This window comes from Luteolibacter flavescens (assembly GCF_025950085.1).
Lineage (GTDB): Bacteria > Verrucomicrobiota > Verrucomicrobiia > Verrucomicrobiales > Akkermansiaceae > Haloferula > Haloferula flavescens.
Window position 1 is genome coordinate 288,358 of record NZ_JAPDDS010000001.1, and the last position, 56,267, is coordinate 344,624.

Here is a 56,267-nt window from a genome sequence, read left to right on the forward strand (position 1 = left end):
AAAGCTGCCTTCACTGGCTTTCCTCGGTGATCCGCCGGAGCCGGTGATGACCTTTGTGCTGCCCCGGGAAATCCCGCGCGACGTCAGCTACGTGGTCGAACTCGTCCGCGAGGACGGCAAGCGCGTCGAAATCGCCCGCAAGAACGGCCGTGGCCCGTGGAAGGGCACCGGCGAAATTTTCCGCCGCAAGCTGGACGATGGGTGCACCGAGATCACGGTGGAGACCCCGCTGGACATGCCGATCCCTGAGGGCGATCGCCCGCTCCGGTTGCGAGTCGAGTTCCTGCCGTGAGATTTACTAAGGGGCGGCAAGTCCTTTTGAATCAATCGATTTTAGCTCAATAGCTGTCGATCATCTGGCGTCAATTCGCGCCATGTTCCGTGCTCCACGCTGGTGAGCGGGAGTCGCCCGATCTTGGCGCGGATCAGTCTCAGCGTCGGGAAACCGACGGCTGCGGTCATCCGGCGGACCTGCCGGTTTTTCCCTTCCGTCAGCACGAGTTCGATCCAACGGTCCGGCACGCTTTTGCGGAAGCGTACGGGTGGATCACGCGGTGGATAGCCCGGATCAGGGAGCAACCGGGCTTGGCACGGCAGGGTGCGGTGACCCTTCAGATCGATCCCGCCAGCCGCGAGCTTTCGCATGACCGCCTCGTCCGGATCGCCCTCCACCTGCACGTGATAGGTGCGCGGGTGGCCGTGGCGTGGATCGAGGAAGCGCTCGACGAGGCGCGGCTCGTTTCCGAGCAGGATCAGGCCCTCCGAGTCCTGATCGAGCCGCCCGATGGGAAAGATCCCTTTTGGAAATCCGAACTCCGCGAGCGTGCGCTGCCCGGGTTGATCGGGCGTGAATTGGCTCAGGACCCCGTAGGGTTTGTGGAAGGCGACCAGCATCAGGAAAGCTCCGGGATTGAAAGTGAATGGCCCCGCCAATCACGAGGACTGACGGGGCCATCTTTTCCCCCCCCAGGGAAAGCTTTTGATTCGGGGGTGATGCGGCTCGCGTCAACCCTGAACTTGCGAATGTAATGCCATACTACACCTCTTTCAACAATGCGTGTTGATACTTACGGAGGACTACGTATCGTTGCTCAGGCATTCACTCTCTCAATCGTGCTCGGAACTTCCTACTTCGAACTGGCTCAGGCAATCTATAAGGCGACGAATTTCGATGATGTCGTCGATCTTCTCGTCGCGAAATTGCCGAGCCTCATCGGCACCGAAGAAGCGGTGATCAGCGGCACCTCGCCGATCGCGGGTGTCTGCTCGGTCTTCGGCCACGGGCCGATGAAGAAGCTGGTGCAGGAGCGAACCGAGGTGATGAACCGCCTGATCGGCAGCCACCCGATCATGAACCGGGTGGACTTCAACAACCCCGGCGACCTCGGCTTCGCGATGAGCGACTACGTCTCGCCCGAGGAATATCGGAATGCCGAATTCACGCGCCAGGTGTATGGCGACAAGGTCTCGGCCGATGTGATGTTCGGCCTGCTGGTCGCGGGTGTGCGGAGGAAGGCCTACCTGACCTGCTACTTTTCCACGGAAGGACTCAGCGTGCAGGCCCGCGAGCGATTCGATGCGATCCTGCTCACCGTGCGCGGCGTGCTCGACCGGCTTGAAGCCTACAATGTCGAGCGTGCGGTCCGGCAGCGGGTCTTCGGCGCCAGCGCACCCTTGGCTATATTCTTTCTCAATCAGTCCTCGGAGGTCTGCCCGCTCAATCACGCGGCGGTGACCTTTGCGGAATCCCACTGGCTTCCTGACGAAGCCGTGCGCCAACTCACCCCGGACCAGACTTCGAAAATCGATCTGGTCGTGGACGGTGCATGGATCAATCCGGTGACCGCCGACTGGCGCGATGTCACCTTGGATCTCGGTGCTGGTGCATCCACGATCCATGCCCTGCCCAAACTCAGCGGCGAGGTCATCCTGATGATTCCCATCGCCGGAAAGGACCCAAATGCCGAGGAGGCCGTGACCATTCTGACTCGCCGCCAGCGCGAGATCATGGACTGGATCGCGGAAGGAAAGACGAGTGCCGAGGCAGCCATCATCCTGGGCATCAGCCCGCGCACAGTGGAGAAGCACCTCGAAGCCGTCTTCCAGCGCCTCGGCGTGGAAAACCGGATCGCAGCAATGCGCCGCTACCTGGATCTCAAGCGCGGGATCTGAGCCGCTCGAGGGCGGCGCGGAATGCGGCGTCCTCGAAGTCCGCTTCCAGCCACCCCGGCAAGCGCGGGTGGCGGAAGGGCTCGTAGAGGCAGACATTCCCGCCAATCACCCCGCCGAGATAGCTGAAGGTGCTCTTCGCCACGAAGAGCACATCACTGCGGACGAAGTGGTGGAAGCTTTCGAAAACATCGTCGTCGAGGTGAAGCCGCACGCCGAGATCGGTGAAGGCCCGGAAGTCCTCCGGCTGACCCTGTGAAAAAAGCCGCACCATGGCGCGGTCCGGACCGATGGCTGCCAGCACCCGCTTCAGCCGGGCAAGCACCAGATCGTCAGCGGTGAAGCGTTCGGAGAAGCGGCCAGTCGAGCCCACGTCGCCGCGCCGCATGTGAACGGCCACCTGCACCTTGCCATCATCGTAGCCGGATAGCTCCGGCTTGGCGGACAGGGAATACTTCGCACGGATCACTGGAGCGATTTCCGCCCACGCCTCGGGATGCTTGTCGGTGAGCTTGTGGCAGTGCGCGACGACATGCAGTCGCCGCGAACGGGCGAGGAAACGGTGCGGCTTCGGCACTGCAACGAGCGGATAGCCGCGCTGCTCGATCTCTGCGGCCGTCACTTCTCCAGCGCCCAGATTGAAGAAGTCCTCCCACGCCTGCGACCATGCAACAGGGCCTGTCCCGGCTGGGACATGGGCCACGTCGGCCACCGGGCTGTGGGCGTAGGTCAGGCCCTTCAGCTTTGCGCAGATCATCGCGGAAATCCGCGCGGAGATCTGCGCGCCACCGCCATCATCGCGGTCGCGGCAGGTGATGTAGCTGTCCTTCGGTCGCAGGAATGAGGGCAACGGCACGCGCGAAGATGGTCCTGAAGTCCCCGCCGCTGGCAACCCCGAAAGCCATCATGGCCGCTCGAAGACCAGCAGGTGCTGCCACGGCAAGGGCCGCAGGTTTCCCGCGAAGCGGAATCCCGCGCTCTCGAATTCCAGCCTGGCCTGAGCCTCTGTCATCTTGTGCAGCGGCTTGATCGGCACGAGCGGATCTTCCCCGCGGAACTCCACCAGAAAGATCCTTCCACCGGGCTTCAATGCGTGGCGGAGCGAAGCCAGCATTTCCCGTGGGTGGGAAAACTCGTGGTAGGCATCCACCATCAGCGCGGCATCCAGCGATGCGGCGGGCAGCTTGAGATCATCGATTTCCCCGAGGTGGGGGTCGACGTTGGTCACGCCCAGTTCCTCCGACTTTTCCCGCAGGAAATCGAGCATCTCCGGCTGGATGTCGATGGCGACGACCTTGCCCTGCGGGACCTTGGACGAAATACGAAAGCTATAGTAGCCGGAGCCGGCACCGATGTCCGCGATCACCGCGTCCGGGGCGAGTTCGATGGCGGCGATCGCCTTGGCCGGTGCCTCTTCCTGCTCGCGCTCGGTCCGCTCCAGCCAGCCGATGGCGGGGTGGCCCATCACCTTCGAGATCTCCCGACCGTGGAAGAATTTGCCGATGCCATCCGGTGAGGCGGGGCCGGTGGTGTAGGGGACGTCCTTCAGCTCCGCGGGAGTCGGGGAAAGAGCCGGCTGTTGCTTTGTTTCCTCCACACTCCGCAGCCAGGCCCATGCTGAGGCCGCGGCGATGCAGAGGATGACGAACAAGGGAACGAGACGAGCCATGGCAAGGAATGCGATCTATGCGTGATTCCGGATCTGCTGGATCTCACCGGCAATCCCCAGCGCCAGATCGCTGGCGTGACCGCCCAACCGATCCAGCCCGGACGTGTCGCCAAATCCGAGAAGCGAGATCGCCCGCGTCATCGGATGCTTCTCCAGGAAGGCCTCGATCTCCTCGCGGGTGGCGAAAGCAAAAAGCCCCGCGTAGAAGAGTGGCTTAGGATCCCGCAGGACGTTCTTCCGGTAGTGCGTCAGGAAAAGGGCCATCCAGCAGGATTTCTCCAGTCGCTCCGGATCGGACTCATGCAGGCGGGTGATCCATGACGCGGCGGTGTCCTTCAGTTGCCCATGCACGATCCAGCTCTGGTTGACGCGCTGGACCTTCAGCAGCTCCATTTCGGCCTCCTCCGAGAGCGGAGCGGGCTTGGCTAGGGATGACATCGACGACTTTTTCGAGGTTGGAACGCCGCGGACCATAGCATCCGTGGCGAGGCATTCAACCGGTCCTTGCGCCCCGGGCGGCGGCTCACTAGCCTCCGCGCCCCGCATGTCCGCCAAGATCCGCTTCACTTCCGCCTCCGCCTCCCGGCTCGTCCTCGCGAAAATCGGCCACCCGCAGCGCGAGGAGCCGCTGCAGACATCGAAGCAGGTCTATCCCATCGAGGAGGCTGACCGCAGCACGCTCACGTCCCTTTTCCTCAAGCCCTTCAAGAGCCTGGCGGGCTATCGCTTCCACCACCACTCGTCGCTCGACCAGCACGAGATGAATGCCTGCGCAAAAGCGATCTTCGAGGACCCGGAGAAGCTGCTGGAAAAGGGCTGCGACATCGCGAAGCGACTCTACACGAAGTCCAATCACCCGAACATCAAGTCCGGCGACCTCTGCATCTCGTGGATCGACGATCTGGAGGTGGATGGCAATCCAGTGACCGGCATCTGCATCCTGAAATCGGAGAGCGTGGTGCCATTCCTCAGCATTTCCACCAAGGACGGCGACCTCCAACTCCACACCGAGCATGGAATCAATCCGGAGAAGATCGACAAGGGCTGCCTCATCCTCAATCACCACCCGAACAAGGGATTCCTCGTGCTGACCTTTGATCGCACGGGCTCCGACTCCCGGTTCTGGGTGCGCGATTTCCTCGGCGTGGTGGCCGTGACCGACAGCCCCTTCCTCACGAACAAGTTCACGGACATGGCCGTGGCATTCGTGAAGCAGGAGGAGAAGGCCAAGAAGGAGGCGAAAAAGGAGCAGGAGAGCAGCGCCGAGGAATCCGGCCCGCCGATCGACGACACGCCGCCATGGGAAACCACCACCGCGGCCAAGGACGCGCTTTCCTACTTCGAGGAGAAGGAGCAGTTCAGCCTCCAGGAATTCGAAGAGCAGGTGCTACGGACGCCGGAGGCCGTGGAGAAATTCCGCGAGCACAAGGCGAAGGTCGAGGAAGAGCAGGGCCAGCGCTTCGACGACAAATTCGAGATTTCCAAGAAGGACGTCACCAAGGCGAAGAAGCGCATCGGCACCGTGGTCAAACTCGACACGGGCGTGGAGATCCACGTGAAGCCGACCTTCGCCGAGCAATCCGACGCGGTGATGGAACGCGGCTTCGACGAGGAGAAGGGGAAGAAGTTCATCAAGGTCTACTTCAACGAGGAAGTGGGCCGCTGACCTCCGCCCCGGCGGACCACAAGGGGTGTCGACCTCCGGTCGACACGGCGTGAACGGAACCGTTCACGCCGCACCCCTCATGGGGTCTGCGGGACGATCTTATCTCCCGCGCGGACCGCGCCGGCGACGGCTAGTCCGCTTCGCGGCCGTGGCTTCGCCTTGTGGGCGGCCTTGGCCTTGCTGCTGTCCGCCTCCGCCGCCACCACCTTGACGGCGGGGCTGCTTCTGCGCCTGAACGACACTGCCACGGGCTCCGCGCTGGTAGCGCTCCATGAGCGACTCGGCGTGCCAGTGGTGATCGTTCCAGTGCGGGACGGGCATGCGGATGATCTTCTCGATGTCCCGCAGGTAATCGAACTCCTCCTCGGAGCAGAAGGATACCGAGCGGCCGTCTGCACCCGCTCGACCGGTCCGGCCGATGCGGTGCACATAAGCTTCCGGCTCATTGGGCAGGTCGTAATTCACGACCAGCCCCACGTCCTTCACGTCCACGCCGCGCGCAGCTACATCGGTGGCGACGAGCACGGGCGTGAGACCCTTGCGGAAGCGCTCCAGCGCCTTTTCGCGCTGTGCCTGCGACTTGTTGCCGTGGATGGCATCGGCTTGGAAGCCAGCGGCGGTCAGGCCCTTCGCCAGCTTGTTGGCACCGTGCTTGGTGCGGCTGAAGACGATGGTGAGCTTCGATTCGCCGGCCTCGGATTGATCCTTCAGCAGCACCTCGAGGAGGTAGCGTTTGTGCTCCTTCTGGATGAAGGCGACCTTTTGCTCGATCCTCTCCGCGGTGGTGGTCTGTGGCGTAATGCTGACCTTCGCGGGGTTCTTCAGAATCGTCTCGGCGAGCTGCACGATATTCGGCGCGAGCGTGGCGGAGAAGAAGAGCGACTGGCGCTGCTGCGGGATCATCGCGACGATCTTCTTCACATCGCGGAGGAAACCCATGTCGAGCATGCGGTCCACCTCATCCAGCACGAAGAACTCGACCCCGGAAAGGTCGAGATGCTTCTGCTCGATCAGGTCCAGCAGGCGGCCGGGCGTGGCGACGAGGACATCCACACCGGTGCGCATGGCGGCGACCTGGGGATTCTGGCCGACGCCACCGTAGATCATCGTCTGGCGGAAGCGGACGTGGCGACCGTAGGTGGTGAAGCTCTTCGCCACCTGAACGGCGAGTTCACGGGTCGGAGCCAGCACCAGCGTGCGGGCGGTCTTCGGCTTCAGCGGGCGTGGATTCTCGTGAAGGGCATTCAGGATCGGCAGCGCGAAGCTGGCGGTCTTGCCGGTGCCCGTCTGCGCGCAGCCGAGGAGATCGCGACCTTCCAGAAGAAGAGGGATCGCCTGTGCCTGGATCGGCGAAGGGACGGAGTATTCCAATTCGCGCAGGGCGCGATGAAGGGGCGCGGCCAGTGGCAACGCCTCGAATGTATTCGGGGTCATTTAAGTGGGCCTGCCTGCGCGGACTGTCCGGGCGGCTGGCGGATTCGATGAGCATTCAGGGATCCCCGAACCATCTCTCATCGATGAAGACCGGAAAAGGGCTGGAGCCGGAATGACTCCGCGTCGGCAACGGCCAACGGCGCGGATTCCTAGCAGGAAATCCCGAACTGGCAAGCAGAAGCGGCGGGAGCGATGATTCACCCCCGCCGCCATAAATCATTTTCGCCACGCTCAGGCCACCACGAAACCCGCAGCCTGCTCCGGCGTGAGCTCGATGAATTGCCACGGAAGGCCGTGCACGTTCAGGTCGGCCATGAAGGCATCGGGATCGTGCTGCTCCATGTTCCAGACGCCCGGCTTCTTCCAGTCACCGGCGAGCATTTGCTTCGCGCCGATCATGGCGGGCACGCCGGTGGTGTAGCTGATCGCCTGGCTACCGACCTCGCGGAAGCACTCCTCGTGGTCGCAGATGTTGTAGATGTAGATCGCCTTCGGCTTGCCATCCTTCAGGCCGGTGATGACGTTGCCGATGCAGGTGCGGCCCTTGGTGGTGACACCGAGGTCGCCGGGATTTGGCAGCACCGCCTTGAGGAACTGCAGCGGGATGATCTCCACGCCGTTGTAGGTCACCGGGTCGATGCGGGTCATGCCGACGTTCTGGAGCACTTCGAGGTGCTTCAGGTAGTTCGGCGAAAAGCTCATCCAGAACTGCGCGCGCTTGATCGTCGGGATGTGCTTCACGAGGGACTCGAGTTCCTCGTGATACATGCGGTAGATCTCGTAGGTGCCCACGCCTTCCGGGCAGGTGAATGCCTGATGCTTCGACATCGGCGCGGTCTCGACGAATGCGCCATCCTCCCAGTGACGGCACTCGGCGGTGACCTCGCGGATATTGATCTCCGGATTGAAATTCGTGGCGAAAGCGTGGCCGTGGTTGCCGCCATTCACGTCGATGATGTCCAGCGTGTGGATTTCGTCGAAGTGATGCTTCAGCGCCCAGGCGGTGAAGACGTTCGTGACACCGGGGTCGAAGCCGGAGCCGAGCAGGGCGGAGAGACCCGCCTTCTCGAACTTCTCCTGGTAGGCCCACTGCCAGGAGTATTCGAATTTTGCGACGTCCTTCGGCTCGTAGTTCGCGGTGTCCAGGTAATCCACGCCGGCTTCCAGGCAGGCATCCATGATCGCGAGGTCCTGATAGGGCAGGGCCACATTGATGACGAGGGTCGCGCCGGTCTGTCGGATGAGGGCGACGGTCTGGGCCGGATCATCCGCGTCCACCTGGGCGGTGGCGATTTCCCGGCCGGTGCGGGCTTTCACGGACTCGGCGATGGCGTCGCACTTCGACTTCGTGCGGGAGGCGAGGGTGATTTCGCCGAAAACCTCGGGGACCATGGCGCACTTGTGGGCGACGACGCTGCCGACTCCGCCGGCTCCGATGAGAAGGACCTTGTTCATGGAAATGGTGGAGGAAGGGGTGGGGGAAAGCGGCCCGGCGTGCAAGGAATTCCGCGTGGAGGAATCGCCCCGGCAGAAACCCGCCACCCGCCGCAAGATTTTAGAGACAAACCGGCGGGCGAAGGGCATTTTTACAGCGAATGAAGTCGTGTGCCTCTGCGGAATGGAAAGCTTGGCTGGCCGAGTGTGGCCCCCGGCTGCTCCTTTTTGCACGCGGCTGGGCCCCGAGCCGTGAGGATGCCGAGGATCTGGTGCAGGAAGCCATCGTCCGCCTGTGGAATTACCAGCAGGACAAGGGCGGCGGTGTGCCGGACCTGCCGCTGGCATTTTCCACCATCCGCTTCTGCGGGCTGAATCACCACCGGTCCGAGAGTCGCCGCCGGAAGCGGGAGGAGTCGATCATTTACCTGAACGATTTCACCGATGTCTGGCTCGATCCCTCGATGGAGGACGATGAGGACGCCGTGCGTCTGCGCGACGCTGTCCAAGAGCTAAGCCCGAAGCTCCGCGAGGTGGTCACGATGAAAATCTGGGGTGGTCTCACCTTCGCGGAGATCTCCGAAGCCCTTGCAATTTCCCAAAACACCGCTGCGTCGCGCTACCGCTACGCGCTCGAACAACTGGCGCAGGACATGCGCCGACTGAAGGAAGAACGCCATGGAATCGCCTGAAGATATCGAAAAGGCGCTCGCCCGTTTGATGCCGTCCGCAATCAGCGAGAAGGGCCAACGGTCGATGGATGACCTGATCGACAGCCTCGCCGCCGGAGAGGTGGTCGAGGTAGAGGGGTTGCCCGCGCAAAAGCTGAGCCGCCCGTATTGGTCGTGGTTCGGTGGAATCGGGGCCGCTGCTGCTGCGGTGATCGTCGCGATGAGCCTGCCACAGGGCGGATCTCCGATGGTCGCTGACAATACCCAGACGCCGGCGACCCCCTCCACGAACGGCGATCTCGTCCTGATCGGCTCCACGGAAGTCGTGGAAGATGCCGTGCCGGAAGACTGGATGTCCGAGACCGACGGCGTGCCGCACCGCGCCTGGCGCGTCCGGGTGGTCGATCAAGAGCGTCTGCGCGATGTCCAAACCGGCTACGAAGTCCTCGTTTCCCATCCCCGGGAAGAAGTCCGGCTGATGCCTGTCACCTCATTCTGATTTGTGAAAATCTCCGCCATTATCTTGGGAATCGCCCTTTCCGGCTCCGCATTTGCGGATGAAGCGGCGAAGAACCACGCATCGCCGACGCAGCTCATCCAAGGAGTGAGCGACACCCCGTGGCTGGGCCTGACGGTGGGTCGTCTGGACGATGCGGTCCGCGCCCACGTCCGGGATCTCCCCCAAGGGATCGGCTTCGTCGTCACGGATGTGGCGGCTGGTAGCCCGGCGGAGAAGGCAGGAGTGAAGGCCTACGACGTTTTCTGGAAATTTGGCGACCAGTTGATTGCCAATGAGGCGCAGCTATTAACCCTGCTCCGCCTGAAAAAGGACGGAGATAAAGTGGATCTCAGTATTTATCGCTCCGGCGAATCGCTGGTCATCCCGGTGACGCTTTCAAAGCAGGCGGAAGATCCGCCGCACGGACAGCTTTCGTCCAGAAACGCTGCTTCACCGGACACTCCGATGAAGGTGCTCAATCCGGCCGATCGCACCGCTGCCATCGAGACCCCGGACGGCAAGGCTGTCCTCTCGCTGGTCAACGGCCAGTCCGAGGTAAAGATCACCTCCAAGACTGGCAGCGTGATTTTCCAAGGTCCCACCAAGGACGCCCAAGGCGTTTCCCTTGTCCCGGATCCGTGGAAGCCGCGCGTGGGTGCTCTGGAACGCGCTTTGGCTCATGCAGTCAAGGGTAGCCGCCCTCCGCGCATGCGGGTGCTCACAGCGTCGGAAGATCAGAATTAAGGGTGGGGGGTATTTGCCCTATTCACCTCCTCTGCTGAGGCTGGCCTTTGGACTGGTTTAGTTCTTTTTCTGCCTGAGTTGCTCCAGTCGTGAGAGCGGCTTTTCCGCTGGTGCGGCGGCAGGGGCTACAGGCGCATCGGTTTGTGCGACGGGTTGAGGCGGCGGGGTGTTCTCCGCAGGCTTGTCGATGCGCAGGGTGCCACCTTGGCCGACCTGATGCAGGATCGTCGCGCCATTCTCTGGCACGGTGACACGGCAGAAGAGGGCCGTGTGCTTGCCCACCGTTGCGTCGGGCGCGATCTCCACCGGGAAATGCACTTCGGCCTGGCCGTGGGGAAAGCTGACGGGTTGCGTCTTTGCGCCATGCGGCAGTCCCATCAGCTCGGCGGTCGCATTACCGGTGAAATTCCCCGGGAAGTCCACCTTGCACAGCACCGTGGTCGGCTTCCCTTGTTCCGTGGCGGCCATGTCGATGGCCATGCCGAGATAGGGTTCTGCGATTTTCAGGGTCACCAGCGAGGTGGAGACCAGCACCGGGCCTTTCGGGGTGTTCGCTTCTCCGAGAATGCAAATCTGCCATTCGCCTGGAGCCGCGTCGCCATTGGCGTTCACTTCATAGAGCGCCTCGCTCTGGTCTCCGGGCATGGTGATCGTGGCGGGCGTCCCGATACCCGGCGGATTCCAGAGGAAACGCAGGTTGATCGCCTCATTGTATCCCTCGGAGCGCTGCGCCCGTACCTTCAAGTGCATCGAGCCGTTCTTCACGATGGGCACCGCGGGCGCTTCCAGTTCGAGCCGGAACGGCGCTTCCTCGATCACGGCCACGGGAATGCGGTCGCTTTCGGCGGAGTGGTAGGCCCCTTGATTGTTGATCTCCACGTGGTGGACCGTATCGCGCAGCGGACCTGACACTGGAGGTGCATCCCCGGCGGACTTCACGTTGAAGCGATGCAGGCTGCCGGCCACCGTGGCATCGGCCGCGGCTTCAAAGACCACCGGCGTTGCATTGACCGAGCGGTGGAAGACCGGCGCGGTCATCGTGACTCCGGCGGGTAAATTGCCGGCTGACAGCGCGAGATCACAGCCGACGTTCTCCCGCGTCACATTGATCACGGCGGCGTAGCGGTTTCCGCGAGGGACGTTGATCACCTTCCACTTCTGGGAATTGTCACGCTCCACAACCGGCAGCGTGGCGGCGACCACGGGCTCGCGCCGTGTGATCTCCAGACGATAGGTGAAGTCGGAACCGCCGCGCTGGAGTTGGTCGCGCACCACGGCGAGGTATTCACCGTCCTCGGGCGCGGCCCACTGGAGGATCGAATCGGGGCCTCCCTGATCGTCGTTGGTGGCGAGGTTCTTGCCCTTCGCGTCCCGGATCGAGAGGACCGCATCCAGCGGTGAACGGATGTCGCGTGCGAGCACCTTCACCGTGAGGTTTTCGCCCTTCTTCGCGGTGAACTTGAAAAAGTCCACGTCGCCGGACTCACCGATCACCCCGTGCGCGGCGCACGGAAGCTCGGGAAGCGTCGAGGCCTGCTTCGGGCCCGCATTGGGCTCGGTCTCGGCGACGTGGTTGAGGGGGGAAACCTTGATCCAGACGGGCGAGGGCACGCTCAGTCCGTCACGGGTGGGGAAGAGTGGGAAGCGGCCATCCGCATCCAGCGGGATGGCGATGGTCTCGGAGAATTCCCCGACGGGATCGCCGATGAACTTGAACTCGACCGTCTCTCCGGGCTTAGCGCCGGAGGGGAATGCCGCGGTGGGACGGGGGAAAGTGCCGATGCTCACCCGGTATTGGCAGGCATCGTTCCCTTCGTAGGCGGCCTCGCGCACCAGCACGCGGTAGTCACCGTCCTCCGGGATGATCGTCGAGACAAACGCGTCGGTCCGCAGCAGCGGGGCATCGTCACAGGACGCGATCTCGAAGCCCTTCGGATCGACGATGGCCACATAGACATCGAACATGGTGCGACCGAGGCGCATCGCTTCCACCTCCGCGGTGAAGCGCTGGCCCTTCTTCAAACTACAAACATAGTAGTCCACGTCCTCCTGCTTCGCCACGCCTTGGACGGTGGTATTCAGCTCGATCCTCTGCGCCTGCTCCGGCTTGTCATTCGGATCGACCTCGCCGACCACCGGGAATTGCCCGACGAAAAACGAACGGAGATAGCTCACTCCGCCTGCGGTGCGCACCCGCAGGCCGTGCTCGCCGAGCGGGGCATCCGGCTTGATGAAGATCTTCGCCGTGGCGTGCTTGTCATTCTCGACGGCGATCGAGCGGACCTCGATGCCGGGCTCGTAGGCGAGCAGCTCCTGGAGGCCATCAAGGCGCTCGCCGTGGAAATGCATTTCCACCTCCGTGCCGCGCTGGCCGCCACGGGGCTCGATGAGATTCAGCACGGGCGTGAAGCCCGCGAAGGCTGTCCCCCCGAGCGCCAGCGAGAGCGTGAGTCGCGCGATCATGCCTTCTTCGCGAGCAAGACATCCAGCACATGTCCGCCATCGACGATCTCGATCGGTCGACCGCCAGGAGCCATGAGCTCCTTGTCCGCGGTGATGCCGATCTGGTTGTAGATCGTCGTGGAGAGATCCTCGACCGTGATCCCGTCGGTATCCACGCCACCGCCGAGCGCGTCGGACGAGCCGTGGACATAGCCCTGCTTGAAGCCACCGCCGGCCATCATCACGGAGAAGACATTCGGCCAGTGATCGCGTCCGCCGGTTGTATTGATCTTTGGCGTGCGGCCGAATTCCGTCGTCACCATGACCAGCGTGGAGTCGAGCATGCCGCGGCGCTCCAGGTCCCGGATCAGGGCGGCGATGGCCTTGTCCACCTTGGGAAGCTGTCCCTCGATGTTGCCCTTGATGTTGTCGTGGTGATCCCAGCCGCCGACAGTCAGTGAAACGAAGCGCGTCCCCGCCTCGACCAAGCGCCGAGCGAGAAGCATGCGCTGGCCCGCGTCGTTGCGGCCGTATTCATCTTTGATCGCGTCGGGCTCGGCTTTCAGGTTGAAGGCCTCGCGGGCGGTCTCGGAAGAGATCAGCTTGTAGGCATGCTGATAGAAGGAATCCATCGCATCGATGGCATCGGACTTCTCCAGCCCGCGGAAATGAGCATCCACGGTTTCCAGCAGGGAGCGACGCCGGTTGAAGCGGAACTCATCGCAGCCGCCCGGGAGATTCAGGTCGCGGACCTGGAAATTCCCGTTCGCGGGATCCGAGCCGAGGGCGAAGGGGCCGAAGGCTGACGAAAGATAGCCGCTGCCTGCGAATTCATTCGGCACGTTCGGCACGCAGACGTAGGGCGGCAGGTTGTTCTTCGGCCCGAGCTCGTGGGAAATCACCGAGCCATACGACGGATACTCCAGCGCCGGGGACGGCCGGTAGCCGGTGAACATGTTGTGCGTGCCGCGCTCGTGGGCTGCCTCGCCATGGGACATCGAGCGGATGATCGTCATCTTGTCCGCGAGTCCGGCGAGTTCCGCCAGCTTCTCACCGAACTGGACGCCGGGGATCTTCGTGTCGATGGCACCGAAAGGCCCGCGATATTCCGCCGGAGCGAAGGGCTTCGGGTCAAAGGACTCCTGATGCGCGAGGCCACCGGGAAGAAAAATATGGATGATCCCTTTCGCGACTCCTTCCCGGGTCTCGTAGAATTTCTGGTCCGCCTTTGCCTGTTGCCGGAGGAACTGGGGCAGCGTGAGTCCCAGCCCGCCGACCAAGCCGACGTGGAGGAATTCGCGGCGGGACGCATAGCGGTCGAGCGGATTGCCAGGGCAGATCGGTTTCATGAGTGGAAAGGAGTGGCCAAGCACGCATTACGCCCGTGCCGGGGAGTTCCTTTTCACTGTTATGTAGGGAAAATGATTTTTCTAGCTTCGAAAAGCGGCGACGACGACCCTCGGAGGCTTTCGGCAGGATGCCGAAGCCACTGTCAGCCAGCGAATTCCGTTTCGCCGAGGTGGATGTGGCCGCTCTCGAGGATCTTGCAGCGGAGGCCGCCGCGATTGTGCATCAGCTTCTCGGTGCCGGCTTTTCCGCAGGCCTCGTCCATCCAGTAGCACGGGGCGCACTTCTGGGTGCCCTCCAGCAGCGCGTCTCCGAGGCGGAAGACGCGGCCGACCAGCCGATTCAGGTCGATGCCGGAGACCACCACATTCCGGCGAAAGATGGACGACTCCAGATCCTGATTCTCCGAGTGCTGGCGGACGTCATCGATCACGGCGTGGTCAATGAGCGTGATCTGACCCAGGTAGTTCTTTTTCCAGTCAAAGAAGCGATCCCCCGGGATACCCTTGCCAGCCACCAGTTCGACCTCGTCGTGTTCGACGATTTCGTGCTCGCTCGGCTGCTTGCCGTGATGGCCGAAGTAATTGTGGCCGGGCGAGGTGTAGATGCCGTGGATGACGACTTGGGTCACGGTGAGAAGGTAGGGGGGGAGATGAGGATTTCCAAGTCCGGAGGATGTCCTCGGGATCACGTCTTCGAGATGGCAACGGCGCACGCCTTGTAATTGGGCTGGCGCGAATGGGGATCGTAGGAGGGGTGGGTGAGGCGATTCACCTCCGGGTAGTGCATTGGGAGGAAGAGCTGTCCCGGCTGAACGGTAGGCGCGATGTAGATGGACGCCCGCATCTCCCCGCGGCGGGAACAGATGGTCACCATCTCGTGCTCACGGAGCCCAAGCCGAGCGGCGTCGGCGGGATGGATCTCCACATAGGCCTCCTGCGGATAGAGCTTTCTCAGGATGTCCGATTTCCCCGTGCGTGTCTGCGTGTGCCACTGGCTGCTGGTGCCGCGGCCGGTGAGCAGGGTGAAGGGATAGGCGGAATCCGGTGCCTCGGGAAGTTCCGCGGGCGGAGAGAAGAGCAGCTTTGCTCTCCCGCTCGAGGTGAAGAATTTGCCGTCCTCAAACAACCGCCGCTCGTTTCCCGAGGGTGGATTCGTGGCCGGGTAGGGCCACTGGATCCCGCCAAGTCGGTCGATCATCTCGTAGCCCTCGACGCCGGTGATGTCACAGGGGCGATCCTTCGTGAGGTCGCGTAAAAAGTGGAATGCCGCCTCCGGATCGGTCCAACGGGCGAAGAGATCCCCGCAGCCCCAAGCGTGGGCAATCAGGCGGAAGATCCGGAAATCAGAGAGCGCGATCCCCGGGGCCTCGCGGACCTTTTTCACCGTGCCGATGCGACGCTCGGAATTGATGAGGCAGCCGTCCTTCTCGCCCCAGCCCGCCGATGGCAGCACGAGATCTGCAACGCGTGCGCTCTCGGTAGTGTGGTACATGTCCTGTACCACGATGAAGTCCAGCTTCTCGCGCAACTCGGCAAGCCGGCCGCTGTCGATCCATGAGTGGAAGGGATTGGTGGCGACAATCCACAGGCCCTTGATCTTGCCTTCCTCCGCGGCGGCGAGGATCTGGTCGTAGGCGAGTGAGTAGTCGGATGGGATATTTTCCACGGGGATGCCGAGACCGGCGGCGACTTTCTCCCGATGCGCCGCGTCCGAGAAATCATGCCCGCCGACCATCGACGTGGTGTTCGAGAAGAGCCGCGATCCCATCGCGTTGCACTGCCCTGTAATGGAGTTCGCGCCGGTGCCCGGCTTGCCGATGTTGCCGGTGATCAAGGCTAGATTGATCATCGCCTGTGCGGCGCGGACGCCCTCGTAGGATTGATTCACGCCCATGGTCCACCACCACGAGACGCGCTTGCCCGGCTCAGAAACGGTGCGAGCAAGTGACTCGATCTCCTCGACGGAAAGTCCGGTTTTCTCCGCGACCCTCTCCGGCGCATAGTCGTGGAGGAATGCCGCGAATTCGTCGAAGCCCTCGGTGCGTTCGACCCATGCCGCATCCGTCCGGCCATCGCGGACGATGCAATGAGCGAGCGAATAGAGCAGCGCGAGATCACCCTTTGGCTTCAGTCGCACGTGCTGGGTCGCAGCCTGTGCTGTCTCCGTGGCGCGCGGATCAATGACGATGATCCGCGGGCTCCGCTTGTTTCGCATGACCCGCTGCCAGAGAATCGGGTGAGCGATGCAGAGATTCGATCCGACCAGCACGATCACGTCGCTCTCCTCGAGGTCGCCATAGGTGTAGGGCGGAGCATCGAAGCCGAAGGCCTGCTTGTAGGCTGTGACGGCCGTGGCCATGCATTGGCGGGTATTCGCATCCCCGTGGATGAAGCCCATGCCGAACTTGAAGAGGCAGCCGAGAAAGGCCATCTCCTCGAAAGGGATCTGCCCGGTGGAAAGGAAGGCCACCGATTCGCGACCGAGCTTTTCCTGGAGGTTCTTGAATCGGGAGACGAAGGCGTCCATGGCCTCCGCCCAGCCAACTGGCATCATTTCCCCATGCTCGTTCCGGAGCAGGGGAGTTGTCGCCCGATCCGGGGAGTCGAGGGGATCAAGGGCTTGCCATCCTTTCGGACAAGCCATGCCGAGATTTACGGGATAGCCCGCCTGAGGAGACAAGTTGATCGCACGGCCATCGTCGTCGAGGTGAAGCTTCAGTTGGCATCCTGTGGCACAGTAGCCGCAGATCGCGGTCGCGGTGGATGCCGGCTTCAGGCGCTTCGGGACCCGCCCCAGCCCGAAGTGTCCGGGCTCGAGGACGAGATCCGCGGTCAGGGGACCAGTGTGCTGCTTGAGGAGCTTGCGAAGCATTCGGGGAAGTGGAATCCCCTTCTTAAAAGCACGGCGTGTGCGATCCCGCGGTGCCGCGTGGTGCCGAGACGCTCCTTAGAATCATCCCGGCCATGAGCCAGCCTCATCCGGCCTTGCGACCGTCCTTCTTACTCGCTGTCCTTCCGCTTCAGCCTCTCGACCTCGCGGCGCAGCTTCTGAATCTCCCGCTGCTGGCGATCCAAGCGACGATTCATGTCAGCCAGCAGTTGAATGGTATCGGGGCTCCCGAGTGCAGGTGCTGGATCGGCCTTTTCGACAGGCGGTGTCGGAAACTGAACCAGCACGGTTACTTTTGCCCGCTGGCCTTTCTGGATGATCTCCAGATCGACGGCGGGATTTCCGGCAGTGGCGGACTCCACGATGCCGCGGAGATCTTCGAGGCTTCCGACCGCCTTCCCATTGGCCCGCACGATGATGTCATTCTGGCCGATGCCCGCGCGGGCAGCAGGACCGCCGTCCATCGCCCGCTCGACCAGAACTCCGGTGCCTTCCTCCAAGCCGAAGTGAGCGCGAACCGCGGGATCGAGAGGAAGAACGAGGACACCGATCTTCGGGCCTGAATCCGCCATCGGTCGTTCGCGTGCCTCACGCGGTGGCCTGGCCTGACGCGGCTCTCGTGCGGATTCCTCCGCGGCCTTGTCGTGCGATTCGAGATCAAGGAGTGCTTTGTTCTCCAGGAATTTTTGCAGATCCGCCTCGGTCGTGCCCGCGCGATTCATCCGCTCAAAGAGATCCATCAGCTCCTGCCCCTCCCTCGGTCCATCCTGGGCATGAAGTCCGGAAACAGCGAGAAAAGGAACGGCGAGCAGCGCGAGGGTCGTTTTCATGGGTATATCCGCAAAGCGACACCTATCGCCCGGGTTTGTCTTTCAGCTTTTGGATCTCCTGCCGGAGTTCATCGATCTCCTGCTGCTGGAGCTTCTGTCGTTTCTCCAGCTCTTCGATTCGGAGTTGGTCTGGATCTTGTGCTGAGGCAGTTGGTTTCGGAGGTCCGCCTTCCGGCTTGATGACAGCCGAGTGCGGATCGCTGCGTCGAAGCCACTCCAAATTCACGGAATGGCCGGAATTTCCCGCGTCCTGAACGCATTTCGACAGCTCATCCTGGGTGGCAACCGGGTTGCCATTCACTCGCAGGATCACGTCATTGCGTCGGAGGCCTGCCCTGTGTGCGGGGCTCGATGGAACCACGTCGCGAACCAGCAAACCTCGAACCTTTGCCTCGGCGTCTCCAGACGAGATCGGATCGGCGATCACTCCGATTATCCAGGATTTGACGGGGGAAGTGAAGGCATGATCGAGAAGGCCCAGCCACGTTGCTTGCCCGGCTTCGGCATGCTCGATCCTCTGAACTTCAATCAGCGCGTTCCTTTCTCCGCGTGTAAGAACGCGTGAAAAGGGTGCTGCTGGTCGTCCGGCATGCGGCAACATCAACTCCGCCTTGGCCCGCTGCTCGACGGCTTTCCGCAGATCCTTTTCCGAAGCTTTATCACGATTCACTTCCTCGATGAGCTTCGTGATTGGCCTGGTTGGCTTTTCCGCATTCTCCTGCGCCGCGACGTGCCCCGCCAACGTTGCGGCCAGCGTGAGATGGGTCAGGAAGTTATTCATATGGAGTTCGAATTTTTCCATATGAATAACTGGTTTTTGCGTTCGCTGCAATGATTTACGACTCTCGCACTACAGTCCCGCCATCGTTCGGAAGGTCAGGTTGATCCGCGGTTCCTTGATCCTGGCAGCCTTGGGCAAGGCATGTTTCCAAAACTCCTGCGTCTCGTCCTTCATCACCAGCAGGCTCCCGTTTACGAGACGCAGGGAAATGGTCTCCGCGGTCAGCTTGTGGCGGAAGGCAAAGTCCCGTTCCGCGCCGAAACTGAGCGAAGCGATGCCCGCCCGTTTCAGTAATGCCTTCTCATCATCGCTGTGCCAGCTCATACCCTCGCCGCCGTGGTGGTAGAGATTGGCGAGGCATGAGTTGAATGACAGGCCGGTGATACCTTCGACGATGTATTTCAGCTCAGCTAATTCATCGGTCCATGCGATGGCTTGTTTCACGGTGCCGGAATAGCGGTAGGGGATGCCGGCGTCCGCGAACCACGCGACTTCTCGCGCGGTGACGATCCGCTTGCCAAACATCACCACCTCGTCGTGCCGCCACGGGATGGATGAACTCAGGCGCTCATAGTAGTTCCGTGACGTGACCTCATCAAAAATGCGACCGTGATAAACGACCGTCCCGTCCTTTGGCAGCAGGTTCATCGCTTGGCCTCACGGTCGAGGAGTTCACGCTTCCGCTCCACACCCCAGCGGTAACCGGAGAGCCCGCCATCCGTGCGAACCACGCGATGGCAGGGGATTGCCACGGCCAGCTTGTTCGCAGCGCACGCACCCGCAACGGCGCGAACGGCCTTCGGATCACCGAGTCTTTCCGCGATCTCCGCGTAGGTCACGGTGGTTCCGGTGGGGATTTCTTGGAGTGCTTTCCAGACGCGGAGTTGGAAGCTCGTGCCACGGATATCCAGCGGCAGCGACCAAGATTCACCGGGGCGTTCCATGTGACCGGCCACTTGCGCGACGATGCGCTCGAAGTCGCGATCCGCTCCGATCAACTCCGCCTTCGGAAAACGTCGCTGCAAGTCCTCCAGCAGTGCCTGTGGATCATCACCAAGCAGAATCGCGCACACACCGACATCGGTGGATGCGACGAGCAGCCCTCCGAGAAAAGACTGCCCGATTGCAAAGCGGATGCTCTCGCCTGCGCCTCCTTTGCGATACGCCTTCGCCTGCATGCCGAGCAGGCGCTTCGAGTCGGCGTAGAAGCGTCCGCTCGATTCAAATCCGGACTCATAGATCGCCTCGGTGACGCTGCGCGCCTTGGGCAGTTCGTCCTGCATCCGCCGCGCACGATTTGCCGCGGCCCATGCCTTCGGGGTCAGCCCCGTCGTTTTCTTGAAAATCTTCTGGAAGTGGAAGCGGCTCAGTCCCGCCTCTGCCGCCAAGGTGTCCAGATCGGGAATCCGATCAGCCTCCTCGATGTGACGGCATGCCCGAGCGACAAGGTCCGAGTGATCGGGTGGAGCAGGCGCGGATTTCATGCCTTCACCCTAGCTCATGAGGTGACGGGAAAAACTCCGTTTCTTGCGATCTGCTCAAGCCGCCATGGATTGCTCACGAGAAGCCGGGACTGCACCCATTTCCGGCAATCCCTCAATGGAACGGGCGATGACCCGCACAAGAACGTCTGGATAGGCCAACTTCAGTTGCTCAATGAAATCGGATTCTTCAAATGCAATCACAGCGTCCAGATGACCGAATCGCGGCACCGCAGCACCGGCATGCGGGAGAAAGCGGACGCCCTGATCATTGTCCTCGCGAAACCCGCAACCAGGGCAGAGCAGGTAAACGTAATTCTCCTCCATCCACTGATTGCAGAGGTTTTCCATCCATGGGGCGGGTTCGCTACCAGATGGGTTGATGACGAGGAGATTTGGTTTCATGGCGAGAGGGGTGCTTGTCGTGTGAAAAATGACCGATCCATTTCGCAACCTCCATGCCAGCACGCTTTCCCTTGATTCTGCGTAATCACCGCCCCCCGCACGACCCGGTCATCATGCAAGGCTCAATCTAACATCTGCACTTTGCAGTCCATCGCAGCCATGAAGGTGGCACTGCGGAGTAGTCCGTGACGATCGTATTGCAGCAACTCCTGCGACCTTGCATGGGAGAGGAATTCCTGCTGAATGTGGGAAGAGCAATGTTGATGAGACCGGGTGCAGAACGATGGCTGGTCGGGCTGCTCGGGTGCTTTCTCGCATCCGGGCTCGCTCTCGGCCAGGAGCCATCGCCGCTGAAGCTCCCGGGGGCCAAGCAGCGCGGCGTCGGCTGTGCCTTCTACGCGAATGTCCCGGCGCTCACCCGGGTGAGCGGCATCCATATCGTGGATCATGATCCCGTTTCGAATGCCATGGTCGCCAGCATCTATGGCCTGCGAAAGGGCGACTTCGCTTTCCGGAGTGCCTTCGACAAGGAGGTCTTCTTCGAACTCTTCGGGATGAGTTATGAAGGGGTGCGACACGATTACGCCGACCTGCCGCGGAAGGATCTGCTGGTGGAAGCGGAGCGCTTGATCGCACGGGTCTTTGATCCCGCACTCGAAAGCGGGCATTTCATCTCACTACGCTCCATCGGCCCCTTCGGAGGGCCACACAATGTCCTGCTGCTCGCCAGGGCGCATGGCAAATATCACGTCCACGACCCCACGACGGGTGCGATTGTCGCCACCAGCAGGACGGGTCTGGCGGGAAGGATTCTGAGCGAGATCAAGAACGGCTCAAAGCTGAAGAAGCGCTACTTTTCCGCCTATCACATCGTGAATGTCGGTAGCTCGGCCGGACCATCCGGAACACCACTGCGGATCAAGCAACTGCCCGAGTCCATGGACGTGCGGGAGGGAGAAGCCGGAATGAAAGTGCTCGAAACAAAGCTGACTCCGGCGAAAAACGGAGTGCCTTCCGACTTTGAGCAAGTGGCGGCAACGTGGCCAGCCATCGACTTCGCGATGATCCGGAGGAAGGGGAAGGATGGGGAAAGGCTCATCAGCGCCATCGACCCCACGCTCGCCGCCGATCAACTGCACGGCGCGGCCAGCCTGGCAAAGCTGGCGATCAACAGCTATCAGATCGGAGCGCGGGATCTGCTGCCGGTGTGGTGGATCGACGGGCAGCCACTCGTGGTCGCCGGCTACAAGAAATCCGGTGCACCCGGCGGGGCCCCGACGATCACTTGGCTGGGCAAGGGGGGAGGCGAAACGGTGCGACTGAGCAGCGCACTGGCGAAGCTGAAATCGTCTGGCTCGCTGATCGGATACGTGCAGGTGCCGCGGAAGGAAAAGACTTCCTCAATTTCAATCGACGAAGATCGATAATAGCCCGCCGAGTATCGCTAGAACGTCGAAAGTACTCACCTTTCCGGAGTCATCTTCCCGGTCATGGGGAGGAGATTCAGTCGTCACCAAGGATGAAGCGATGCGCTTGGTCGGGACTGAGCCATACAGGCGCTTTGCCCGGGCGGCTTCGTGCTGCTGATAGATCAGCTTTCCACCCGCGCGCCACCACTCTGTCAGGCGGCGGAGTTCGCTGCCCTCCAGCCACACCCCGTGCGTGCCGCAGCGGTCCACGATGACGCCGCTGTGCCCGCCGAAATTCAGGTGGCTCATCCGCTCGGCGCACATCGGGCACTTGAGATAGACGATCTCGCGCTCGTGGGCGAAGTCGATGGCGATCTGGTTGAGCTGGGTGGGGTCGAGCCAGACGAGCGGGTTCGTCTGTGCGTCCAGCAGCGACTCCAGTTCGCCGGGATTGAAGAAGGTGCCGAAGCAAGTGGTGCAGCGCTCGATGCGGATCTTCGGTTCGGTATCGAATTCGATCACATCGAGCGCCGTCGAGCAGTGGGGGCAGGGGAGGGACTCGTCCGTGCCGAGGTCACGGAAGTGGATCTGACGCAGGTTCACGTCCTGCCTCACCCCGCAGAAGGGGCAAAAGGTCATGGTGCCCTGGAGTCGGCCACTGCAGCTCGTGCATTTCATCGCAGCGTTTCTCCCCGATCTGCGGGCAAGGGTCAATTCCACCCGTGCGCGGGGATTCCACCCCGGCACGACGAATCACCGCCCGATTTCGACACATGCCGTCCCGCAGGTCCGGCTTGCAATCCTGTGCACGCCCGCAAGCTTCGCTGCTGCCATGGCCGACTCCCTAGCTCCCGCCCAGCGTCTCCGCTCGCTCGATGCCCTCCGCGGCTTTGACATGCTGTGGATCATCGGTCTCGCGGACCTGTTCCACCTGCTGGCAAAGGGCACCGGGATCGGTTGGCTGGGTGCTTGGTCGGTGCAACTCGAGCACGTGCCATGGGATGGCCTGCGCGCCTACGACCTGATCTTCCCGCTCTTCATGTTCCTGTCCGGCGTGTCCGTGCCGTATGCCCTCGGCAAGCGGTTGGACCGTGGCGAATCCAAGGGCGCGCTGCTTGCCACGGTGTGGAAGCGGGCGCTGCTGCTGGTGCTGTTGGGCATCATCTACAACGGAGCGCTGCAATTGAAATTCGACGGTCAACGCTACGCCAGCGTGCTCGGGCAGATCGGCCTCGCCTATGGCATTGCGGCCAGCATTTTCTTGGTCGCGTCCTCGTGGAAGGCGCGGGCCATCTGGTGCGGCGGCATCCTCGTGGCGATTGCGGGCCTGCAACTGCTCGTTCCGGTCCCCGGTCATGGCGCCGGAGTCCTGACGCCGGATGGCATCGTGAATTCCTGGGTCGATCAGATGCTCTTGCCTGGCCGGCTTCACGGGGGCGTCTTCGATCCCGAGGGACTGCTGTGCATCGTCTCGGCATCTGCCCTCACCCTTGGCGGCATCCTCACCGGCAGCTATGTGAAGAGCTGGGGAGCACCGTCACATGTCGCCGCCGGTCATCTGCTGCTCGCTGGAGCAGGGCTGCTGATTGCAGGGGCGATCTGCTGGAAGCTCGGCTACCCACCGATCAAGTCAGCCTGGACGACCACCTTCAACCTGCTCGCCGGTGGCATCTGCGTGTGGCTCTTCACCGCGTTTCACCTGGTGATCGATTTCCGCCCGCAGACCCAATGGAGCTTTCCTTTTGAGGTGGTCGGCATGAACCCGCTGACGATCTATCTCGCCGAGCGGGTCATTCCGTTTCCTGAGATCTCCTCCTTCTTCTTCGGCGGCATCGCCCGGCTCAGTGGCGCGTGGGGCGAGTTCGTCCTGATGGCCGGGATCCTGCTCATCGAGTGGCTGCTGCTCTGGTTCCTCTGGAAGAAGCGGGTCTTTCTGCGGGTGTGAGCAAGCCGGCCGCCGCCTTACTTTGCAGAGGCTTCGTGGAATGCCTTTCGAATGTCCGAGCCGTCGGAATTCGGCAGGTCGGCACGCTGGATGAGCAGCAGGTGGATGCGCTTCTTCACCGGATCGATCCATGCCTGCGTGCCATAGGCTCCGCCGTGGCCGAAGGTGCCGGGTGACAGCGTGGCGGCCACGCCCTGGGGCTCGCGGATCACGCACCAGCCGAGGCCCCATCCATTGCCAGGGGTGAAGCCGGTCTTCAGGTCGCCGCTCTGGACGGTGGTCATCTGCTTGACCGCCTTTTCAGAAACGTAGCGTTTCCCGTCGACTTCGCCGCCGCGCAGGATCATGCGGGCGAATTTCTCGTAGTCCTCTGCCGTGGAGAAGAGTCCGCCATTCGCACGCGGGTAGCGTTCCTTGTTGGTGATCGGCTTGTTCCCGAGGAACATCAGCGGTGTTTTCTCAAGCTCGCCCGCTCCGGTGCGCTTGTAGGAGACAGCCAGTCGAGCGGCCTGCTTTTCCGTCGGATAAAAGGTCGTGTTCTCCATGCCGAGCGGCTGGAAGAGATGCTTGTCGAGGAAGTCGGGGAAGGACTCGCCGGAGACCACTTCCACCACGCGGGCAGCGGTGTTGATGCTGGTCTGGCAGTACTGCCACTTCGTGCCCGGCTCGAATTGTACCGGCTTCGCGACGATGAGCGGCATCAGGTCCTTGAGCGTGGCGATGTCACCGGATTCCTGAGGTGACACCTCGCTCAGGCCGGAACTGTGGGTCAGGCACTGTTTGATGGTGACCTCGACCGCTTTGCCGGATGCGTCCTTGAGATCCTTGAATTCCGGCAGGTATTTTGAAACCGGATCATCCACCGAGAGCTTCCCCGCATCCTGCATCATCATCACCGCGGTGCCGGTCACCGGCTTGGACATTGAGGCGATCCAGAAGAGGGCATCCGCCTCCATGCTCGCCTTGTTCTCCAGATCGGAGAAGCCGTTCGCCCCGAGGTGGAGGGTCTTCTCATCGTCGCCCACGAGAGTGACGACCCCGGCGATTTCCTTTTCGGCGATCAGCTTGTCCATCGCCGCGCTGATGGTGGGGTTCACTTCGGCGAGGGCGGTGGTGGCGAGCATCGAGAGAAACAGGATGGGCTTCATGTGGAGATGAAATGGCGGGTTTGAAGGCCGCATCCACAAGGGGACGCGACACCCTCCATCTACGGCGATCCATCCGCCCTCTACCAACTACTTCTTGTTCGGATCGTAGAAAATCCGCACCTCCGCTTTCTCGCCGCCGAGGAGTTGCTGGGCGCGCTTGAGGGCGTCCCGGGTGGAGAGGTTGGGGTTGCTCGGCTTGTTGAGGAAGATGTTGCTCTCCCCGGCCTTGCGATCGGCTCCTTCCTGGACCGTTGCCAGCACGCCGGAGTTCTTCAGCACCCGATAGACCTCGCGGGTGGCCCCGGAGACGAGCAGGTGGCGGTCGTTGGCGCGCATGAATTTCACCAGATCCTCCAGCGCCAGCACGGACGTGGCGTCGAGGTGGCGGGCGTTTTTCAGGCGCAGGATCATGATCTTCAGCGAAGGGTCCGCGGCGGTGCGCTGGATCTGCGTGCGGAAGAGTTCGGCCGCGCCGAAGAAGAGATCCCCCTCGACGTGAACGATGGAAATCGCGGGATTAGGTCGCTGGCGCTTCTCGCCCATCTGGCGGAGTTCCCCGGCATCGCTGAATTCATACTCCACGAGGTGAGGCCGGCTCGCTTTCCGGAGGAAGAGGGTGATCGAAAGCGCGACCCCGATAAAGATGGCCACGTGCAACGGCGCGATCAGTGTGGACACGAAGGTCGTCACCAGCACCGCGGCATCGTCCGGGGTGGAGCGCGAGCAGACGCGGATATTGTGCCTGTTGATCAATGCCAGCGCGATGCCGATGATAAGCGCCGCCAGCGCGGCCTTTGGCACGTAGTCGATCAGGGAAATGCCATAGGCGGGTAGCCACGCGATCAGGAGGGCTGCCGACAGCACCAGCAGGCCGGAGTAGATGGACGACATCCTCGTCCGCGCTCCGGACGAGAAATTCAGGGTGGAACGCAGCAGCGATCCCGATGCCGGCATGCCCCCGGCGATGGCGGACGCGAAATTGGCGGCGCCGACTGCGAACATGTCCTGATTCACGTCCGAGCGATCACCGGAACGGGAGGCGATCGTCTTCGCCATCAGCGTGTTTTCCAGACAGGCGAGGAAGGCGATGGCCAGCGCGACGGCGACCAGGGACGAGATGTCTTCGAAGATGCCGGGCCGGGCGAACTGGGGCAGGGACGGCAGCAGATCCTGTGGCGAGAAGGTCCGGAAGCGAGCGGCATTCGCGAAAGGAGCCACGCCCTGCTGGATCAGCGTGCCGAAGACCGCGGATACGGTGACGAGGATGATCGCGAGATTCGGCCATCGCGGCTTCCACCGCCTCATGATCATGAAGAGCGCGAAGGTCGTCGCGCCGATGATGATGGGCCCCCAGTCCGCGTGGGGTAGGGATTTCACCAGTGCCTCCACCAGTCCCATGAAGCTCCGCGAGCGGGACTGGTCCACCTCGTAGGCGACGCCCAGCAGGTGCTTGAACTGGTTCGTCATGATGAGCACCGCGGCGCCGGAGACGTAGCCGACCAGCACCGAGCGCGAGATGTATTGCAGCAGGTCCGCGACGCGCAGCAGCGAGCCTAGCAGACAGAAGAGACCCACCATCATCACCAGCAGCGGGACGAGCTGGGTCTCCCGCGCAGCCAGCGCGGGCTCCACGGCGAAGAAGCCGAAAAGCATGAAGGCCGTCGCATTCGTCGGCCCCAGGATCGTATGCCGCGAACCGGCGAAAAGCGGGGCGATGATGGAAGCCGTGGCCGAGCAGGCGATGCCGAAGACGATGGGCAGCTCGGCGATGGCCGCGTAGGCGATGCCCTGCGGGATATCCAGCAGCGAGACATTGAGCGCCGCCTTGCCGTCGGCGCGGAATTTCTCCCGGTTGTAGTTCCGGAAGGTGTGGAGGATGGGCAGGGGATCCAGCTTCCCCCCGCGGAAGAACTCGCCGAGACGGCGGGCGATCCTGCGGAAGTGGAAAGGCGATCTCATGAAATCCTCAGCGGAACCGTGCGCGGCGCAGCAGCACCAGTCCCAGCACCACGCAGACCACATTCGGCGCCCATGCGGCGATCAGGACGCCGGTGTGGCTCTTGCCACCCAACATGCCGCAGATGAAATAGGCCACACCAATGAGCAGACTAATGATCAGCCCGGACGAGGTATCCTTTCGACGTGCCTTGATTCCCAAAGGAATGCCGATGAACGCAAAAACAAAGCAGGCGAGAGATGCCGAGTAACGTCGATAAATTTCCTTTTCGTAGTTGGGAATGTAAGCGGTCCAGTCCTTCAACATCTCCGTCTTGAGAAGGCTCTGCGTTTCTTCGAAGAGCGGCGTCGCTTCTTCACCACGTTCCTTCATCGCTGCAATCTCGTCCTTCAAGGCGGTTCTCCTGGCAACGACGTTTGCCTGAGCAACCTTCAGGCCTTCGATCGCTTCCCGGATTCCCGCATTGCTCATGGATGCTGGATCTTTCTTGGCCTCCCTAGTCTCATACGGCAGGACCACCGGCACCGACTCCTCTGCAAGCACAATCTGCGGGGTATTTGAAGCCGATGAACCGGGTTCACCCGGCTTCCCGCCCGATGTCATGAACATCGCGTCGTAAAGATGCAGGCGGAACTCATTTTTCGTCGTGTCGATGACGGTCTTGGCCTTCATCGCATGGACGTAGATGTCGCGGGCGTTCTTGTCGGCAGGATCTGCCACTTTGAAGAGATGGAATCCCTCCATCATCATCGTGTCGCCGTCCGACTTTTCGATATAGGCGCGCACGTCCTTCAAGCTCTCCTCGAAGCGGGCCAAGCCGTCCTGCTCGGCGGCTGTATTGAGCATGCTGCGCGGGTCCATCGCGAATGCCCGCATGCGGATCGTCTTCGATGTGTATTTCGCCCACGGCGCGACTTCCAGATTCAGCCAGAGACATCCCGCGGAAAGGAGGGCACCGAGCACGAAGACCGGCATGGAAAGCCGAGTCAGGCTCAGGCCAGCGACGCGGAACCCGGTGAGTTCATTCTCCGAGGACATCCGGCCGAAAACCAGCAGGACCGCCGAAAGGAATGCCCACGGGATGGTGTAAATCAGTGCGAAGGGCAGGGCGGCCACCAGGAATTCACCAATGATCGAGAGCGGTGCGCCCAGCTCCACAATCAGCATCCGCAGATTCTGGAACAGGCTGCCCATCACGAGGATGGTACTCAGCAGCAGGATGGCGAACAGCGTCCCGACGAGGACTTGGCGGCCGATGTAGCGGTCGGAAAGACGCATGGATGAGCTATCATGGTTCGGCTCCCGCGAGCTGTCGAGAGGGAGTTGAGGTGTTCACAATGGCCATACGAAGTGGGTGCTTCCTCATCGTTTGCTAACACAAGTGCCTAACGGTTAGCATTTGCACACGAAAGTCCTTGCCGTACCCGACACGCTTGCTTTTCTCCACCGCGAATTCGCCCGGCCGAACCGGGAAGATTCTTTCACGAAATCACACGGCATGAGGTTTGCTCCTCCTGCCGGTCCTCCCAGCCAGCCCGCACACTCACCACATGCTCATCGATCCGTCCCGCGGCGAGTCCGCCCATAGCTCGCTCCAATCCCGCCGTGGTGCCCTCGGCACCCTTGGAGCCGGCGCTCTCGCTCTGCTTGGTTCCACTGGTTCCGCCTCCGCTTTCTTCTCGAAGAAGCCCAAGGTCACCATCGTTACCGCATCCGCGCCGGTCGATCTCAACGGCCTGCCGCCGGAGTGGGTGGCCCTCCAAGGTCGCGAGCTGAAGGCTTACTCCGATTTCCTCACGAGCCTGCGGCTCCAGCGCCTGACCCCGCGCCAGGTGATCGAGGCTCACGCCAAGCAACGCGGCACGGTGTGGAATTCGCTGCCACCACGTGCCTACTGGCGCCAGATGGTTCCCACGCTCCGGGTCGTCGATCACGTCGCGATGCGGATCAACCAGCCGGTGTCCGAGATCCTCTCCGCCTACCGCGCCCCGTCTTACAACGCCCGTTGCCCGGGTGCCCGGTCCGGCTCCTACCACCAGGCGAATGTCGCCGTGGACGTGAAGTTCCCGGTGGCACCTTCCACGGTCGCCCAGACCGCGCGCACCTTGCGCTCGAGCGGTCTCTTCCGCGGTGGTGTGGGTCGCTACTCCAGCTTCACCCACATCGACACCCGCGGTCAGAACGTCGATTGGTAAAGAGGCCGCGGGTCAGTTTGTGGCTGCCCGCTCGATGTTCTTCACCTTGCGTTGGTTCACGGCTTCGAACTGAGCCTTCCATGCCGGGCCGGTCTTCCGCGAGGCGGGCATGGCCTGCATCAGCGCCAGCGCGGAGTCGCAGGATTCCGAGGCTTCCTTGAAGCGCCCCGCCTTTTCAAGAATGCTGGCTCGCTGGATGGAGAGATCCACGGACGGGCGGAAGCGTGCCGCGAGGGCGTCGACCCGGCGCAGCGCCGAGTCGTGCTGGCCGATGGTGATCTCCAGCTCGATCGCTTTTTGATGAAGCCCGGCGAGCACGCCGATCTTGGCGAGACCTTGGTCAAGCACCGCCACGGCACCGGCCTTGTCACCGCTCTCCTCTAGCCATGCGGCACAGGTCAGCACGTCGGTGGGCGACGGCTTCACGGTGAGATCGAGAGCTTTCCGCATTGCGGTGACGGCCTCATCCTTGTGACCGGCGTCCCTTTCCACATGGGCAAGGAACAGCCAGCCAGCAGCGAATTTCGGATGCGCCGCGACGAGGGCAGAGGCTTTGGGCAGTGTGCCTTCCTCCTTCTTCACCCGGCTGATGCGGGCATCGAGCAGGAGGTTCTTCTGCTGTTTTGGCTCCAGTTCCAGCAGGCGCGTGACCACCGGCCGGGCGAGATCGGGATGACCCGCGGAAAGGAGAAGGTCCGCCTTCTGCCGCAGCAATTCAGGATCATCGGGAGTTTCCGCGAGGTGCTCTTCCAGATGCTCCAGCGTGTGGCTCGGGTCCGGATGGGCTGGCAGAATACCGGGCAGCAGCACTGCCGCGAGAAGTGCAGGAAGAATGAGGCGGGTGCTGCGGAAAAGAGTCGAATGCATGTGGCCGAAAAGTCCGACCGAGCCAGCCAGCCCTCATCCCACCAGCGCGAATCTCTTCGTGTGAAGAATTCGAAACGTGGACCGCTCAGAGAAGCTTCTCAAAGATCTTGGACTCCCGCCCGCTGTCCTCGAGTTGCTTCCGCCGGGACTCGGGGAGGGCCTCCGGTCCGCGGAGAGCGTAGTTCACGCGGTGCTCGAAAAATTCAGCCGCCCGAGTGGTGAGGGCGAAGACCCGCGGCAAACCCTTTTCGCGAGCCATCTGCTCGGCATGTTTCACGAGGTCCACCCCATAGCCGCGGCCTTCGTGATTGAGCTTCACGTAGAGGCACGCGATCTCGGCGGTATTGTCCTCGGGATATTCGTGGAGGGCCACGCAACCGACGACGTTGTCGTCGATCGCCATGACGCGGTAGTCACCGATCCTTGCCTGGATATCCTCGTAGGTGCGGGCTACCAGCTTGGTGCGCCTGACAGAGCGCCCGATCATGCCGAGCAATTCCGGAATGTCCTCCTCTCGGAGTCCGCGTATCTCGCGGTAGCTGTCGGCATGGATCATGGTGCCCACACCTTCGTTCGAGAAAAGCTCGTCGATCAGCACACCTTGGCGGCGGCCATTCAGGACATGCACGCGCGGCACGCCCTTCCGGCAGGCTTCCGCGGCCGCTCTGAGGAGATCCGCTCCAGTCACCGTCCCGGATGCGGCGAGGGCGAGGGCATCAGCGGCACGCACCGCGGGCACCGGCTCACCATCGATGAGGATCGCTTCTTCCAGCAGGGCGATGAGCTTCACCGCACCGATGCCCCTTGTGAAATCGACCACCTGGGGATCGAGCGGGTCATTGGAGGAAGCATCCGCGACCACCGTTTGACCACGGGCCAGGATCGACTTCGCCTCCTCGATTGCGCCGGGGTCGCCGAGCGGACGGGTCAGGCGTGCGGACATGATCTCGCACTCCAGTGTCCAGTCGTAGAGATCCTTCAGGTCCCCACCGAGCACGCCAAGGATGAGCTTCACGCCCACGTCTTCCATGGCAGCGAGATCCAGCAGGCTCTCCGCGATCGCAGGCTCGGGCAAGAGCCCGGCATCAATGAGCACGACGAAGATCTTCCCGCGGAACTGCGGGACATACTGAAGCACCGCGCGAAAGTCACCTTGGTCGGCCACGCGCGACTACTACCAGAGGGAGCGAAACGCCTGCAACCGCTGATCATGCCTAACCGCTCCGGGGTATTTACCATCCTCGCGCCGCTGCGATGCGATGGGCGGACCTCGACAATCCGCAAGCCCGCCCTTCAAGCTGTGCCACCGTGCGCCTTCTTTTCGCCATTTTCCTCCTGGCATTGCTGCTTCCGCTTTCCGGCGGGCAGCAACCGCCGATGGTGAGGCTTTGGCAGTCGGAAGACGGGCTGCCAGGGAACGTGGTCCGCTCGATGGTCCAGTCGTCCGACGGCTACCTGTGGCTCGCCACGGCGGAAGGCATCACCCGGTTCGATGGCTTGGAATTCGACGCAATCGAGCCGGATGGCGAACTCCGCCGGCTCCGCTTTGCCTTCTGGCGCTTGTTTGCGCCGGAGGATGGCAGCGTGTGGGTTTCCACCTTCCAAGGCGGGCTTTTCCAGATCCGAGACGGACGTTTGGTGCGGATACTCGGTGAAGAGGAAAGGCCGAGGCCACCGCGAATCAATCAGCTCATCCTGGATGGCCACGGGGTAATCCATTTCAAGAGAGGCGGGGAAATCTGGCGGGCGGGGAGCGATGGTCCGGCCTTGGTCGCGGAGCCCACGGAGGACCTGATCGCACGCTTCGCCCGAGACCACGAAATGCAGTCCGCCGGGGGACGCGTGGTCGATCCGGACGATACCACCACGGGCGCGCAGCTCCGCACGAGGGACGGGCGACTCTGGGCTGCCGATATCACGGGGCGGCTCGTGATCGATGGAGAATTGCCGGTGGACCTGCCGGGAGTGGCCTCGCCTTATGTTTTCAACGAACTGCTGGAAGATCGGGAAGGGAATGTCTGGGTAGCCACGCCGCTCAGCGGGCTGGCCCGTGTCCGGCGGAGCCGCGTGGAGCCGCTCTCGACCACCCAAGGCCCGGAGCCTGCCGCGTATGCCGTGATGCAGGGAAGGGGTGGGGACTGGTGGATCGCGAACCGGAAGGGCGGGATCGCCCGCTGGAGCGAAGGCAGCACTGAGCACCTGCAACTCGTGCCCGCGGGTTACCAGCGCCCTGTCTCGACGATGTTTGAGGATGCGAAAGGGCAGCTATGGGTAGCCGCACGTGGTGGCTCTGTTTTCCTGAAAAAGGATGATGGGACCTTCGTGCCTCAGTTCTCGAAGAGCCAGATCCCCTCGAAGGTAAGGACCATCCAGCAGGATGACGCCGGGGTGATATGGTTCGGCGGGACCCAAGGACTCGCGTCGTATGACGGCACCACCGTCCGTGAGTATGGCGAGAAAGACGGGATCCCGAAGCGCGAGATCACGGTGCTGGTCCGCGACGGCAGGCGGATGCTGGCCGGCACCGATGACGGTCAGGTCTTCGCCGGGGACAGCAGCGGCTTCAAGCTCCTAGGGAATCTCGATCCTCTGAAACATTGGTGGGTTTCCGACCTGCTCGCTGTGTCGGAAAATGAGCTGTGGGCCACCACCCTCGGCGGCGGCCTCTTCCTCTGGAACGGGAAGACGTGGCAGCAATTCGATGACAGCGACGGGATGCCGGACCTGCGGCTGACCTGCATCCTGGACGATGGCCGCGGGCACTTCTGGTTCGGCTCGTTGGGCGGCATCCTCTGTGCGAGCCGGCAGGAATTTCTGGATCGTGCACGCAAGCCGGAGAACCAGATTCACTGGCTGAGGTTGGACCGCTCGGATGGCTTGCCGACCCGCGAGTGCATCGGCGGCTATCATCCGGCCGGGTGGCGGGGGAATGACGGGCACCTTTGGTTTCCCACCGGCAGCGGCATCGTGCGGGTACGGCCGGATCTGGTGGAGGTGAATCAAGTGCCGCCACCGGTCTATCTGAGTAGCACGCGCGTGAATGGCAGCCAGCAGGACGAGCGGGAGGGCAGGGTGGAGGCCGGGCCGGGGCGCTCGCGCATCGAGTTCCGCTTCGTGGGGCTGGGCTACAGCGCGCCAGAGAAAGTGACCTACCGTGCCCGATTGGAAGGGCTTAATGACACTTGGCGCGACCTCGGCAACCAACGCGTGGCGGCCTACGAAGCGGTGCCGCCGGGACGCTATACCTTCGAGGTCCTTGCGGTGAATGGGGACGGCGTTTGGAGCAGGAATCCAGCAAGCGTGAATGTCTTCATCAGGCCGCATTTCTGGGAGTCCGCATGGTTCATTCTCACCGTGGGTGCGCTGGCTTTGGCCGGGACCGCTGCCGTCGGGTGGTATATCGCCCGCCGCCGGATGAAACGCCGGATCCAGACCCTGAAGATCCGCAATGCCCGCGAGAATGAACGCACCCGTATCGCCCGCGACCTGCACGATGACCTCGGGGCCAGCCTCACGGAGATCTCGATCCTCTCTGCGCTCGCGGCCGAGGGCGGCGAGGAAAGCACTCTGCGTCCCACGCTCGACCAGCTTTCCCACAAGGCGAAGGCAGTCGTCGGGACGTTGGACGAGATCGTCTGGGCGGTGAACCCGCGCGAGGACACGTTGCGGTCACTGGTGGACTACCTGGCGGCATTCGCACGTGAGTTTCTGGACACCGCGGGCATCCCGCTCCGCACCGACATCCCGCGTCACATTCCTGAAACTCCGCTGGATGCCACCGCGCGGCACGGCGTCTTCCTCGCAGCGCGCGAGGCTCTCAACAATCTGGTGAAGCACTCAAAGGCCACCCAGGCCCGCCTCGCCGTGTACCTCGATGATTCCAAGCTGGAGATCCGTATCGAGGACAATGGCCGCGGCTTCTCGCAGGAGTGGGAGGCGAAGGGCTACGGGGTGGCAAACCTGCGCGAGCGCATGCGGGCGGCCGGCGGGGATTGCTCGATTTCCAGCGTCGCGGGAGAGGGCGTGACTGTGACCCTGACCCTGCCGCTCCTTGCCGACCCATCATCACAAATCTAGATTCACCATCGTGCCGACAAAACCTGAAACCACCGACATCGCCATCGTCGAAGACAATGCCGCACTCGGCAGCAGCTTGCGGAAGGTGGTCGAGTCGGACCCGACGCTCCGCTGCATCGGCGTGTGGACGACCGCCGAGGATGCACTGAAAAAGATCGATGCTTTCCGTCCGCAGATCGTGCTCATGGACATCAATCTGCCGGGCATGTCGGGCATCGAAGCGACCGCACGGCTCAAGCAATACCTGCCGGAGATCAAGGTCGTAATGGTCACGGTCTATCGGGATCACGACAAGATCTTCGCCGCCCTCAAAGCCGGCGCGTGCGGCTATCTCCTGAAACGCTCGAATCCCTCGGATGTCCGCGAGGCCATCCACGATGTGCGGACCGGAGGCGCACCGATGAGTCCGGAGATCGCGCGTCGAGTGGTGGAGGCATTTCACCAGCCCGCCAGGACCGAGCCGTCGCTACTGGAAGAAGTGAAGCTTTCGAAACGTGAGACAGAGATCCTCGAACTACTCTGCGAGGGCCTCGCTAACAAGGAGATCGCGGACCGTCTCGACATCTCGGTGGAGACCGTCCGCGTCCATCTGAAGCACGTTTATGAAAAGCTCCACGTGCGCTCGCGGACCGAGGCGGCGATGAAATTCCGCGACTCGCGTGAGGAGTCGCGGTTTCCCATCTAAGCCGGGCGGGGAAGGGGATGAGCCCCTCTCCGCTCAGGCGCGTTCCGGAGTCAACGGCTCGTCCAGCACGTTGATGTGGCCGGTATCCAGCCGGTAGGCCCAGCTATGGATCTGCAGGGGTTGTCCGCGTTCCCAGGCGCTCTCCACGATCGTGGTGCGGGCGAGGTTTTCGGCATTGGAGAGGACGTTGATTTCGCACAGGCGGTCGAGCGCGGCTGGCGGGGCGAGTGTCGAGAGTTCCTCCTCGTTCCGGCGGGCGATGTTCCGGATGTGGCGCAGCCAGTTGTCCACGAGGCCGTTTTTCTGGTTCTCGAGCGCTGCCTTCACGCCGCCGCAGCCGTAGTGGCCGCAGACGATGACGTGCTTCACCTTCAGGACATCCACCGCGAATTGCAGGACGGAGAGCATGCTGAAGTCGGTCTGCACCACCACGTTCGCCACGTTCCGGTGGACGAAGACTTCACCGGGATCCAGGCCGGTGATCTGATTCGCTGGAACCCGACTGTCCGAGCAGCCGATCCAGAGATACTCGGGCGTCTGCTGGGCCACCAGGCGGGAGAAGAATTCAGGATCTTCCGCCACCCGGGCCGCAGCCCACGCGCGATTGTTTGCCAACAAATGGTCTAGCGAAGACATCGGCGAGGATCAAAACCCGGCAGCCCCGCCTTGTCCATGCCCGCGCCCGTCCTTTTGTTTCATTGAATTAGGATTCGGAGCGATCGGTTGAGGTGCGCGCCCGTCGAATCGCTTTGAAGCAGCCATTCGCCCCGTCACCTCGCGTCGGCTCCCTCCCCAGACCTTGTCCGGAATCCAGCTTGCCTCGTTACAAGTGGGCAGTAATCCGAAAGCGGATTCGTCATATCGAAGAGGCTGCATATTGAAATGAATACAGTGAATTAATCGTGAAGGTGATTCACCGGTCGGTGTGATTTCATCACAGCCCTTTTGGTGCTTTGCGACACCCTTGTAGCGAACCTCACCGGGGTGATTTCCGCTGATTCTCGACCGGACACCGGAGCTTCGGCTGAAAGTCTGACTCGGGGCTCGACACGGCTTTTCCACGGGGCTTCGGATCGTCACCATGAATCTTTTTCCCTCGCTCGTGGCCGGGGCGGCATTGCTTGCCGCGGGTGTCTCGCCGGTGCTCGCGCAAGCGCCGAAGCACACCTTCGAGATCGGCGAGACCGAGCTGCTGCTCGATGGCAAGCTGATGCAGATCCGCTGCGGCGAGCTCCACTTCGCCCGCGTGCCAAAGGAGTATTGGCGGCACCGTCTCCAGCTCTGCAAGGCGATGGGCCTAAATACGGTCTGCGCGTATCTCTTCTGGAATCTCCACGAATTCGAGCAGGGGAAATTCAACTGGGAAGGGCAGGCGGACGCTGCGGAGTTCTGCCGCCTGGCGCAGGAGGAGGGCCTGTGGGTGCTGCTACGTCCGGGCCCGTATGCCTGCGCTGAGTGGGATGGCGGCGGGCTGCCCTGGTGGCTGCTCAAGAAGCCGGACATCGCGCTGCGCTCACGTGATCCGGACTTCATGGCGGCAAGCCGTGCGTGGCTGGCGGAGGTCAGTCGCGTGCTCGGACCGCTGCAGGTGACAAAGGGCGGCCCGATCCTGATGGCGCAGGTGGAAAACGAATACGGCTTCTACGGCACCGATGCGGAGTACATGGGCCAGATGCGGCAGGCGATGCTCGACGCGGGCTTCGATATCCCGCTCTTCGCCTGCAATCCCACTGGGAACCTGAACAACGGCCGTCGCGACGATCTCTTCAACGTGGTGAACTTCGGCAGCGATCCCGCCACGGGCTTCAAGAAGCTCCGCGAGATCCAGCCGAAGGGTCCGCTCATGTGCGGCGAGTTTTATCCCGGGTGGTTCGACACCTGGGGCGCGCCGCATCACCTGGGGAAGACGGACCAGTATCTGAAGGACCTCGGCTACATGCTGGATGCGGGTGCTTCCTTCAGCATCTACATGGCGCACGGTGGCACGAGCTTCGGCATGTGGGCGGGGGCGGATCGTCCCTTCAAGCCGGACACCAGCAGCTACGACTATGACGCTCCGATCAGCGAGGCGGGCTGGATCGGTGACAAATTCGAACGCACCCGCGACCTAATGGCGAAGCACCTGTTGCCCGGCGAGAAGCTGGTGGATCCGCCGCAGCCGATGCCGGTGATGGCGATCCCGTCCTTCAAGCTGAAGGAGACCGCGGCGATATTCGAGAATCTGCCGGCCGCGATCCCCGATGCACAACCGCGCCACATGGAGGCCTACGATCAAGGCCACGGCTGCATCATTTACAGCATCGAGCTTCCCGCGGGGCCGTTCTCCACGCTGGAACTCGAGCAGGTGCACGATTTCGGCTGGGTCTTCCTGAATGGAAAGGAGATCGGCGTGACCGACCGTCGCTCGCGGCGCTTCAAGCTGGACCTGCCTGATCGCAAGCAGCCGGCGAGACTCGATATCTTGGTGGAGGCGATGGGCCACGTGAACTTCGGCAAGGAGATCCACGATCGGAAGGGTATCATGGGCAAGGTGAAGCTCGTCACCCTCGGCAAGGAAGCCGAGGTCGAGGGCGAGTGGTCCGTGCGTCCGCTGAAGCTGGATGCGCCGCTGCTTTCCTCGCTGAAATGGAAGACCGGCGGTGAAGCTGCAAGCGGGCCGAAGTTCTGGCGCGGCACCTTCCAGCTCGGGAAGACGGCGGACACTTTCCTCGACCTGCGCACCTGGGGGAAGGGAGTCATCTGGGTGAACGGCCACTGCCTCGCCCGCCACTGGAACATCGGGCCGACACAGACCGCCTACCTGCCGGGAGTCTGGCTGAAGGAAGGCGAGAACGAGGTGATCATCCTCGATCTGTTAGGCCCGGAGAAGCCCGTGCTCGCAGGCTTGGAAAAGCCGATCCTCGACCAGCTCCGGCCCGAGCTCGACTTCGCCCGCAAGAAGAAGGGCGAGCTGGTTCTCAAGGGACACAAGCCAGCGCTTGAGGCGGCATTTTCTCCCGGGCCTGATGTGCAAGAGGTGAAGTTCCCGCAGCCGCTCGAAGGCTCGCAGTTCGCCCTCGAAATGCTCAGTGCTCACGATGGCAAGCCCTTCGCGGCCATCGCGGAATTCGACCTGCTAGATCCCGAGGGCAAGTCGATCTCGCACGCAAGCTGGACCATCGCCTATGTGGACAGTGAGGAGCTTGCGGGGGAAGATGGCTCGGCATCGAATGCGATCAATGGCCAGACCGCAGACTTCTGGCACAGCGAATGGAAGGAAATCCAGCCCGGCTATCCGCATCACCTCGTCATCGACCTGGGGGCAAACACCAAGGTTGGGGGCTTCCGTTACACGCCGCGTGCCGGGAACAATCCGGGCCGCATCAAGGACTACCGGGTCTTTGTCGGCAGCGGCTTTGTGAAGGAGTCGAAGTAGCATGATTGTTCGCTTCGCTGACGAACGTTGTCAGCGAAGCATGGCCTCAGAGGCTCCTGCGAAAGTCCGGCTTTATCGCCGCAGATACGCCACCGCCTCCGCCAGATCCTCCGGCGTCACTTGGTCGCTGACATACGCGTCGCCGGGGGAGCGGAGGAGGACGAAGCGGATCTGGCCTGCTTCGAATTTCTTGTCGCGGCTGAGCTTTTCCAGCACGCGTGCGTCGGAGATGGCGGGATCGAGCACCAGCGGGAGCTGGAACTTTTCCAGCAGCGCGATGATTTCCTGCGATGCCTCAGGGGAAAGCCCGGCGTGCTTTTCGGAAAGATAGAGCGCAGCGCGGAGTCCGAGCGAGATCGCCTCGCCATGGAGCATTTCGCCGTAGGGGACGGCCGCCTCGATGCCGTGGCCAATGGTATGGCCGAGGTTGAGCAGGGCACGCAGACCCTTCGTCTCGTGCTCGTCGGCTTCGACGATGCGGGCCTTGATCGCGATATTCCGCGAGATCAGCGCGGCGGGCACGTCGCGGGTGGCGGGGTCGAGTGCCGCGATCTCCGCGAGCATGGCACCGTCACGGATCGCGGCGTGCTTGATGACTTCCGCGAAGCCCTCGCGGTATTCCCGGCCGGGCAGGGTGGAGAGCACCTCGGGATCCACGATGACGAGGCGCGGCTGGTGAAAGGCGCCGAGCAGGTTCTTCCCTTCCGGCAGGTTCACTCCGGTCTTTCCTCCCACGGAGGAATCGACCTGCGCCACGATGGTCGTGGGGATCTGGACGAAGGGAATGCCGCGATAGAAGACGGCGGCCACGAATCCGGCGAGGTCGCCCACGACGCCGCCACCGAGGGCGATGACAAAGGAGCGGCGGTCGTGCCCGGCGGCGGCGAGGGACGAGCACAGGGCCTCCACCTGCGACATCGATTTAGACGCCTCCCCGGCGGGGATGGTGTGCAGGGTGGGGGTGAAGCCTTCCGCGGTCAGGGCCTCGGTGAGCGCGGCGGCGTGGAAGCTGCCGACGGTTTCGTCCGTGATGATCGCTGCCTTTCCGGCGAGGCCGGCTGAGCGGATGGCGTCCCCGGCGCGGGCCAGCAGGCCGTTTTCCACGCGGACTTCATAGGACCGCTCCCCCAGATCGACATACACGCTCGGCATGGGCGGAGCATGGGAGGCGGCGGGAAGGGGACGCAAGAGCGGAGCCGGACACGCTTCCCGCGATCCGGTCATCGCCGCAGCCGGTGCCAGTCCGCGGTGTCGGGCCGCAGCAAGGCATCCAGCGGTCGCGCGGCGAGATCGTGGTGGGCGATCAGGTGCTCCAGCAGTAGCACCGAGGCGAGTGCGTCATACAGGGCATCGTGCCAGCGTCCGCCCTCCAGATCCGGCGCGATCCCGCGGTTTTCGCAAAGCGCGGAGAGGGAATGGTCCGGCAGGTCCGGCCACGCCGCGCGGGAAAGCAGCAGCGTATCCACCCACGGGCCGAAGCCATGCCCGGGGAAGGCGCGCAGGAAGCGCTTCTCCGTGCCCTTGCCATGGGCGACCACCACTGCTCCGGCGAGGTGCTTCTTCATCTGCGGCCACAGGGAAAGCAGGGCGGGTGCGCCGTGAAGGTCCTCGTCCCGGATGCCGTGGACCTTCCGGGCGGACCAGGTGATGGGGGCATCGCTGGCGAGATAGGACATGAAGCGCTCCCCGTGGCCGCCCGCAGGCGACCACGAAGCGAGGCCGACCTGCACGGGCACGTCCGTCCGGCCCCGGGCCGTCCCGGCGGACTCGAAGTCGATGGCGGCGAAACGGCAGTCCCCGATGGTCACCGGGGAAGGGCAGCACGGGGCGGGGGAGCTTGGCGATGGGAAAACCGCGGGATGGGGACTTGCCATCCGCGGCGGCGTCGCGAAAGTTTCCGCGCTACCGAATGCCGGAACGCCGCATACCCCTTTGGCTCTGGCCGAATCTTCTCAGCCTGGACGCACCGATCGTCGCGGTGGTGTGGCTGGCGATGTTTGCCCGCATGTGGCTGGGTCTGCTGGAGTGGCCGCACTATCTCGCGCTGGGGCTGGCCGTGTGGGTCATCTACATGGCGGACCGCCTGCTGGATGTGAAGCTGTTGCACGCGGACGATCCCCGTCTTGGGCCGCGCCATGCCTTCGTGAAGCGGCATCAGGGAGTCCTCGGCTGGCTCACGGTCGTGGCCGCGCTCGGCTGCGTTTACATGGCGTTCTTCGTCCTGCCGGCGCTGCTCATCGGTTTCCCGTCGGATCTCGGCTACCTGCTGCCTGCGATCATTTTCACCTTCGTGTTCTTCTCGATGAATCTGGCATCGGCGGGGAATCCGGAGATCCCTCACCTGCGGAATCTCGTGGCGGGTGTGACCTTCTCCTTCGGCACGGCGATGCTCGCGCACATGCACATCGGCTCAGAGGGGGTCTTCCACCTCATCCAGTCCCGGGAGATGCTGTGCTTCGCGCTGCTTTGCGCGGTGAATATCTCGGCGATCCATTTCTGGGAGCAGTCCCGGCAGTCGCGCGACGAGGACTACCAGGCCGCGCACGAGCTTGCGCTGACCCTTCCGCTGGCAGTACTGGGAGCCGCCTGCATTCTTTCGGCGGGTCTGGATGAGGAAACGACGAAGCGCCCTTTCTTCTACGCAGTCCTGATCGCGACGGCCCTGCTTTTCGTGCTCAATCGCGTGCGGGATCGCTTCTCGATGGATGCCCTGCGGGTGTTGGCGGATGTGGCACTGATCGTTCCTTTCCCGATTTTCTGGATGCTCTCGAGTGCCAGATAGCACTTGCGGGCGGATGCCGGGATTCCTATGTCTCGCCGCTCATGTCGAAGGCACTCGATATCAAACGTCCCGCTTTCCTGATCCTCGGTGCGCCGGGCTCGGGCAAAGGAACCCAGGGAAAAATCCTCGGCTCCATCCCGCGCTTCTTCCACTGCGCGTGCGGTGACGTCTTCCGCTCCCTCGATACCCGCACGCCGCTCGGCCAGCGCTTCATCCATTACTCCAGCCGCGGCGAACTGGTGCCCGACGAGCTGACCATCGAGCTGTGGAAGGCGCAGGTGGACAACTGGCGCGAGTCCCACGTTTACAAGCCGGACATCGATTTCCTCGTGCTCGACGGTATCCCGCGGAATGTCCCGCAGGCCGAAATGATCTCGGAATTCCTCGATATCCACCAAGTCTTCCACCTCTCCTGCCCGAACCGCGAGGAACTCGCACGCCGCATGCGCAAGCGGGCGCTGAAGGACAACCGCATCGACGACGCCTCCGACCGCGTGATCGCCCAGCGCATCGCGACCTATGAGGCGGAGACGAAGCCGATCCTCGACTACTACTCGCCCGCGCTGGTGACGGACATCGATGCGACGCATCCGCCCGTGAAGGTGCTGAACGACATCATCTCGAAGGTCGTCTCGCTACCGGTCTATCAGGAAGTCTCGAAGGTGGTGGCATGAGTCTCATGGACGCCCGGATCGTGTTTTTCGGCAGCGGGGAGATCGCGATCCCCGCGTTCCGCCGCTTGATCGCGGACGGCCTCGTGCCGCTCGCGCTGGTGACCCAGCCGGACAAGCCCGCCGGGCGTCACCGCGAGTTGACCCCGCCACCGATCAAGCTGGCGGCGCTGGAGGCCGGGATCCCGGTGCTCCAGCCGGAGAGCGTGCGCGACGAGGCGAGCCTCGCCGAATTGCGCGAACTGGCCCCCGATGTGATCGTCGTGATGGCCTACGGGCAGATCTTGCCGAAGGCGCTGATCGCCATTCCAAGGATCGCCTGCATCAATCTCCACGCCTCTCTTCTGCCGCGGCATCGCGGAGCCTCCTGCCTGCAAGCTGCCATCGACGAGGGCGACGCCGAGACTGGCGTGACCGTGATGCACGTGGTGCCGAAGCTGGATGCCGGCGACATCATCCACCCGCTCGCCACGCCGATCGGGCCGGAGGAAACGGGCGGCTCGCTGCACGACCGCATGGCGGACATTGCCGCCGAGGCGCTGGCCCAAGCTATGCCCGGGATACTGGCAGGCACCGCGACGCGGACACCACAGGACGGCGGGAGGGCGACCTACGCGCCGAAGCTGGATCGGGAGCACGGCCGCATCGACTGGACGTGGGACGCCGAGCGTCTCGCACGCCGCATCCGTGCCTACGAGCCGTGGCCGGGGACCTGGACGACCTTTGACAACAAGCGCGTGAAGATCTTCCCCGCTCGGGCGGGTCAGGGCAGCACGGGCGAGCCCGGCACCGTGATGGTGGAAGAGGGCGAGGTGCGCGTGTCCTGCGGGAGCGGCTATCTGGTGTTGGGCGATATCCAGCCGGATGGCTCGCGGCGGATGCCCGCGGAGGCATGGGCGAAGGGGTTGCGGACGCTGCCCCGTTTCGTCTGACCGCTTGTTTCCCGGCAAAGAAGGGGCATGCTGGTGCCCGTGAAACTGCTGCCCATCCTGCTCGCCCTGATTTCGCCGCTGGCGGCCACCACGATTTCCGTGGTGCCGATCCACGAGCCGCTCAGCATGCACGGGACGGATGTGGACGAGGGCATCACCGAGACCGGCGAGGCGCTGCAGGCGACCGTGGCGGCACGCCCGATGGCGCTGACGGGTGCCTTCCCCGAGGTGCTCATCGAGTCCATCCGCACGCCCCACAAGCTCCCGACGAACAATCCGAACTACAAGGTCGAGGAGGTGAACCTGCTCGTGCTCTGCAACATCGGCATCACCGCGGAAACGAAAGAGGACGGGCTGCACGTCACGATGAATGTTTCCCAACTGGCCGTCCCGGAGGGCGTGGATCTCACCGCCCGGCAGGTGCTGAAGCTGGCCATGGTGGCGATCCGGAGGACCCTTGAAGAATACCAGCGCCCGCAGACACAACCGCTCGATGTGAAGGTGCTGATCGGGGGTGTGGACGACGGCACCGCCTCGCTGAAGGATTTGGAGGCGACTTACCGTCTTGGCGGCGAGTGATTCCGCCTTTTGCCTTTTCAAAAGGCGCGGCGGCCTGCTTGGATCTCGCAACGCCAGCCATCGAATGAGTTCGTCCCCGCCCCGCTACAAGAGAGCCATCCTTAAACTCAGCGGGGAAGCCCTCCGCGAACCCGGCAGCACCGACAATATCTCGCCCGAGATCGTCGAACGCATCGCCCGCGAGGTTCGCGAGGCCTTGGCTCCGGGAGACCTGCAACTCGGCATTGTCGTGGGTGGCGGGAATTTCTGGCGCGGTGCTTCCGCGAGCGCCCGCGGCATGGACCGTGCGACCGCAGACTACGTGGGCATGCTCGCCACCGTGATGAACTCGCTGGCCCTGCAGGGGTCGCTGGAGCATCACGGTGTTCCCTGCGTCGTCCAGTCGGCCATCGAGATGAAAAACGTCGCCGAGACCTTCATCCGCCGGAAGGCCGAGCGCCAACTCAACGACGGCCGCGTGGTGATCTTCGCCGCCGGCACCGGCAGCCCCTTCTTCTCCACCGACACCACCGCCGCTCTCCGCGCGAGCGAGATGAGCGCCGACGTGGTCTTCAAGGCCACGATGGTCGATGGTGTCTATGACTCCGACCCGAAGAAGAATCCGGATGCGAAGAAGTTCTCGCGCGTGTCCTTCCACGACTGCATCTCGAAGCAGTTCAAGGTGATGGACGCCACTGCCTTCAGCCTGTGCATGGACAACCATATCCCGATCGTGATCTTCGATCTCGGTCAGGAGGGCAACATCACCCGCGCGCTGCGCGGCGAGTCGATCGGTACCATCGTCGATGGAGACGAGACCGTTGTCGCCTGAGCCCGATTATTCTAACAATTTCCCGTTATGGACCCGGAAACCGCTATTCTTGAGACCGAGGAGGCCATGGAGAAGGCCGTCGAGTACCTGCACCATGAATTCGCCACGGTGCGCACGGGCAAGGCCTCGCCCAGCCTCGTGGAAAACATCGACGTGCACGTGCACAGCTACGGCAGCACGATGAAGCTGAAGCAGCTCGCGATGATCACTGCTCCGGAAGCACGGCTTTTGGAAGTCAAGGTATTCGACCCGGCGACCACGCAAGACGTGGAGCGTGCGATCCGCGAGTCGCGTCTCGGGCTGAACCCCGCTGCCGCTGGCATTTCGCTGCGCATACCAATTCCCGAACTCTCTGAGGAGCGCCGTATCCAGATGGTGAAGCTCATCAAGCAGATTGCCGAGGAAGGGAAGGTCCGCGTCCGCAGTGCTCGCAAGGAGGGCATGGATGCTGCGAAGAAGATGAAGGCCGACAACATCCTCACGGAGGATGGCCAGAAGGATCACGAAGCCGAGGTCCAGAAGCTGACCGACAAGTATGTGAAGGTCGTGGACGAGCTCGTCGTGGCGAAGGAGAAGGAAGTGATGAAGGTGTAAAGGGTGTGGCGTTCCGCCCGCCCTGTGCCGACCAGAGGTCGGCACTCCCCGGAGCCCGGTTAAGCCCGGGCGAACAGCTTCCCGAAGTGCGGGACGAAAGCATCCGCGAAGTCCGCAACGCTCACCGGCTTGCGGGCTTCTTGTGCCACGCAGCTCATGATCACGCCGTCGATCCCGCACGGCGTGATCGCGAAGAAAGGTAGCAGCGATTCCGGCGTGATATTGATGGCGAAGCCGTGCATGGAGATCCATTTCCGCACGCCCACGCCGATGGAGGCGAGCTTGCGATTCTCCACCCACACGCCGGTCAGGCCCTCGCGGCGTCCGGCCGGGATGTCGAAGTCGTGGCAGGTGAGGATGAGCGCTTCCTCAAGTCCGCGGAGATGGGCATGCAGGTCGCGATTCCGCTCGCGGAGGTCGAGGATTGGGTAGCCGACCAGTTGGCCGGGGCCGTGGTAGGTGGCTTGGCCGCCGCGGTTCGCTTCCACCACAGGCGCGGGAAGCATCGAGGTATCCCGCAGCGAAGATTGGTCGCGCAAACGGCCGATGGTGTAAACGGGGGCGTGCTCTAACAGGAATAGGGTTTCTTCCCCCGTGCCATCTAGCAGCGAGTCAACGGTAGTGTCCTGCCGTTTCAGCCCCTCTTCGTAGGAAATGCCAGTGCCCAGGTGGATCGTCTTCATGCGGGTGAAATCGTCTGATGGTTCGCGTCAGTTTCAGTGCGTGGCTGCGCAAGATACTCAGACCTGACGCCTCTCCAGCATTTTGGCCTTCAATGGATCGGACGCTTGCAGGTGCGCGATTCCGATGGCCAGTGCGTCAGCAGCGTCGTGGGGCGGTGTTTCGGACAGACCCAACAGAGCACGCACCATAAAGGCGACCTGCTGCTTGTCAGCCCTGCCTTTTCCGGTGACCGCCATCTTCACCTTCATCGGCGCGTATTCGAAGACATTCAATCCCGCATCTGCCGCCGCGATCAATGCCGCAGCCCGTGCCGCGCCCATCGAAATCGCCGTGCGATGGGACTGCACGTAGATGATGCCTTCCACCGCCACCTGGTCGGGCTGGTGCTTCTCGATCACATGCCGGAGGTGGGTCCGCACCGCCGCGAGCGCCGCGGACTGGGGAAGGCGATCCGGGATCGAAATCACGTCAAAGGCCAAGGCCACCGCCTTGTGTCCGTCGCCCTCCACCACGGCGTAGCCGGTATTGCGGACTGCTGGGTCGATGGCGAGGACGCGCATGATTCAAGGGAGACCTTTGAGTCTCCGTTCGATCCATTTAGGATTCCGTCGCAGATCCAAGACCGCGCGGACGCGCGCTGCGTCATCATCGACCTGATAGTAAATCGCGTAGGGAAAACGCTTCGAGAGCAGGCGATGAAAACGACCGAAATGGATCGAATGGATTCCCGCGAAAAGTTGGAGCGAATCGATGTCCGAAAAGAGGGAATCAAGAAAGTAAGACCCTAGTCCAATCTCCTGACGCTCATAGAACCGGAAGCCCTGCCTGATGTCTTCAAGCGCCGACGGCTGAATCTCGATCCTCACGTCAACTCCTCACGCAATTGCTTCTTGGCGGCATTCCACGCGACGAACCTTTCTTCGCCAGATGACGTCAGGCGCTCGCGCTCGGTGAGGACTCCGCCATGCCATTCGGGTGAAGTGATGTCGTCTGTTCCTGCGGAGAGGTTCTCCCACAGGTTTTCCATGAGGCGGAGCTTGTCCGCCGTGCTCATGACTTCCAGATCGACCGTCGTCACCATGGGTCCAGTTTCGCCTGATCCCCGGGAAGAATCAACGCCGCTTTTTCTTCCCGCCCATCGGCTTCTTGCGGATCGGCTTGGAAGGGGAATCGTCGAGGAGGGCGGTGTAGATGTAGTCGAAGCCGTCCAGCTTCTTGCGCTGGATCTTCTGGTCGATGAAGACCTCGACGGACTTGGCAAACTCAAGCTCGTCCGCGGTAAGGATGGTGAAGGCGTCACCTTCGGCCTCGGCCCGGCCAGTGCGGCCGATGCGGTGGACGTAGTCCTCGGCATTCTCCGGGACGCGGTAGTTGATGACGTGCGAGACGCCGGAGATGTCGATGCCACGGGCGGCGACGTCGGTCGCGACGAGGACTTCGAATTCACCGCTCTTAAAGCCGGCGAGCGCCTTCATGCGGTCCACCTGGCTGATATCGGAGTGCATCGCGGCGACCTTCTCGTGGCCCTCGCGCTTGAGCAGCGCGCAGACCTGGTCGGCCTCCTTGCGGGTGCGGGTGAAGATCATCACCGAGTGATAGTCGGTGTGATTCAGCAGGGCGATGAGCAGGTCGTCGCGCTGGTCCATCGAGACCGGGTAGAAGGCGTGCGTGACGGTGGATGCCACCGCGCGGCGCGCGATTTCCACGCTGACCGGATTGATGAGGCACCATTGGGCGAAGGTCTGGATCGCCGGCGGCATGGTCGCCGAGAAGAAGAGCGTCTGACGGCCCTCCCACGGGCAGAGATTCACGATCTTGCGGACCTGCGGGAGGAATCCCATGTCCAGCATGCGGTCCACTTCATCGAGGATCAGGATCTTCACCTCGTTGAAGCGCATGGTGGCGCGGTAGAAATGGTCGACGAGGCGTCCCGGGGTCGCGACCACGATGTCGGCACCGCCTTGCAGCGCCTTGAGTTGCTCGCCGAAGCCGACGCCGCCGAAGAGCAGGGCGACCTTCAGACCGGTGTGCTTGCCGTATTTCTCGAATTGCTCGGCCACCTGGTGGGCGAGTTCGCGGGTCGGCTCCAGCACCAGGATCTGGGGCTTGCCCATCGGCGTGATCTTGCTCAGCGACGGCAGGGCGAAGGCCGCGGTCTTTCCGGTGCCGGTCTGCGAGGCACCGATCACATCGCGCCCTTCCAGGATCAGCGGGATGGCCTGAGCCTGGATCGGCGTGGGGTTTTCGTAGCCCGACTCCGTGACGGCTTCGAGAACGGCTGCGGAGAGGCCTAATGTGTCAAATCCCATGTGTGCGGGGATTGCGTAGGGATCAAGCCACCCCCGGTCAAGGGACGAGTGCCTTGGTGGAAAGAAGTTGTCTCGGCTAGGGCGACGCGGGTGCGGCGGGCGAGTGGATCAACAGGCACTCCTCCAGGAGCGGCTGGAGCTCCTCCAGAAGCGGCACTCCTTGGGCGAATTCCTGCTGATAACGGCGCTCGATCCGTTTGAGGGCGAATTCGAGGTCGGTCTTCGCGAGACCGGTCACTTCACCGCGGATCACGGCGACGAGCAGGCTGTATTGCCCGGCGCTGATGAGCGTGCGTCGTCCTTCTCCCAGCTCGAAGCCGAACATGTAGGCTCCGGAATCGTCCTGCACGCGCAGGGCCAGCTTCCGGGCGAACGAACCGACTTTCCGCGGGTGGGCGTGACGCACGGGATTCGAGCTCGCGTAGGAGATGAGCGAGAGCTTGTCCCGGTCCAACAGGTAGACCTCCTCGACGTGAAAGCGGCGGATCTTGTCCGAGACGATCTCGTCGTAGCTGCGACTGGTGAAAAGAGCCTGCAGGTGCCACAGGGTGCGGTGGCCGACTCCAGGCTGCTGGAATGGCCCGACCTGATGCTCGGCGAGGGCGCGGCGGAAGGTGGAGCGCAGCATCGCCTCCAGCGAGGCATCGTCATGAAACGATCCTCCGCCCATGACACCGGCGACGAGGGGTGCGATCGCCAGGCGCAGATCCTCGTCCGTGTAATCGGACGGTGGACTGGGCATGGGAGGCGTCACCGGGGCGGGTGGCGTTTCCACCGCGGAGAAGCGCGGTTGATTACCCAGCTCCGGCAGGGACATCCGGCGCGGGGGCTCCGGTGCTGGATTTCCCGGCAGTGGCAGATTTTGGACGGAAATGACGGGTCGCGCCGGGCGGCAGGCCAGCAGGTCGAGCGGGGCGGGCAGCGGTGGGATCGCGGCAGTCATGTCGCACCTCCCGGGTGGCCCGCTTGCAGGGCGGCGGCTTCGGCGATTGCCCGTGCGGCATTGGCCAGCTGCTGGAAGGACTCCTGCATGCGTACGTGCTCGGCACGGCCTCGGTCCGCAGTGTCCACCTTCGTGCTGACCCACGCCTTGGTCTTCTCAAGCTCGCCCTTCAGCTCTGAGATCAGATGATCCTCGCGCTGCTGGAGATAGTTGCGAAAGCCTTGGTTCCAGTGATCGAGCCAGCGGGTGAAGCGCTGCTCCAACTCCACCTGGGCCTCCAGGCCAGAGTCGGCACGATTGCGCGCAGCCGCCTGGATCTGGGTGGCGAGACGGTGGGTCTCCTCGACACGACGCGCCTTCTCGGCATCGATCTCGTCGCGCAGCGCGGCGAGCTTCTCGTCATGGCGCTTTTCGTAGGACGAGAGCCGGATCTCGAACACATCTCCCCCGGCCTCGGTCGGCATGGGGCGCAGGTTCGCTTCCAGGCGCTCGAGGCGTCGTTCCACGCATTCCATCTGACGACCCACGAGTATCTCGCGGATCCGTTCGACCTGGCGTGACGGATTGGTTTCGGGGGGATAGGGGGGCATTAGGGGTGGGGGAACTCGCTCCGTGGGGGGTGGTCCGGTGGGGTGAACCGGACTGGAGAAAGCTATAAACAGCAGCACCGAACCCTATGCCGCAAAAAGGCGCACTGTAAATGCCAAGATTGATCCTTAATCTCTCCGAACTATCGACCGGCGTGAATAAAATTCCCTACGGCCAAGCCAGCCCGCGAACTCCGTGAAAGACACCCTTGCCCCGGTGTGGTAAGGGGGAGCCGATGTCCGACCAAGAGTACGACAAGGAGCGCGACCAGGTGCTCGCAGCTGCCTACGAAAAGACCCGGAAGAGCCTCATCGCAAGGCTGGACAATTGGGAGGACCAGAAGACTTGGGACGAGTTCTACCAGACCTACTGGCGGCTGATCTACGCCGTGGCCATCAAGGCCGGCCTGCGCCCGGACGAGGCGCACGATTGCGTGCAGGAGACCGTCCTTTCCATCGCCAAGCAGAGCAAGAAGAAGCTCTACGACCCCGAGCAGGGCTCCTTCAAGACGTGGCTGATGAACATGACGCGCTGGCGGATCAACGACCAGTTCCGCAAGCGCAAGAAGGACACCGCCATGGCAGGCGGGGAGTGGGAAGACGACCGGAAAACCGCCGTCATCGACCGCTTCGAGGACCCGCGCGGCGACATGCTGGCGCGACTTTGGGACGTTGAATGGAAAAAGAACGTCGCCGACGCCGCTTTAGCCCGTGTGAAAGCGCAGGTGTCGCCCAAACAGTACCAGATCTTCGACTGCTACGTCGTCCGCCAGTGGGACGCGAAGAAAGTCCAGGACCACCTGAACGTCAGCATGGCGCAGGTGTATCTCGCGAAGCACCGCGTGGGTGCCGTCTTGAAAAAGGAACTCGCCCGACTGGAGGAGGATGCCGACGAATAGGCCGCGACCCGATCCGGTCATCCCGGACCATGAAGTCCTGCGGAAAGTCGGTGGCGGGGCGTATGGGGAAGTCTGGCTCGCCCGCGGCGTGACCGGTGCCCTGCGCGCTGTCAAGGTGGTGTGGCGCGAGGATTTCGAGGACGAGCGCAGCTTCGAGCGCGAGTTCGAGGGCATCCTGAAATTCGAGCCCATCTCCCGGGATCACCCGGGGCTGGTGAATATCCTCCACGTCGGCCGCAGCGTCGATGGCGTCTCCTTCTACTACTACGTGATGGAACTGGGGGATGACGTGCTCACCGGGCGCGAGATCAATCCCATCGAATACGAGGCCCGCACGCTGCGCAGCGATGTGAAGCGCGTGCCCGGCAAGCGCCTCGACACGGAATTCTGCATCGATGTGGGCGTCCGCCTGGCGGAGGCCCTGCGGCACCTGCATGACAATGGCTTGGCGCACCGCGACGTGAAGCCGGCGAACGTCATTTTCGTCGGCGGCAAGGCAAAGCTGGCGGACATCGGGCTCGTCGCCGCGCGCGGCCAGCGGACCTTCGTGGGCACCGAGGGCTTCGTCCCGCCGGAGGGTCCGGGATCGGCGCAGGCGGACGTCTATAGCCTCGGTAAGGTGCTCTACGAGATCGCCAGCGGCAAAGACCGCATGGACTTCCCGGAACTGCCGGACGACATGCCGCCAAAGCTGGAGCGGAAGCGTTGGCTCGCGCTGAACCAGATCGTCTGTGACGTCTGCGAGCCCCAGCTTTCAAAGCGAAAGGTTTCATCCGCGGGAGAGCTGGCCGATGTGCTGCGCCGGTTGCAGGAAGGGAAGCGCCGGAAGCGGCGTCGCCCGGTGGGTGCATTTTTCGCCACGGTTTTCACGGCTGCAGCCCTTGTCTTCGGCACGTGGGAGGCCTTCAAGGGCAGCCCGTGGATGAGCCTGCCGAACCAATTCGCGAATCTCCTGCCGATCAACGGATCAGGCGACGAGACCCCGGTGGAAAAGAAGCCGATCCCGGCGCTCATCAAGATCAACAGCCGTCCCGAGGGCGCCGTGGTGGTTGCCTCCGATGGCGAGGTACTGGGCACGACGCCGACCGACCTGCTCAATTCCTACGTCGGGGAGCAGGTCTCTTTCCGCCTGGACAAGGACGGCTACGGTTCCGTTCCGCTGGATGCGGTGGTGCCCGCCTCGGCTGCGGAGGAGCCGCTGTTGTTGGAAGCCGAGCTGAAGATCTTCTCCCCGCCGCAGCCGAACGAAAACTGGGTCGATCACCTCGGGCAACGCTACGGCCCGGTGGGAGAGGGGCACCAGAGCCGCCGGCCGGTGGGGAAGGACGAATGGGATCGCTATCTTGCTGAAAAGGAACGACCCGGCGATGTCGCCGAGTTTGTCGAAGTCGAGGAAGACGGTATCAAGCGCAAGATCGTCGTGACCAGCGAGGGTGAGGCGCAGGCATTCTGCTGGTGGCTGGCGGAAAGCGGCATCCGGGACGGTTTCCTCACCGTGAATCATCGCGCGCGTCAGTTGATGGACCTCACCTTTGCCAATACCGGCATGAGTGAGCGTGCCCGGAAGGAGAATTTCCGCCCCTTCCGCTGCCGGGTGGAGCCCATTCCCTACGCCTGGATCACCGTGACGACCGAGCCCTCCGGCGCGGAGGTCTTCCTGAAAACGGCGGAGAATTCCTACAACTACGTCATCGGCACGACCCGCGGGCCGCTCACGACGGATCCGCTGCGTCCCGGCGATCACGAGTTGCTGATCCTGCTGGAGGGCTACAAGCCGCTGTCCAAGAAGGTGACCCTCAAGGAAAACGAGCGGCTGGATCTTCACCTGAAGTTGGAACTGAACAACAGCGTGGTCATGGAGAAGCCTTGGGAAAACGGGCTCGGGATGAAATTCGTCCCCATGGGCACCGACCTGATGGCGTCCATCTGGGAGACCCGGGTGAAGGACTACGATGCTTTTGTCCGCGCGAAAAACCTGTCTGCCCCGGCCACGGATTTCCAGCAGGGGCCGGATCATCCCGTGGTCTTCGTTTCCCGCAAGGATGCCGAGGACTTCTGCGTCTGGCTGACGGAGGTGGAGCGGAAGCAGGAGCGACTGACCCAGGTGCACGAGTATCGCCTGCCCACCGACTACGAGTGGAGCATGATGGCGGAGCTGAAGGAGCAGCCCAACGTCTCTCCAGCCCGGCGCGACACGCAGCGGGCAAAGGTCTTCATGTGGGGTGCCGCGTGGCCGCCCGGGGCAGACGGAATGAAGGTCGCGAACCTGGCCGATGGCAGCGCCACCATCCTCGTCAGGAGCGAGCGGACCATCTCGGGATACATCGATGGCTTCGAGCGGACGGCGCCGGTCGGCTCTTTCCCTCCGAATTCTCTGGGGATCTACGACCTGTGCGGGAATGTCCACGAGTGGGTCTCGGACAATTACAGTCCGTCATCCTCCTCCGGCGTCCTGCGCGGCGGCGGGTGGAATACCTATCAGCCGCAGAATCTCTACATCGGCGCGCGGAATACCCAGCCGCCGGACTTTCGCGACAGCATCTACGGCTTCCGCGTCGTGCTTGCCAAAGTCCCGCCGATCCCGGAAACCACGCCTGCCGAAGAAGGCATCGAAACCGATGGTTGAAATCAAGATCGACTACCAGGGAGACCTGCACTGCTCCGCCCTCCACGTGCCCTCCGGCACCACGCTCGAGACCGACGCGCCGGTGGACAACAACGGCCGCGGCGAGTCCTTCTCTCCCACCGATCTCGTCGCCACCGGCCTCGGCGTCTGCATGGCCACGGTCATGGGCATCGTGGCAAAGCGGAAGGAGATCCCGCTGGAAGGTCTGAAGGTTGCCGTGCGCAAGCACATGTCCACCGACACGCCGCGCCGTATTTCCAAGCTGGAGGTCGATCTCGACATGCCGCTGCCGGCGGATCACCCCGAGCGGAAGATGCTGGAGAGCGCTGGTAACGGCTGTCCCGTCCACCACAGCCTGCACCCGGACATCGAGGTGGTGCTGAACTACCGCTGGCAGTGATTTGACCGGGCATCCCGGCTAACAGTTTTCGGAGCGGGGCTGGGGATTCTCCTGCTCCGTTTTGCTTTTCTGGAGGTTTCACAAAACGTCGCCGGACGATTTTGGCGGCTATTTTGACCGCAATCGGTCGGTGACGCGTTGGATTTGAGTCGATGCGTCCCAAAAAACTCCTGACTTTGTGAAATTTTTCACAAAGTGCGCTTGCCGCTCGCGAGGCGCTTTTTCATAGTCCGCGTCGCCCGGGGTTTCCCCATGCACTCCCTGCCCATGAGTGATCAAGCCGCCACTGCCGAAGCCAAGCTTCCGAAGGATCTCGCCGCCGAAAAAGGCCTGGTCAACGTGCAGATCGACGGGGTTTGGCTCCAGGTCCCGCGCGGCATGCGGATGATCGAGGCGTGCAAGCTGGCGAAGCAGGAAGTGCCGCACTACTGCTACCACCCGAAGCTTTCCGCTCCCGGCAACTGCCGCATGTGCCTCGTCCAGATGGGCATGCCACCGCGCCCGGCACCCGGCCAGGACCCCACCTATGATGCCGAGGGCTACCTGCCAATCGGCTGGATGCCCCGCCCGGTGATCGCCTGTGCGAACACGGTGACCGAGAACATGGGCATCCGCACCACGGGCGAACTGGTCGAGAAGTGCCGCGAGGGGGTGATGGAGTTCCTCCTCATCAATCACCCGCTGGATTGCCCGATCTGCGATCAGGCCGGCGAGTGCCGCCTGCAGGAGTTTTCCGTCGAACACGGCCGCGGCGAGTCGCGCTTCGTGGACATGAAGGTGAAGAAGCCGAAGAACGTGGACATCGGTCCGCGCGTCCGGCTCGATGACGAGCGCTGCATCATGTGCAGCCGCTGCATCCGCTTCATGGATGAGGTCGCGGACGATGCGGTGCTCGGCTTCACCCAGCGGGGCACCCACACCACGCTGACGGTCCATCCGGGCCGCAAGCTGGACTCGAATTACTCTCTCAATACCGTCGATATCTGCCCGGTCGGAGCGCTGACGTCGAATGACTTCCGCTTCCAGATGCGCGTCTGGTTCCTCAAGGAGACCAAGACCATCGACGTGAATTGCGGCACCGGTGCGAACATCGTCATCTGGACCCGCAGCAACAAGATCCACCGCATCACCCCGCGTCAGAATGACGACGTGAACTCGACGTGGATGCCGGATTCGCACCGCCTGAATTTCCACTACATCGACAGCGATGCGCGCCTCACCGAGCCGATGATCCGGGCAGGAGCGAAGCACCAGACGAACTCGTGGTTCCACTCGATCCAGACGGCAGCGGACGCGCTGAAGAAATTCCAGGGCGGCGAGATCGCGATCATCGCATCCGCTCGGATGACGAATGAGGAGCTCTTCCTCGTCCGCAATCTGGCCAGCGAGCTCGGCACCGGCCAATACACGACCGTCCCGCGCACTGGCGAGAGCGACGGCATCCTGATTTCCGAGGACCGCAACCCGAACACGACTGGCGCGAAGCTGGTGTGGCAGACTCCAGATCCGCACGGTGGTCTCTTCGCCATCCGCGAAGGCGTCCGCTCAGGCTCCATCAAGGCGCTGATCGTACTCGGCGAGGATCTTTTCGAGGCAGGCTTCACGAAGGACGATCTCGCGAAGGTCTCCTTCATCGTGTCCACCCAGCTCATCGCCGGTCCGACCGCGGAGGCCTGCGACGTGGTGCTGCCCGGTGCGGCATTTGCCGAGAAGCGCGGCTCCATGGTGAATGTCACCGGCCGTCTCCAGCGCCTCAATCGCGCCGTCGAACCCCTCGGCGATGCGAAGGACGACTGGGAAATCCTCCGCGACCTCACCCTCGCCATCCAAGGCACAAATCTGGCCAACGGCCCGGCGATGATTGAAAACGTCTTCAAGTCGATGGCCGAGGCCGTGACTGAATTCAACGGCCTGACCCTCTCGAAGATCGGCGATCTCGGCCTGCCCGTCACCGAAACCGGCGTGAAGATCCCGTTGCTCGAAAACGAGCGCGCACGCAAGGCCGCTGGCCTGATCAACGGCTAATCTCCCGCCTCCATGGACCTCGTCTCCCTGCTAGTCATTGTCGCCAAGGTCATCGGCCTGACCTTCATGGTCGTGCTGCCGCTGGTGCCGATCTCGGTTTATTTCGAGCGCCGGTTTTCCGCGATCATCCAGGACCGCGTCGGTCCGAACCGCGTCGGCGTGCCACTCACCCTGCTCGGTGCCAAGAAAGATTTCTCGTTCTTCGGTCTGATCCAGCCGATGGCAGACGGCGTGAAGCTCTTCTTGAAGGAGGACTTCACCCCGTCCCATGTCCGCAAGGCCTTCTACTGGCTGGCTCCCGCTCTGACGGTGGTGCCCGCGCTCGTCACCGTCTGCGTGGCCCCTTTCGGCGGTGACATCGTCGTGAACGGTGAGGCCCACAAGCTGGTCATCGCCGATCTTGATGTCGGCCCGCTGTTCATCTTCGCGATTTCCTCGCTGGCGGTCTATGGCATCACGCTCGCCGGCTGGTCCTCGAATTCGAAGTTCCCATTCATCGGCGGCGTGCGCTCCACGGCACAGATGATCTCCTACGAAATCGCGCTCGGCCTTTCGGTCGTGCCGGTGCTGCTCTACTACGGGGACCTCAATCTTTCCAACATCGTCGAGGAACAGTCGAAGAACGGCTGGCTCCTGCTCCCGCTGTGGGGCAACTCCGCCCCCTGGAACAACGGCGGCGACTACACCGCGTGGCTTTTCTGGATTCCGGCGATGATCGCCTTCGTGATCTTCACCACCTCGGTCTTCGCGGAGACGAACCGCATGCCCTTCGACCTTCCGGAGTGCGAAACCGAGCTCGTCGGGGGCTATCACACGGAATACTCTTCCATGAAGTTCGCCATGTTCTTCATGGGCGAATACGCCGCGATGGTCATCGGTTCGGCGATGGTCGTGACGCTCTTCCTCGGCGGCTGGTCGCTCGGTCCTTTCTTCGACAATTGGGCTGCCAGCCTCGAGATCGGCTCGGTGAAGATCGGAGGCTTGTTGAACATGGCCGTCTTCATGGCCAAGGTAGTCGCCTTCATCCTCTTCTTCATCCTCGTCCGCTGGACGGTGCCGCGTTTCCGCTATGACCAGCTCATGCGCCTCGGCTGGGTGATCTTCTTCGAAGCCGCGCTCATCAATGTCTTCCTCGCTGCGCTGGTCATCGCCGCGCCGCAATTCGGCCCTGCCGCCAGCATCGGCGGGCTGGTCGTCCTCGCCCTCGTCACCGGCGCCCTCGTCTGGTGCCTGAAGGTGTCCGAGAAAAAGTCCGCCCCGGTT

The 56,267-nt window shown here is 62.8% G+C and carries 53 protein-coding genes (2 of these 53 only partly in view); 23 read left to right on the forward strand and 30 right to left on the reverse strand.

Annotated elements, in window-relative coordinates; translation table 11 throughout:
* On the forward strand, positions 1–292 hold the 3' portion of the coding sequence (locus tag OKA04_RS01200) for a hypothetical protein (RefSeq protein ID WP_264499288.1). The gene continues 212 nt to the left of window position 1, outside the view; the window shows 292 of its 504 coding nt (coding positions 213–504); its start codon lies off the left edge, out of view; its stop codon occupies positions 290–292.
* A gap of 41 nt (positions 293–333) precedes the next feature.
* Here OKA04_RS01200 and OKA04_RS01205 read toward each other — a convergent pair whose 3' ends face one another.
* A complete protein-coding gene (locus OKA04_RS01205; RefSeq protein WP_264499289.1) occupies positions 334–894 on the reverse strand; it encodes a pseudouridine synthase in 561 nt (186 codons plus the stop codon).
* A gap of 219 nt (positions 895–1,113) precedes the next feature.
* Here OKA04_RS01205 and OKA04_RS01210 point away from each other — a divergent pair, with 219 nt between their 5' ends.
* Positions 1,114–2,172 carry a response regulator transcription factor gene (locus OKA04_RS01210; RefSeq protein ID WP_264499290.1) on the forward strand — a complete coding sequence of 353 codons (1,059 nt, stop codon included), beginning with the start codon at positions 1,114–1,116 and terminating at the stop codon, positions 2,170–2,172.
* On the opposite strand, the gene OKA04_RS01215 is transcribed toward OKA04_RS01210, so the two are convergent.
* From OKA04_RS01215 to OKA04_RS01225, 3 genes are read right to left on the reverse strand one after another with little or no spacing between them, the layout of a single operon-like run.
* Positions 2,156–3,025: a hypothetical protein gene (locus tag OKA04_RS01215; RefSeq protein WP_264499291.1), complete on the reverse strand. Its 870-nt coding sequence runs from the start codon at positions 3,023–3,025 to the stop codon at positions 2,156–2,158. The two genes, OKA04_RS01210 and OKA04_RS01215, sit on opposite strands and share 17 nt — an antisense overlap.
* 48 nt (positions 3,026–3,073) lie before the next feature.
* Positions 3,074–3,838, reverse strand: a complete 765-nt coding sequence (locus tag OKA04_RS01220; protein ID WP_264499292.1) for a class I SAM-dependent methyltransferase — start codon at positions 3,836–3,838, stop codon at positions 3,074–3,076.
* Between the two features lie 15 nt (positions 3,839–3,853).
* Entirely contained in the window at positions 3,854–4,276 is a 423-nt protein-coding gene (locus OKA04_RS01225; RefSeq protein ID WP_264499293.1) for a hypothetical protein, read from the reverse strand.
* 106 nt (positions 4,277–4,382) lie between these two features.
* On the opposite strand from OKA04_RS01225, the gene OKA04_RS01230 reads away from it, so the two are divergent.
* Positions 4,383–5,504, forward strand: coding sequence for a nucleoid-associated protein (locus OKA04_RS01230; RefSeq protein ID WP_264499294.1), 1,122 nt, complete (start codon positions 4,383–4,385; stop codon positions 5,502–5,504).
* A 99-nt stretch (positions 5,505–5,603) separates the two neighbouring features.
* Here OKA04_RS01230 and OKA04_RS01235 read toward each other — a convergent pair whose 3' ends face one another.
* On the reverse strand, positions 5,604–6,938 hold the full coding sequence (locus tag OKA04_RS01235; protein WP_264499295.1) for a DEAD/DEAH box helicase: 1,335 nt from the start codon (positions 6,936–6,938) through the stop codon (positions 5,604–5,606).
* Between the two features lie 231 nt (positions 6,939–7,169).
* Positions 7,170–8,393, reverse strand: coding sequence for a saccharopine dehydrogenase family protein (locus OKA04_RS01240; protein WP_264499296.1), 1,224 nt, complete (start codon positions 8,391–8,393; stop codon positions 7,170–7,172).
* Between the two features lie 140 nt (positions 8,394–8,533).
* Here OKA04_RS01240 and OKA04_RS01245 point away from each other — a divergent pair, with 140 nt between their 5' ends.
* The 3 genes from OKA04_RS01245 to OKA04_RS01255 are packed head-to-tail and all read left to right on the forward strand — an operon-like array spanning position 8,534 to position 10,286.
* Complete coding sequence (locus OKA04_RS01245; protein ID WP_264499297.1) at positions 8,534–9,064, forward strand: RNA polymerase sigma factor; 531 nt, start codon at positions 8,534–8,536, stop codon at positions 9,062–9,064.
* Complete coding sequence (locus OKA04_RS01250) at positions 9,051–9,542, forward strand: hypothetical protein (protein ID WP_264499298.1); 492 nt, start codon at positions 9,051–9,053, stop codon at positions 9,540–9,542. Before OKA04_RS01245 ends, OKA04_RS01250 begins: the two co-directional genes overlap by 14 nt.
* A gap of 24 nt (positions 9,543–9,566) precedes the next feature.
* Positions 9,567–10,286, forward strand: coding sequence for a PDZ domain-containing protein (locus OKA04_RS01255; protein ID WP_264499299.1), 720 nt, complete (start codon positions 9,567–9,569; stop codon positions 10,284–10,286).
* 57 nt (positions 10,287–10,343) lie between these two features.
* Here the strand turns inward: OKA04_RS01255 and OKA04_RS01260 are convergent, their stop codons facing one another.
* From OKA04_RS01260 to OKA04_RS01300, 9 genes are all read right to left on the reverse strand, one after another.
* Entirely contained in the window at positions 10,344–12,749 is a 2,406-nt protein-coding gene (locus OKA04_RS01260) for a PPC domain-containing protein (RefSeq protein WP_264499300.1), read from the reverse strand.
* Positions 12,746–14,077, reverse strand: coding sequence for a DUF1501 domain-containing protein (locus tag OKA04_RS01265; protein ID WP_264499301.1), 1,332 nt, complete (start codon positions 14,075–14,077; stop codon positions 12,746–12,748). Before OKA04_RS01265 ends, OKA04_RS01260 begins: the two co-directional genes overlap by 4 nt.
* Before the next feature lie 143 nt (positions 14,078–14,220).
* Entirely contained in the window at positions 14,221–14,706 is a 486-nt protein-coding gene (locus OKA04_RS01270) for an MOSC domain-containing protein (protein ID WP_264499302.1), read from the reverse strand.
* Between the two features lie 56 nt (positions 14,707–14,762).
* Positions 14,763–16,949 carry a molybdopterin oxidoreductase family protein gene (locus tag OKA04_RS01275; protein WP_264499303.1) on the reverse strand — a complete coding sequence of 729 codons (2,187 nt, stop codon included), beginning with the start codon at positions 16,947–16,949 and terminating at the stop codon, positions 14,763–14,765.
* Between the two features lie 128 nt (positions 16,950–17,077).
* Positions 17,078–17,797, reverse strand: coding sequence for a PDZ domain-containing protein (locus tag OKA04_RS01280; RefSeq protein ID WP_264499304.1), 720 nt, complete (start codon positions 17,795–17,797; stop codon positions 17,078–17,080).
* Positions 17,798–17,819: 22 nt separating this feature from the next.
* On the reverse strand, positions 17,820–18,578 hold the full coding sequence (locus OKA04_RS01285; RefSeq protein ID WP_319800592.1) for a PDZ domain-containing protein: 759 nt from the start codon (positions 18,576–18,578) through the stop codon (positions 17,820–17,822).
* A gap of 69 nt (positions 18,579–18,647) precedes the next feature.
* On the reverse strand, positions 18,648–19,226 hold the full coding sequence (locus OKA04_RS01290; RefSeq protein ID WP_264499305.1) for an alpha-ketoglutarate-dependent dioxygenase AlkB family protein: 579 nt from the start codon (positions 19,224–19,226) through the stop codon (positions 18,648–18,650).
* The gene (locus OKA04_RS01295) at positions 19,223–20,062 is read right to left on the reverse strand and encodes a methylated-DNA--[protein]-cysteine S-methyltransferase (protein ID WP_264499306.1); all 840 of its coding nucleotides are present in this window, start codon (positions 20,060–20,062) and stop codon (positions 19,223–19,225) included. Before OKA04_RS01295 ends, OKA04_RS01290 begins: the two co-directional genes overlap by 4 nt.
* Before the next feature lie 54 nt (positions 20,063–20,116).
* Positions 20,117–20,464: a hypothetical protein gene (locus OKA04_RS01300; RefSeq protein WP_264499307.1), complete on the reverse strand. Its 348-nt coding sequence runs from the start codon at positions 20,462–20,464 to the stop codon at positions 20,117–20,119.
* 263 nt (positions 20,465–20,727) lie between these two features.
* Between OKA04_RS01300 and OKA04_RS01305 the strand changes: the two genes are divergently transcribed.
* Positions 20,728–21,891 (forward strand): hypothetical protein, encoded by a 1,164-nt coding sequence (locus OKA04_RS01305; protein WP_264499308.1) that lies wholly within the window; start codon positions 20,728–20,730, stop codon positions 21,889–21,891.
* On the opposite strand, the gene OKA04_RS01310 is transcribed toward OKA04_RS01305, so the two are convergent.
* Positions 21,871–22,551, reverse strand: coding sequence for a zf-TFIIB domain-containing protein (locus tag OKA04_RS01310; RefSeq protein ID WP_264499309.1), 681 nt, complete (start codon positions 22,549–22,551; stop codon positions 21,871–21,873). The two genes, OKA04_RS01305 and OKA04_RS01310, sit on opposite strands and share 21 nt — an antisense overlap.
* 154 nt (positions 22,552–22,705) lie before the next feature.
* Between OKA04_RS01310 and OKA04_RS01315 the strand changes: the two genes are divergently transcribed.
* The gene (locus OKA04_RS01315) at positions 22,706–23,818 is read left to right on the forward strand and encodes an acyltransferase family protein (protein ID WP_264499310.1); all 1,113 of its coding nucleotides are present in this window, start codon (positions 22,706–22,708) and stop codon (positions 23,816–23,818) included.
* 17 nt (positions 23,819–23,835) lie between these two features.
* On the opposite strand, the gene OKA04_RS01320 is transcribed toward OKA04_RS01315, so the two are convergent.
* The 3 genes from OKA04_RS01320 to OKA04_RS01330 form a co-directional block, all read right to left on the reverse strand.
* Complete coding sequence (locus tag OKA04_RS01320) at positions 23,836–24,966, reverse strand: serine hydrolase domain-containing protein (protein ID WP_264499311.1); 1,131 nt, start codon at positions 24,964–24,966, stop codon at positions 23,836–23,838.
* Positions 24,967–25,053: 87 nt separating this feature from the next.
* Positions 25,054–26,925, reverse strand: coding sequence for a SulP family inorganic anion transporter (locus OKA04_RS01325; RefSeq protein ID WP_264499312.1), 1,872 nt, complete (start codon positions 26,923–26,925; stop codon positions 25,054–25,056).
* 7 nt (positions 26,926–26,932) lie between these two features.
* Complete coding sequence (locus OKA04_RS01330; RefSeq protein WP_264499313.1) at positions 26,933–28,201, reverse strand: LptF/LptG family permease; 1,269 nt, start codon at positions 28,199–28,201, stop codon at positions 26,933–26,935.
* A gap of 272 nt (positions 28,202–28,473) precedes the next feature.
* Here OKA04_RS01330 and OKA04_RS01335 point away from each other — a divergent pair, with 272 nt between their 5' ends.
* Positions 28,474–29,118: a D-Ala-D-Ala carboxypeptidase family metallohydrolase gene (locus tag OKA04_RS01335; protein ID WP_264499314.1), complete on the forward strand. Its 645-nt coding sequence runs from the start codon at positions 28,474–28,476 to the stop codon at positions 29,116–29,118.
* A 12-nt stretch (positions 29,119–29,130) separates the two neighbouring features.
* On the opposite strand, the gene OKA04_RS01340 is transcribed toward OKA04_RS01335, so the two are convergent.
* A complete protein-coding gene (locus tag OKA04_RS01340) occupies positions 29,131–29,985 on the reverse strand; it encodes a tetratricopeptide repeat protein (RefSeq protein WP_264499315.1) in 855 nt (284 codons plus the stop codon).
* 85 nt (positions 29,986–30,070) lie between these two features.
* Complete coding sequence (locus OKA04_RS01345) at positions 30,071–31,123, reverse strand: GNAT family N-acetyltransferase (RefSeq protein ID WP_264499316.1); 1,053 nt, start codon at positions 31,121–31,123, stop codon at positions 30,071–30,073.
* A gap of 170 nt (positions 31,124–31,293) precedes the next feature.
* Between OKA04_RS01345 and OKA04_RS01350 the strand changes: the two genes are divergently transcribed.
* Positions 31,294–34,062: a sensor histidine kinase gene (locus tag OKA04_RS01350; RefSeq protein WP_264499317.1), complete on the forward strand. Its 2,769-nt coding sequence runs from the start codon at positions 31,294–31,296 to the stop codon at positions 34,060–34,062.
* 10 nt (positions 34,063–34,072) lie between these two features.
* Entirely contained in the window at positions 34,073–34,747 is a 675-nt protein-coding gene (locus OKA04_RS01355) for a response regulator (protein WP_264499318.1), read from the forward strand.
* A gap of 33 nt (positions 34,748–34,780) precedes the next feature.
* Here the strand turns inward: OKA04_RS01355 and can are convergent, their stop codons facing one another.
* Positions 34,781–35,383, reverse strand: coding sequence for a carbonate dehydratase (gene can, locus OKA04_RS01360; protein ID WP_264499319.1), 603 nt, complete (start codon positions 35,381–35,383; stop codon positions 34,781–34,783).
* Positions 35,384–35,828: 445 nt separating this feature from the next.
* Between can and OKA04_RS01365 the strand changes: the two genes are divergently transcribed.
* A complete protein-coding gene (locus OKA04_RS01365; protein WP_264499320.1) occupies positions 35,829–38,162 on the forward strand; it encodes a beta-galactosidase in 2,334 nt (777 codons plus the stop codon).
* A gap of 72 nt (positions 38,163–38,234) precedes the next feature.
* On the opposite strand, the gene aroB is transcribed toward OKA04_RS01365, so the two are convergent.
* Both aroB and OKA04_RS01375 read right to left on the reverse strand, forming a co-directional pair.
* Positions 38,235–39,314: a 3-dehydroquinate synthase gene (gene aroB, locus OKA04_RS01370; protein WP_264499321.1), complete on the reverse strand. Its 1,080-nt coding sequence runs from the start codon at positions 39,312–39,314 to the stop codon at positions 38,235–38,237.
* A gap of 68 nt (positions 39,315–39,382) precedes the next feature.
* Entirely contained in the window at positions 39,383–39,970 is a 588-nt protein-coding gene (locus OKA04_RS01375) for a 3'-5' exonuclease (RefSeq protein WP_264499322.1), read from the reverse strand.
* A 101-nt stretch (positions 39,971–40,071) separates the two neighbouring features.
* On the opposite strand from OKA04_RS01375, the gene OKA04_RS01380 reads away from it, so the two are divergent.
* The 6 genes from OKA04_RS01380 (at position 40,072) to frr (ending at position 44,531) form a co-directional block, all read left to right on the forward strand.
* Entirely contained in the window at positions 40,072–40,944 is an 873-nt protein-coding gene (locus OKA04_RS01380; RefSeq protein ID WP_264499323.1) for a UbiA prenyltransferase family protein, read from the forward strand.
* Between the two features lie 41 nt (positions 40,945–40,985).
* Positions 40,986–41,618 carry an adenylate kinase family protein gene (locus OKA04_RS01385; protein WP_264499324.1) on the forward strand — a complete coding sequence of 211 codons (633 nt, stop codon included), beginning with the start codon at positions 40,986–40,988 and terminating at the stop codon, positions 41,616–41,618.
* A gap of 5 nt (positions 41,619–41,623) precedes the next feature.
* A complete protein-coding gene (gene fmt / locus OKA04_RS01390) occupies positions 41,624–42,547 on the forward strand; it encodes a methionyl-tRNA formyltransferase (RefSeq protein WP_264499325.1) in 924 nt (307 codons plus the stop codon).
* Between the two features lie 39 nt (positions 42,548–42,586).
* Positions 42,587–43,126, forward strand: coding sequence for a hypothetical protein (locus tag OKA04_RS01395; RefSeq protein ID WP_264499326.1), 540 nt, complete (start codon positions 42,587–42,589; stop codon positions 43,124–43,126).
* A 64-nt stretch (positions 43,127–43,190) separates the two neighbouring features.
* Complete coding sequence (gene pyrH / locus OKA04_RS01400) at positions 43,191–43,937, forward strand: UMP kinase (RefSeq protein ID WP_264499327.1); 747 nt, start codon at positions 43,191–43,193, stop codon at positions 43,935–43,937.
* A 27-nt stretch (positions 43,938–43,964) separates the two neighbouring features.
* A complete protein-coding gene (gene frr / locus OKA04_RS01405; protein ID WP_264499328.1) occupies positions 43,965–44,531 on the forward strand; it encodes a ribosome recycling factor in 567 nt (188 codons plus the stop codon).
* Positions 44,532–44,590: 59 nt separating this feature from the next.
* On the opposite strand, the gene lipB is transcribed toward frr, so the two are convergent.
* The 6 genes from lipB to OKA04_RS01435 form a co-directional block, all read right to left on the reverse strand.
* On the reverse strand, positions 44,591–45,214 hold the full coding sequence (gene lipB, locus OKA04_RS01410; RefSeq protein ID WP_264499329.1) for a lipoyl(octanoyl) transferase LipB: 624 nt from the start codon (positions 45,212–45,214) through the stop codon (positions 44,591–44,593).
* A 57-nt stretch (positions 45,215–45,271) separates the two neighbouring features.
* Positions 45,272–45,775: a crossover junction endodeoxyribonuclease RuvC gene (gene ruvC, locus OKA04_RS01415; RefSeq protein ID WP_264499330.1), complete on the reverse strand. Its 504-nt coding sequence runs from the start codon at positions 45,773–45,775 to the stop codon at positions 45,272–45,274.
* Between the two features lie 302 nt (positions 45,776–46,077).
* Positions 46,078–46,296 carry an addiction module protein gene (locus OKA04_RS01420; RefSeq protein ID WP_264499331.1) on the reverse strand — a complete coding sequence of 73 codons (219 nt, stop codon included), beginning with the start codon at positions 46,294–46,296 and terminating at the stop codon, positions 46,078–46,080.
* Between the two features lie 31 nt (positions 46,297–46,327).
* A complete protein-coding gene (locus tag OKA04_RS01425; RefSeq protein ID WP_264499332.1) occupies positions 46,328–47,524 on the reverse strand; it encodes a DEAD/DEAH box helicase in 1,197 nt (398 codons plus the stop codon).
* 76 nt (positions 47,525–47,600) lie between these two features.
* The gene (locus OKA04_RS01430; protein ID WP_264499333.1) at positions 47,601–48,467 is read right to left on the reverse strand and encodes a hypothetical protein; all 867 of its coding nucleotides are present in this window, start codon (positions 48,465–48,467) and stop codon (positions 47,601–47,603) included.
* Positions 48,464–48,973: a hypothetical protein gene (locus OKA04_RS01435; RefSeq protein ID WP_264499334.1), complete on the reverse strand. Its 510-nt coding sequence runs from the start codon at positions 48,971–48,973 to the stop codon at positions 48,464–48,466. Before OKA04_RS01435 ends, OKA04_RS01430 begins: the two co-directional genes overlap by 4 nt.
* Positions 48,974–49,290: 317 nt before the next feature.
* Here OKA04_RS01435 and OKA04_RS01440 point away from each other — a divergent pair, with 317 nt between their 5' ends.
* From OKA04_RS01440 to OKA04_RS01460, 5 genes are all read left to right on the forward strand, one after another.
* Entirely contained in the window at positions 49,291–49,953 is a 663-nt protein-coding gene (locus tag OKA04_RS01440; protein WP_264499335.1) for a sigma-70 family RNA polymerase sigma factor, read from the forward strand.
* A complete protein-coding gene (locus OKA04_RS01445; protein WP_264499336.1) occupies positions 49,940–52,579 on the forward strand; it encodes an SUMF1/EgtB/PvdO family nonheme iron enzyme in 2,640 nt (879 codons plus the stop codon). Before OKA04_RS01440 ends, OKA04_RS01445 begins: the two co-directional genes overlap by 14 nt.
* A complete protein-coding gene (locus OKA04_RS01450; protein WP_264499337.1) occupies positions 52,572–52,979 on the forward strand; it encodes an OsmC family protein in 408 nt (135 codons plus the stop codon). The genes OKA04_RS01445 and OKA04_RS01450 overlap by 8 nt, the downstream gene beginning before the upstream one ends.
* 267 nt (positions 52,980–53,246) lie before the next feature.
* A complete protein-coding gene (locus OKA04_RS01455) occupies positions 53,247–55,004 on the forward strand; it encodes an NADH-quinone oxidoreductase subunit G (RefSeq protein WP_264499338.1) in 1,758 nt (585 codons plus the stop codon).
* A 12-nt stretch (positions 55,005–55,016) separates the two neighbouring features.
* Positions 55,017–56,267: the 5' portion of a complex I subunit 1/NuoH family protein gene (locus OKA04_RS01460; protein ID WP_264499339.1), read on the forward strand. It continues 9 nt past the right edge of the window; the window shows 1,251 of its 1,260 coding nt (coding positions 1–1,251); it begins with the start codon at positions 55,017–55,019; its stop codon lies off the right edge, out of view.

Bases quoted from the DNA above. Each gene is read 5' to 3' on its own strand.
- OKA04_RS01445 (WP_264499336.1), top strand. From the start codon at position 49,940: ATGCCGACGAATAGGCCGCGACCCGATCCGGTCATCCCGGACCATGAA.
- OKA04_RS01295 (WP_264499306.1), bottom strand. From the start codon at position 20,062: ATGAAATCCGCGCCTGCTCCACCCGATCACTCGGACCTTGTCGCTCGG.
- OKA04_RS01340 (WP_264499315.1), bottom strand. From the start codon at position 29,985: ATGCATTCGACTCTTTTCCGCAGCACCCGCCTCATTCTTCCTGCACTT.
- OKA04_RS01315 (WP_264499310.1), top strand. From the start codon at position 22,706: ATGGCCGACTCCCTAGCTCCCGCCCAGCGTCTCCGCTCGCTCGATGCC.
- OKA04_RS01245 (WP_264499297.1), top strand. From the start codon at position 8,534: ATGAAGTCGTGTGCCTCTGCGGAATGGAAAGCTTGGCTGGCCGAGTGT.
- OKA04_RS01320 (WP_264499311.1), bottom strand. From the start codon at position 24,966: ATGAAGCCCATCCTGTTTCTCTCGATGCTCGCCACCACCGCCCTCGCC.
- OKA04_RS01220 (WP_264499292.1), bottom strand. From the start codon at position 3,838: ATGGCTCGTCTCGTTCCCTTGTTCGTCATCCTCTGCATCGCCGCGGCC.
- OKA04_RS01365 (WP_264499320.1), top strand. From the start codon at position 35,829: ATGAATCTTTTTCCCTCGCTCGTGGCCGGGGCGGCATTGCTTGCCGCG.
- OKA04_RS01260 (WP_264499300.1), bottom strand. From the start codon at position 12,749: ATGATCGCGCGACTCACGCTCTCGCTGGCGCTCGGGGGGACAGCCTTC.
- OKA04_RS01225 (WP_264499293.1), bottom strand. From the start codon at position 4,276: ATGTCATCCCTAGCCAAGCCCGCTCCGCTCTCGGAGGAGGCCGAAATG.
- OKA04_RS01300 (WP_264499307.1), bottom strand. From the start codon at position 20,464: ATGAAACCAAATCTCCTCGTCATCAACCCATCTGGTAGCGAACCCGCC.
- OKA04_RS01385 (WP_264499324.1), top strand. From the start codon at position 40,986: ATGTCGAAGGCACTCGATATCAAACGTCCCGCTTTCCTGATCCTCGGT.
- can (WP_264499319.1), bottom strand. From the start codon at position 35,383: ATGTCTTCGCTAGACCATTTGTTGGCAAACAATCGCGCGTGGGCTGCG.
- OKA04_RS01380 (WP_264499323.1), top strand. From the start codon at position 40,072: ATGCCGGAACGCCGCATACCCCTTTGGCTCTGGCCGAATCTTCTCAGC.
- OKA04_RS01440 (WP_264499335.1), top strand. From the start codon at position 49,291: ATGTCCGACCAAGAGTACGACAAGGAGCGCGACCAGGTGCTCGCAGCT.
- OKA04_RS01205 (WP_264499289.1), bottom strand. From the start codon at position 894: ATGCTGGTCGCCTTCCACAAACCCTACGGGGTCCTGAGCCAATTCACG.
- OKA04_RS01335 (WP_264499314.1), top strand. From the start codon at position 28,474: ATGCTCATCGATCCGTCCCGCGGCGAGTCCGCCCATAGCTCGCTCCAA.
- OKA04_RS01420 (WP_264499331.1), bottom strand. From the start codon at position 46,296: ATGGTGACGACGGTCGATCTGGAAGTCATGAGCACGGCGGACAAGCTC.
- OKA04_RS01305 (WP_264499308.1), top strand. From the start codon at position 20,728: ATGAGACCGGGTGCAGAACGATGGCTGGTCGGGCTGCTCGGGTGCTTT.
- OKA04_RS01310 (WP_264499309.1), bottom strand. From the start codon at position 22,551: ATGAAATGCACGAGCTGCAGTGGCCGACTCCAGGGCACCATGACCTTT.
- OKA04_RS01285 (WP_319800592.1), bottom strand. From the start codon at position 18,578: ATGAATAACTTCCTGACCCATCTCACGCTGGCCGCAACGTTGGCGGGG.
- OKA04_RS01240 (WP_264499296.1), bottom strand. From the start codon at position 8,393: ATGAACAAGGTCCTTCTCATCGGAGCCGGCGGAGTCGGCAGCGTCGTC.
- OKA04_RS01450 (WP_264499337.1), top strand. From the start codon at position 52,572: ATGGTTGAAATCAAGATCGACTACCAGGGAGACCTGCACTGCTCCGCC.
- OKA04_RS01265 (WP_264499301.1), bottom strand. From the start codon at position 14,077: ATGAAACCGATCTGCCCTGGCAATCCGCTCGACCGCTATGCGTCCCGC.
- OKA04_RS01425 (WP_264499332.1), bottom strand. From the start codon at position 47,524: ATGGGATTTGACACATTAGGCCTCTCCGCAGCCGTTCTCGAAGCCGTC.
- OKA04_RS01455 (WP_264499338.1), top strand. From the start codon at position 53,247: ATGAGTGATCAAGCCGCCACTGCCGAAGCCAAGCTTCCGAAGGATCTC.
- OKA04_RS01330 (WP_264499313.1), bottom strand. From the start codon at position 28,201: ATGCGTCTTTCCGACCGCTACATCGGCCGCCAAGTCCTCGTCGGGACG.
- OKA04_RS01325 (WP_264499312.1), bottom strand. From the start codon at position 26,925: ATGAGATCGCCTTTCCACTTCCGCAGGATCGCCCGCCGTCTCGGCGAG.
- OKA04_RS01250 (WP_264499298.1), top strand. From the start codon at position 9,051: ATGGAATCGCCTGAAGATATCGAAAAGGCGCTCGCCCGTTTGATGCCG.
- lipB (WP_264499329.1), bottom strand. From the start codon at position 45,214: ATGAAGACGATCCACCTGGGCACTGGCATTTCCTACGAAGAGGGGCTG.
- fmt (WP_264499325.1), top strand. From the start codon at position 41,624: ATGGACGCCCGGATCGTGTTTTTCGGCAGCGGGGAGATCGCGATCCCC.
- ruvC (WP_264499330.1), bottom strand. From the start codon at position 45,775: ATGCGCGTCCTCGCCATCGACCCAGCAGTCCGCAATACCGGCTACGCC.
- frr (WP_264499328.1), top strand. From the start codon at position 43,965: ATGGACCCGGAAACCGCTATTCTTGAGACCGAGGAGGCCATGGAGAAG.
- OKA04_RS01430 (WP_264499333.1), bottom strand. From the start codon at position 48,467: ATGACTGCCGCGATCCCACCGCTGCCCGCCCCGCTCGACCTGCTGGCC.
- OKA04_RS01230 (WP_264499294.1), top strand. From the start codon at position 4,383: ATGTCCGCCAAGATCCGCTTCACTTCCGCCTCCGCCTCCCGGCTCGTC.
- pyrH (WP_264499327.1), top strand. From the start codon at position 43,191: ATGAGTTCGTCCCCGCCCCGCTACAAGAGAGCCATCCTTAAACTCAGC.
- OKA04_RS01275 (WP_264499303.1), bottom strand. From the start codon at position 16,949: ATGCTTCGCAAGCTCCTCAAGCAGCACACTGGTCCCCTGACCGCGGAT.
- aroB (WP_264499321.1), bottom strand. From the start codon at position 39,314: ATGCCGAGCGTGTATGTCGATCTGGGGGAGCGGTCCTATGAAGTCCGC.
- OKA04_RS01290 (WP_264499305.1), bottom strand. From the start codon at position 19,226: ATGAACCTGCTGCCAAAGGACGGGACGGTCGTTTATCACGGTCGCATT.
- OKA04_RS01280 (WP_264499304.1), bottom strand. From the start codon at position 17,797: ATGAAAACGACCCTCGCGCTGCTCGCCGTTCCTTTTCTCGCTGTTTCC.
- OKA04_RS01235 (WP_264499295.1), bottom strand. From the start codon at position 6,938: ATGACCCCGAATACATTCGAGGCGTTGCCACTGGCCGCGCCCCTTCAT.